General features: G+C 67.9%; 48 protein-coding genes and 1 tRNA gene (1 of these 49 only partly in view). 22 read left to right on the top strand and 27 right to left on the bottom strand.

Translation table 11 applies throughout. The annotated features are described in order from the left end of the window. Positions 1-830 precede the first annotated feature (830 nt). The 4 genes from KY661_RS33525 to KY661_RS33540 form a co-directional block, all read right to left on the bottom strand. Positions 831-3,080, bottom strand: a complete 2,250-nt coding sequence (locus KY661_RS33525) for an NACHT domain-containing protein (protein WP_225414064.1) — start codon at positions 3,078-3,080, stop codon at positions 831-833. Between the two features lie 1,321 nt (positions 3,081-4,401). After that, positions 4,402-5,310, bottom strand: a complete 909-nt coding sequence (locus KY661_RS33530) for a DUF3396 domain-containing protein (RefSeq protein ID WP_225414065.1) — start codon at positions 5,308-5,310, stop codon at positions 4,402-4,404. Further along, a complete protein-coding gene (locus KY661_RS33535) occupies positions 5,307-6,086 on the bottom strand; it encodes a hypothetical protein (protein ID WP_225414066.1) in 780 nt (259 codons plus the stop codon). The genes KY661_RS33530 and KY661_RS33535 overlap by 4 nt, the downstream gene beginning before the upstream one ends. A 38-nt stretch (positions 6,087-6,124) precedes the next feature. Further along, positions 6,125-6,640, bottom strand: a complete 516-nt coding sequence (locus tag KY661_RS33540) for a CAP domain-containing protein (protein ID WP_398577283.1) — start codon at positions 6,638-6,640, stop codon at positions 6,125-6,127. A gap of 247 nt (positions 6,641-6,887) precedes the next feature. Between KY661_RS33540 and hslV the strand changes: the two genes are divergently transcribed. The 5 genes from hslV (at position 6,888) to KY661_RS33565 (ending at position 12,675) form a co-directional block, all read left to right on the top strand. After that, positions 6,888-7,415 (top strand): ATP-dependent protease subunit HslV, encoded by a 528-nt coding sequence (gene hslV, locus KY661_RS33545; protein WP_225414068.1) that lies wholly within the window; start codon positions 6,888-6,890, stop codon positions 7,413-7,415. An 11-nt stretch (positions 7,416-7,426) separates the two neighbouring features. Further along, entirely contained in the window at positions 7,427-8,824 is a 1,398-nt protein-coding gene (hslU, locus tag KY661_RS33550) for an ATP-dependent protease ATPase subunit HslU (protein ID WP_317987322.1), read from the top strand. 71 nt (positions 8,825-8,895) lie between these two features. Further along, positions 8,896-10,113, top strand: a complete 1,218-nt coding sequence (locus KY661_RS33555; RefSeq protein ID WP_398577284.1) for an acetylornithine transaminase — start codon at positions 8,896-8,898, stop codon at positions 10,111-10,113. A gap of 39 nt (positions 10,114-10,152) precedes the next feature. Beyond that, positions 10,153-11,115 (top strand): J domain-containing protein, encoded by a 963-nt coding sequence (locus KY661_RS37450; RefSeq protein ID WP_263437579.1) that lies wholly within the window; start codon positions 10,153-10,155, stop codon positions 11,113-11,115. Positions 11,116-11,130: 15 nt separating this feature from the next. Further along, positions 11,131-12,675: an alpha/beta hydrolase-fold protein gene (locus KY661_RS33565; protein ID WP_225414070.1), complete on the top strand. Its 1,545-nt coding sequence runs from the start codon at positions 11,131-11,133 to the stop codon at positions 12,673-12,675. Positions 12,676-12,735: 60 nt separating this feature from the next. Here KY661_RS33565 and KY661_RS33570 read toward each other — a convergent pair whose 3' ends face one another. Continuing rightward, a complete protein-coding gene (locus KY661_RS33570; RefSeq protein WP_225414071.1) occupies positions 12,736-12,993 on the bottom strand; it encodes a hypothetical protein in 258 nt (85 codons plus the stop codon). Between the two features lie 195 nt (positions 12,994-13,188). Here KY661_RS33570 and KY661_RS33575 point away from each other — a divergent pair, with 195 nt between their 5' ends. Then, the gene (locus tag KY661_RS33575; RefSeq protein WP_225414072.1) at positions 13,189-15,600 is read left to right on the top strand and encodes a CBM96 family carbohydrate-binding protein; all 2,412 of its coding nucleotides are present in this window, start codon (positions 13,189-13,191) and stop codon (positions 15,598-15,600) included. A gap of 47 nt (positions 15,601-15,647) precedes the next feature. After that, positions 15,648-16,493, top strand: a complete 846-nt coding sequence (locus KY661_RS33580) for an alpha/beta hydrolase (protein WP_225414073.1) — start codon at positions 15,648-15,650, stop codon at positions 16,491-16,493. A gap of 1 nt (position 16,494) precedes the next feature. Here the strand turns inward: KY661_RS33580 and KY661_RS33585 are convergent, their stop codons facing one another. The 8 genes from KY661_RS33585 to KY661_RS33620 all read right to left on the bottom strand — a co-directional run bounded on the left by KY661_RS33585 (position 16,495) and on the right by KY661_RS33620 (position 27,347). Beyond that, positions 16,495-17,496, bottom strand: a complete 1,002-nt coding sequence (locus KY661_RS33585; RefSeq protein ID WP_225414074.1) for an aldo/keto reductase — start codon at positions 17,494-17,496, stop codon at positions 16,495-16,497. A gap of 98 nt (positions 17,497-17,594) precedes the next feature. Continuing rightward, positions 17,595-18,071, bottom strand: a complete 477-nt coding sequence (locus KY661_RS33590; protein WP_225414075.1) for an FAS1-like dehydratase domain-containing protein — start codon at positions 18,069-18,071, stop codon at positions 17,595-17,597. A gap of 3 nt (positions 18,072-18,074) precedes the next feature. Continuing rightward, positions 18,075-18,467 (bottom strand): MaoC family dehydratase, encoded by a 393-nt coding sequence (locus KY661_RS33595; protein ID WP_225414076.1) that lies wholly within the window; start codon positions 18,465-18,467, stop codon positions 18,075-18,077. A gap of 95 nt (positions 18,468-18,562) precedes the next feature. Further along, the gene (locus tag KY661_RS33600) at positions 18,563-23,434 is read right to left on the bottom strand and encodes a myxosortase-dependent M36 family metallopeptidase (protein WP_225414077.1); all 4,872 of its coding nucleotides are present in this window, start codon (positions 23,432-23,434) and stop codon (positions 18,563-18,565) included. A 235-nt stretch (positions 23,435-23,669) separates the two neighbouring features. Continuing rightward, on the bottom strand, positions 23,670-25,016 hold the full coding sequence (locus KY661_RS33605; RefSeq protein ID WP_225414078.1) for a PKD domain-containing protein: 1,347 nt from the start codon (positions 25,014-25,016) through the stop codon (positions 23,670-23,672). Between the two features lie 73 nt (positions 25,017-25,089). Continuing rightward, complete coding sequence (locus tag KY661_RS33610; protein ID WP_225414079.1) at positions 25,090-26,250, bottom strand: SDR family oxidoreductase; 1,161 nt, start codon at positions 26,248-26,250, stop codon at positions 25,090-25,092. A 23-nt stretch (positions 26,251-26,273) separates the two neighbouring features. Then, positions 26,274-26,870, bottom strand: coding sequence for a dephospho-CoA kinase (gene coaE / locus KY661_RS33615; RefSeq protein ID WP_225414080.1), 597 nt, complete (start codon positions 26,868-26,870; stop codon positions 26,274-26,276). Positions 26,871-26,879: 9 nt separating this feature from the next. Then, positions 26,880-27,347 carry a hypothetical protein gene (locus KY661_RS33620; protein ID WP_075010758.1) on the bottom strand — a complete coding sequence of 156 codons (468 nt, stop codon included), beginning with the start codon at positions 27,345-27,347 and terminating at the stop codon, positions 26,880-26,882. Between the two features lie 154 nt (positions 27,348-27,501). Between KY661_RS33620 and KY661_RS33625 the strand changes: the two genes are divergently transcribed. From KY661_RS33625 to KY661_RS33645, 5 genes are all read left to right on the top strand, one after another. After that, entirely contained in the window at positions 27,502-27,993 is a 492-nt protein-coding gene (locus KY661_RS33625; RefSeq protein ID WP_225414081.1) for a cytochrome c family protein, read from the top strand. Positions 27,994-27,997: 4 nt separating this feature from the next. Then, positions 27,998-28,618, top strand: coding sequence for a ribosome biogenesis GTP-binding protein YihA/YsxC (gene yihA, locus KY661_RS33630; protein WP_075010756.1), 621 nt, complete (start codon positions 27,998-28,000; stop codon positions 28,616-28,618). A gap of 24 nt (positions 28,619-28,642) precedes the next feature. Beyond that, positions 28,643-30,301 (top strand): DUF6178 family protein, encoded by a 1,659-nt coding sequence (locus KY661_RS33635; protein WP_225414082.1) that lies wholly within the window; start codon positions 28,643-28,645, stop codon positions 30,299-30,301. Positions 30,302-30,451: 150 nt separating this feature from the next. Then, positions 30,452-31,735 (top strand): O-antigen ligase family protein, encoded by a 1,284-nt coding sequence (locus KY661_RS33640; RefSeq protein WP_225414083.1) that lies wholly within the window; start codon positions 30,452-30,454, stop codon positions 31,733-31,735. Further along, positions 31,725-32,882: a glycosyltransferase gene (locus KY661_RS33645; protein ID WP_225414084.1), complete on the top strand. Its 1,158-nt coding sequence runs from the start codon at positions 31,725-31,727 to the stop codon at positions 32,880-32,882. The genes KY661_RS33640 and KY661_RS33645 overlap by 11 nt, the downstream gene beginning before the upstream one ends. Positions 32,883-32,965: 83 nt before the next feature. Here KY661_RS33645 and KY661_RS33650 read toward each other — a convergent pair whose 3' ends face one another. From KY661_RS33650 to KY661_RS33665, 4 genes are read right to left on the bottom strand one after another with little or no spacing between them, the layout of a single operon-like run. Continuing rightward, positions 32,966-34,078: a quinone-dependent dihydroorotate dehydrogenase gene (locus KY661_RS33650; protein WP_225414085.1), complete on the bottom strand. Its 1,113-nt coding sequence runs from the start codon at positions 34,076-34,078 to the stop codon at positions 32,966-32,968. Continuing rightward, positions 34,078-35,073, bottom strand: a complete 996-nt coding sequence (locus tag KY661_RS33655; protein ID WP_225414086.1) for an amidohydrolase family protein — start codon at positions 35,071-35,073, stop codon at positions 34,078-34,080. The genes KY661_RS33650 and KY661_RS33655 overlap by 1 nt, the downstream gene beginning before the upstream one ends. 36 nt (positions 35,074-35,109) lie before the next feature. Continuing rightward, on the bottom strand, positions 35,110-35,802 hold the full coding sequence (locus tag KY661_RS33660; RefSeq protein ID WP_225414087.1) for a Smr/MutS family protein: 693 nt from the start codon (positions 35,800-35,802) through the stop codon (positions 35,110-35,112). 42 nt (positions 35,803-35,844) lie between these two features. Continuing rightward, a complete protein-coding gene (locus KY661_RS33665) occupies positions 35,845-36,615 on the bottom strand; it encodes a TerB family tellurite resistance protein (RefSeq protein ID WP_263437580.1) in 771 nt (256 codons plus the stop codon). 91 nt (positions 36,616-36,706) lie between these two features. Between KY661_RS33665 and folD the strand changes: the two genes are divergently transcribed. Beyond that, on the top strand, positions 36,707-37,552 hold the full coding sequence (gene folD, locus KY661_RS33670) for a bifunctional methylenetetrahydrofolate dehydrogenase/methenyltetrahydrofolate cyclohydrolase FolD (RefSeq protein WP_225414088.1): 846 nt from the start codon (positions 36,707-36,709) through the stop codon (positions 37,550-37,552). 7 nt (positions 37,553-37,559) lie between these two features. Here the strand turns inward: folD and KY661_RS33675 are convergent, their stop codons facing one another. Next, positions 37,560-37,775, bottom strand: coding sequence for a hypothetical protein (locus KY661_RS33675; protein WP_075010747.1), 216 nt, complete (start codon positions 37,773-37,775; stop codon positions 37,560-37,562). A 147-nt stretch (positions 37,776-37,922) separates the two neighbouring features. On the opposite strand from KY661_RS33675, the gene KY661_RS33680 reads away from it, so the two are divergent. Beyond that, positions 37,923-38,888, top strand: a complete 966-nt coding sequence (locus KY661_RS33680) for an ADP-ribosylglycohydrolase family protein (RefSeq protein ID WP_225414089.1) — start codon at positions 37,923-37,925, stop codon at positions 38,886-38,888. Here KY661_RS33680 and KY661_RS33685 read toward each other — a convergent pair. After that, positions 38,866-39,291, bottom strand: coding sequence for a hypothetical protein (locus KY661_RS33685; protein WP_075010745.1), 426 nt, complete (start codon positions 39,289-39,291; stop codon positions 38,866-38,868). The genes KY661_RS33680 and KY661_RS33685 overlap by 23 nt on opposite strands. Continuing rightward, a complete protein-coding gene (metF, locus tag KY661_RS33690; RefSeq protein WP_225414090.1) occupies positions 39,288-40,160 on the bottom strand; it encodes a methylenetetrahydrofolate reductase [NAD(P)H] in 873 nt (290 codons plus the stop codon). Before metF ends, KY661_RS33685 begins: the two co-directional genes overlap by 4 nt. Before the next feature lie 95 nt (positions 40,161-40,255). Here metF and gcvT point away from each other — a divergent pair, with 95 nt between their 5' ends. The 3 genes from gcvT to gcvP all read left to right on the top strand — a co-directional run bounded on the left by gcvT (position 40,256) and on the right by gcvP (position 44,732). After that, positions 40,256-41,347: a glycine cleavage system aminomethyltransferase GcvT gene (gcvT, locus tag KY661_RS33695; RefSeq protein WP_225414091.1), complete on the top strand. Its 1,092-nt coding sequence runs from the start codon at positions 40,256-40,258 to the stop codon at positions 41,345-41,347. A 23-nt stretch (positions 41,348-41,370) separates the two neighbouring features. Next, complete coding sequence (gene gcvH / locus KY661_RS33700; RefSeq protein ID WP_225414092.1) at positions 41,371-41,760, top strand: glycine cleavage system protein GcvH; 390 nt, start codon at positions 41,371-41,373, stop codon at positions 41,758-41,760. 77 nt (positions 41,761-41,837) lie between these two features. Then, positions 41,838-44,732: an aminomethyl-transferring glycine dehydrogenase gene (gcvP, locus tag KY661_RS33705; RefSeq protein WP_225414093.1), complete on the top strand. Its 2,895-nt coding sequence runs from the start codon at positions 41,838-41,840 to the stop codon at positions 44,730-44,732. 34 nt (positions 44,733-44,766) lie between these two features. Here gcvP and KY661_RS33710 read toward each other — a convergent pair whose 3' ends face one another. The 3 genes from KY661_RS33710 to KY661_RS33720 form a co-directional block, all read right to left on the bottom strand. Continuing rightward, a complete protein-coding gene (locus KY661_RS33710) occupies positions 44,767-45,648 on the bottom strand; it encodes a cation diffusion facilitator family transporter (RefSeq protein WP_263437582.1) in 882 nt (293 codons plus the stop codon). Between the two features lie 91 nt (positions 45,649-45,739). Further along, positions 45,740-46,969 (bottom strand): TonB family protein, encoded by a 1,230-nt coding sequence (locus KY661_RS33715; RefSeq protein WP_225414095.1) that lies wholly within the window; start codon positions 46,967-46,969, stop codon positions 45,740-45,742. A gap of 119 nt (positions 46,970-47,088) precedes the next feature. After that, the gene (locus tag KY661_RS33720) at positions 47,089-48,846 is read right to left on the bottom strand and encodes a SpoIID/LytB domain-containing protein (RefSeq protein WP_225414096.1); all 1,758 of its coding nucleotides are present in this window, start codon (positions 48,844-48,846) and stop codon (positions 47,089-47,091) included. Between the two features lie 101 nt (positions 48,847-48,947). On the opposite strand from KY661_RS33720, the gene KY661_RS33725 reads away from it, so the two are divergent. Continuing rightward, positions 48,948-50,612, top strand: a complete 1,665-nt coding sequence (locus KY661_RS33725; protein ID WP_225414097.1) for a right-handed parallel beta-helix repeat-containing protein — start codon at positions 48,948-48,950, stop codon at positions 50,610-50,612. A 73-nt stretch (positions 50,613-50,685) separates the two neighbouring features. Here the strand turns inward: KY661_RS33725 and KY661_RS33730 are convergent. Then, positions 50,686-50,757, bottom strand: a tRNA-Cys gene (locus KY661_RS33730). Positions 50,758-50,825: 68 nt separating this feature from the next. Between KY661_RS33730 and KY661_RS33735 the strand changes: the two genes are divergently transcribed. The 4 genes from KY661_RS33735 (at position 50,826) to fdxA (ending at position 54,020) form a co-directional block, all read left to right on the top strand. Next, positions 50,826-51,977 (top strand): acyl-CoA dehydrogenase family protein, encoded by a 1,152-nt coding sequence (locus KY661_RS33735; protein ID WP_225414098.1) that lies wholly within the window; start codon positions 50,826-50,828, stop codon positions 51,975-51,977. A gap of 103 nt (positions 51,978-52,080) precedes the next feature. Further along, positions 52,081-52,434 carry a rhodanese-like domain-containing protein gene (locus tag KY661_RS33740; RefSeq protein ID WP_225414099.1) on the top strand — a complete coding sequence of 118 codons (354 nt, stop codon included), beginning with the start codon at positions 52,081-52,083 and terminating at the stop codon, positions 52,432-52,434. Positions 52,435-52,504: 70 nt separating this feature from the next. Then, the gene (gene asd, locus KY661_RS33745) at positions 52,505-53,593 is read left to right on the top strand and encodes an aspartate-semialdehyde dehydrogenase (RefSeq protein ID WP_225414100.1); all 1,089 of its coding nucleotides are present in this window, start codon (positions 52,505-52,507) and stop codon (positions 53,591-53,593) included. 88 nt (positions 53,594-53,681) lie between these two features. Then, on the top strand, positions 53,682-54,020 hold the full coding sequence (gene fdxA / locus KY661_RS33750; RefSeq protein WP_225414101.1) for a ferredoxin FdxA: 339 nt from the start codon (positions 53,682-53,684) through the stop codon (positions 54,018-54,020). Positions 54,021-54,090: 70 nt separating this feature from the next. Here fdxA and KY661_RS33755 read toward each other — a convergent pair whose 3' ends face one another. From KY661_RS33755 to KY661_RS33765, 3 genes are all read right to left on the bottom strand, one after another. Continuing rightward, positions 54,091-54,888: a hypothetical protein gene (locus tag KY661_RS33755; protein ID WP_225414102.1), complete on the bottom strand. Its 798-nt coding sequence runs from the start codon at positions 54,886-54,888 to the stop codon at positions 54,091-54,093. Between the two features lie 123 nt (positions 54,889-55,011). Then, the gene (locus tag KY661_RS33760) at positions 55,012-56,058 is read right to left on the bottom strand and encodes a hypothetical protein (protein WP_225414103.1); all 1,047 of its coding nucleotides are present in this window, start codon (positions 56,056-56,058) and stop codon (positions 55,012-55,014) included. Positions 56,059-56,071: 13 nt separating this feature from the next. Beyond that, a protein-coding gene (locus tag KY661_RS33765) for an MFS transporter (RefSeq protein WP_225414104.1) crosses the window boundary here: on the bottom strand, positions 56,072-56,799 show its 3' portion. 460 nt of this gene lie beyond the right edge of the window; the window shows 728 of its 1,188 coding nt (coding positions 461-1,188); the start codon falls outside the window, past its right edge — the gene reads right to left on this strand; it ends in the stop codon at positions 56,072-56,074.

Genomic DNA, 56,799 nt, shown 5'->3' on the forward strand with positions numbered 1-56,799 from the left:
TGTCCTCTCAAGCCACCGCTTCCCCTCTCGCCAACCCCTCCTGCTGCCTTCCTCCTCCATCACCTTGAAAGGGGTGGTCCTCACGGCCCAACCTTGAAGAAGGAGAGATTTCCGAAGTGCGGTCGGTGTTGCCGATGAGCTGTCCGAAGGTGTCCAGCCATCGCATTGGAGGAGCTCTCTGGCATCCATGGCCCTGATTGAATAGAGCCCTGAATAGAAAAATGCATGGGAAATCAGCGCTAATGGAGCCGGGCAGGAACAGATTTTGCTCTGGGAGAGACCACCCAGCCCGGAAAAAATCCCTATCCTGAAAACTTATTCTTGCGCAGTTCCTAAACGGAAATACCTCTCTGAGAATCTGCTCTGACTACTCCGAGGAGGAAGAAGGCAACCTTGAGTGCGAAAGAAACGGCCGAGTAGTTAAGTTCGAGTTTCGCACTTTTTGGACGGCTTCATTTGGACGGCTTCATGGGAGGCAAGCATGGGACGTGGCCTTGAGGGCTTGCTCACCCAGGGGTAGTGCTCGTGCAAGGGAGGTTTCTTCCCTCTGGAGATCCCGCAGATGCGAACGCGTTACGCCATCGCGTGAGCGGCCCCCATGCCAGCGAAGATGCCACATCGGGGTCAGGCGCGGGCCCTGCGGAGGAGTTTCTGCGAACCTTGGTGATCCATAGGTCCTCCGAAATTCTCCTGGTATGCCCTCGGGAGCCACACACCCCCTCGGAGTGCCGTCCATTTGGCTTCTCTAAAAAGTGCGAAACTCGAACTAAGAATCGAAGCATTTGCCAAGAGGTAAAGTCTGCTCAGAAGCGATACTTTGTTGGCGAGTGCTATGCGCTTTTGACAGGAGCAGCGATTCGTAAACAGATTGATTGCCAAGTCACTCTGCTGACGCTTGTGGCTGCGCTCTTGCAGGACACAAGAAGGAGACAAGCTCTCATGTATTCGTCTAATAACCGCCGAGAGCTTTTTTTGAGAAACCTGAGCTTTGGAGGCAATTGCATGGAGTCGAGTGGAAGCTCGTGTGCTCGATGCAATACTCTTTGCAGTGCCTCAACAGAGGAGATTTGGACCGCCGAGTCTTTTATGTGGTTCAATTCAGTGATTGTATTATCCCATGTGCCCCGAAATAAGGGAGAAGCATGAAGAGAGGTTGCCAAGGGAAGCGCCGCGCTTGCAATATAACGCTTAAGGCTGAGGCGAGAGTTCGTATAGTCAGTAAACCTCTGTCCGTGCGCTGAATCAAGTAAGCTGCCTCCAACTTGTGCGTAGCGTCGAATAATTTGATTCACGCCTTCAAAGACTTTGTCGGAATCAAGTTCTCCGGCGAGATTGAGTGCTGAATCGGCTGCATAAGATCGTCCCGACGCAAGTGCCAAAGCTAGTGTGCGTGCCGCAGCATCTTTGATAGGGTCATCAGAGGGGGGTACGGCGTCATTTGCCCATTGAATCAGAAGAGCAAGCTCATGTTCGCGAGGGGGAATGAGGTTGCTGATGGTTGCAATCATTTTGCGTAAAAGATTATCTGCTTTCCCAACAAGCCCTGCTGCTAAGATGATAACCTCTCTCCAGCGAGCATCCATCATGTGTTCTTGGACTAGGCTGTCGAGTTGGTTGTTGGATGTGTGCCATGCTGCTGTTAAGTATTCCTGAAGAGTTAGGTGTGAAAAAGAATACGCGTCTTGTGCCCGCCGCATGAGTAGGCCCTGTTGTACTTCTATGGCCTCAAGGATTGTGCTGGTATCCAGATGCTTGGGGGCATTCAGTTCATTGCGAAGGAAGACCCCGATTAGAGTGCTTAACTCTCTTTTGGAGAAGAAGTATTTGTTTTCTCGAAAGCCATGAACTGCGATTTCGGACAACATTTGTACTTCTAGTTCAGCGGTCAATTCGCGATAGATAGGTTCATTGTGTACTCGTTTTGATGCTGACCATCGTTCAAGCAAAATATCCAAAGCCTTTCCATAAAGAGTGCTCCGGTTCGCAGGAAGCGATAGTCGATCGTCGTATGTAAGGCACAGGAATGTTAGCAAGAGGGGGGTGGATGCGAGTTCTTTGGCTGCAAAATGAGCAGGGCTGTTGAGCAAACCCAAGAAGCCATCGGCAATACCGGCTTGGCGGTCTCGCTCAGAGTGGAACCAATTGCGAACAAAGTTTTCTATTTGGGCGCTATCGAATTCTGCCAAAATTACATCTTTGAATCTAGGAAAGTAATCTCTATAGAAGGCAGCGCGGCACGACATGACAAAGCGGTTGCGGTTATTTCGCGAGATAAAGTCATGTATGTGGGAAATGGCCATATCCAGCTTGTCTCTAGGAACTTCGTCAAGGCCGTCCAGAAGAAGAAGGCAGTGACCGTCGGAGAGCAAGGTTTCGACCAGTTTTTCCGATTCTGGCAATCCACATGAAGCTAGCTCAGAACGGATTAATTTTAAGAGATCAACGTCTTCAGTTTTAAATCGCTGCAGTTCAATGATAATGGGAATGCAGTCGTGGGTGTAGTGGCTGAATTCGCTATCGTCCAAGCCGGCTTTGAGCCCCAGTGAGGTTCGTATGGAGTTATTCCAAGAGCGCCTAGGTAGCAGGGCCTCTAGACCGAGTCTGCGTAAGAATGTTGTTTTTCCTGCGCCTGGAGCGCCAAGGACATTGAGAAATCGTTCCTTGTTTGCTAAGTCCAAGCATGGACGGCGTGGTTCGTCGTGATTAATCCAGGACAGCCCGCGACGATCCTGTTCGAAAAGCGCTTCTTCAAGTTCAAGGTCGCTAAAGCGTCGAGCATGAATTTGGCGCGGAGATATTATTTCTTGAAGTTGAATGGTAGAGCGAAACCTGCTTAGAACGTTCGGAGAGATAACTTGGGCCGCAGTATATATTTCGCGCAAAGGAACGGCTTCTGCCATGCCTAAGATCTTGACTTGGCCAAATCTTTCCAAAAAGTTGTTTGCGTAGGCCTTCATTCCCTTTTGAATTGCCTCTTGCTCGACGATGGAGGCCCCTATGCCTTTGACTGCTGTCCAAACAAGCTGGAAGGCAGTTGCCGCCGTTTGTTCCTGCAATTTCTCTTCGATCTTGGTGGGCATATGAATGAGTAGATGGCGTATGCGTTGTGGGGATCTGCTCAAGGGTTTGAGTGGCCTTGAGGGTTTGAACGCTACAGTACCAGAGCCTTTGAATAAAGTGATGTGTGGAATGAACCGCTGTCAGCGGGTGAGCGCGGAGCTGTCGGGGTTCATCGAAAGGATGCTGGCGGACGTGCCCGAGAAGTGGGGAGAAGCTCCCATGAGGGCCAAGGTATTGGAACAGGCCGCAGTGGGGGCGGGGATGGCCGCGGACCTTCCCTTGAACGGCCCGGTGGAGCACTCGGCGCCCACCATTCCTGTGTTATCTCCATTCAATACAGCGCCCCCCTGGAGGGGGCTGGCCTTGATCGTTCCGGCGGGGGTGGTGCTGCTGGCTTACCTCCTTGTGGCCCTTTCCTCGCGATACATCCCTGATGGAGCATTGATGCCCATGGCGGATGCATGCCAGGAAGACGCAGGAAGGGTCGGGTTGGCAGATGCGGCCGTAGAAACGGTGCTTATTGCGAGACTGGATGATGTCGAGAGGAGAAATTCTTGGCAGAGCGTGGCACTCGACATGCCCAAGGGGCCGCTCAAAGGACAGAAGCGGGCGCCTTGCCGTCCAAAGGGGGAAGTAGAAATCAGTAGAGCTTGCTGGGTGCAGGTCGGAACGCCTCCATCTTGTGGCAATGATTGGTACGAGTGGAAGGGCTTCTGTTATGTGCCAGTGCTCGCGCCCGAGCGGCCCAACACCTCGGATGAACCCTAATGCTAACTCGGTGCATTCAGATTGGAACTGCGCTGCTGGCTTGCCTTTTGATGGCGCCCGTTGCGCGATACATTCCCAATGACTCTTGGACATTCGGATCCGAGGCAGGTTTGGAAGACGCAGGAAGGGTAGGGGTGGCGGATGCGTCCGTGGAGATAGCGCCCACCACCAGACTGGGTTACGCCGAGCTGGGAGATTCTTGGCAGGGCGTGGCACTTGATATGCCAAAGGGACCGCTCAAAGGACAGAAACGAGCGCCTTGCCGTCCGAAGTGGGAAGTGGAGGTTAGCAAGGCCTGCTGGGTGCAGGTTGGAACGGTCACTCCCCCTTGTGGAAATGAGGGGTACGAATGGAAGGGTTTCTGTTATGTGCCAGTGATTGCGCCCGAGCGGCCCAACACTTCGGATGAACCATAGGCTGCGGAAGGGGTTTCCCAATGGCTTCTCAGGTACGGCCAGCATGAAGCTGATTCCTACTGAAGAGTACGTTTGGGATCCGCTTCGGTTGGGTCCGCCCGAGGCTTCTTGCAGGGATTGATTGAATTGGTTTTGGGAAAGATTGATTCAGAGTCCGTCAGTCGAGGAAGCGCCGCTCCCAGCGGCGGGTTTCTGCCTCGGTGAAGTCGCCGAAGCGGATCCGGTGCTGATACAGCCAAGGCTCCAGCACACGTGCCAACTCACGGTATTGTGGCAGGGTGTTGCCTTGTTCGGTATCTCCCGCCTCTGGGAACTGGCCGAGTGTGATCACAACCCGTGCTGAATCCAAGGGTTGGACGTCAGTGTCTGGTGATTTCAAAAGACCCCGAAGGCCCACCGCTCCACCCAGTTCATCCAAAACGGGTCGACCCAGAAACGTGAGCCAATAAGCCCCTTTGACACGGGTGCCAATCTCTCTAGAGAGACTGCCAAGGCGTGTGATGTCCAAGCCCGGATAGCGGAAGCACCACCGGCGGAGTTCTCCAGAGACCCCGATCAGGTCGAGGAATGCGTTGAAGGAAAGGCTCGCATGGCCTGAGTTGAAGGGGAGTGGATTTGCTATGGCCAATGCAAGCTCACGCACTCGCGCAGCGCCATGTTTCTCCAGATACTCTGTCGAAAGCCAGAACGAGGCAACGCATACCGGCTTGTCCCTGCCTATACGGTGAGGGGGCTCTTGTGATTTGCCGTAATACTCAAATTGAAACTCGCCGATTCCGCCGGGGCCATCCCTCAGGCATTGGTAGGCACTTCTTTCGGTGAGCAGTTCGGTTCGGATTCGATCCCAGTTTTTATTGTCTAGCTCCTGCATGTTGCCGTTCATGTCCGCATACCACGTCAAGGCTTGTGGACCTACAAACTGGATGTACGTCTCCAGGGAGCGCATGACGGCTTGTGCTATCTCTCGATGGGGGCGGTTGATGTAAAAGCAGATGTCAAGCCCTTCTCGAATCAGCAGTTCGCCGTTCTGGGCAAGAATACGAATCTTTGGATAATGACTGCTCATTGGATTCCCCAAACTGGCGATGCACGGAAAGGCGGTATTCCAAAGGCTTCCTCGTAAATTTCCCCTTGAAGATTGGATTCATATACGTGCCCTGGGGGGTAAAGGTTCCAGCGGGCCTCGTTGCTTCCTGGACAGGGAAACTTGAAGTCATAGACGGCCAGAATCTGGAGCGCATGGCCCGTGTGGATGATGACATCGGGGATGAGGGTCCCTCTCAATGCCTTCCCTTGGCCTTGGCGAAGCAGCTTCTGAGCTTGGGCCTCGCTGATCAGCCAGACCCGCTCTGTTTCTCTGTCGTAACCGTAGCGTTGCTGGAGGCTGAATCTCCCCGGGCGCAACTTTCCCAGTTTCTCTTGAGCGCACTGAAGGGCAGCCTCGTGCTTTTCGATTCCGAAGACGACGGCTCGTGCTGCTTGTTTCCCTTGTGCGTCTTGAATCAGCTCTTGGCACTGCTGGTGGGTGGGGCGTTGTCCTGCCAATCGCCGCTGGTTGACTTCGTCATCCGCCCATTTCGCGCATTCGTGCAAGAGTTGATGGAGTTCGAGCGTCTCCTCCGGGTTCAAGGTCTTGAGCGCCGCCGCGATGGAGAGCCCGGCTTCGGCTGCTTCCTTGCGAGTCATCCCCATGGCGGTGCAGTAGGCGGGATTGACCCGGCACGCGTTTGAGGGGGAGTCGGTGCTCCATGCGTACGTGCGTGGACCGCGTCGCGCGGAGGCCGCCGTCGTGCATGCGGAGAGGACGATGCCGGTCAGCAATCCCACGAGGCTCAAGCGCATGGGCCGCCATCTTACCGCGCTGAGGCCACTCCAGCCTCTCAGTACGGCTTCTGGCCCACCACGTTCCCCGGCGGCGCGTAGTTGCACACCCACAAGTCCCAGGTGGGGAAGTCCTTGCCGAACGGTGAGTTCTTCGTGCACGTGCGCTTCGCGCAGCCCACGTGCGAGGTGTTCCGCCAGACGACTTGCGTGTAGTGGCCGCACATCTTGCCCTTCGCGCAGGTGTTCCGGCTGAAGTTGTAGTCGGCCACCTCCGCGTTCCAGCTCTTCACCACCTCCGGCGTCTTCCAGGCCCCCGGCGTGGCCGCCGCCAGGTTCTCCCCGAAGGGGCCCCGGTCCGGGTTGTGCTCGAACGTGCACTGCTTCGCCCAGGACTCGGCCTGCTTCGCGGCCTCCGCCGACCACTGCAGCGGGGGCAGGGGAGGCTTGGGCACCGGCCGCGCCGTGGCCCGCGCCTGGTTGTGCGTCTCCAGCATGTCTCGCGCGAACGCGTTGGGCGGCGGGCTGCTCTTCGGCGCGGGCGCGGCGGGCGGAGTCCTGACCGTCCGGGTCACTACGGTGGTCTCCTGACGCTTCTCCTTCGCGCTCGCTCCGCACGCCGCAAGGCATCCGAGGAGGCAGGTCAGGGACAGGGGGCGGGAGAGAATGGGGCGCATGGCCCCATCATTCTCATCGGCCTGCCGGAAATCACGCCCCTGTCTTCACAGGCAGGCTGTCCCTTCCGAGTAGCGAAAGTAAGAGGGCGGACAGCCCGGCGGTCTTCCTTGGAAACCCGGCGCTCGCCTTGTTAAACACGTTCTCATGTTCCATGGCACCACCATCCTTTGCGTGCGCCGCGAGGGGAAAGTCGTCATCGCGGGTGATGGGCAGGTCAGCCTCGACAAGACCATCATGAAGAACTCGGCCAAGAAGGTGCGCCGCATCGGCGAGGGCAACGTCCTCGCCGGCTTCGCGGGCAGCACCGCCGATGCCTTCACCTTGTTCGAGCGCTTCGAGGCCAAGCTCAAGGAGCACCAGAAGAACCTTGCCCGCGCCTGCGTGGAGCTCGGCAAGGACTGGCGCACCGACCGCTTCCTCCGTCGCCTGGAGGCCCTGCTCATCGTCGCCGACCGCGAGAAGACCTTCATCCTCTCCGGCGCGGGCGACGTCATCGAGCCCGACCACGGCATCGCCGCCGTGGGCAGCGGGGGCCACTATGCCCTGGCCGCCGCCCGGGCCCTGCAGAGCCACACCACTCTGTCCGCCCGGGAGGTCGCCACGCACGCCATGGCCATCGCCGCGGACATCTGCGTCTACACCAACTCGCACGTCACCTTCGAAGAGCTCTAGGAGCCCTGCCCGTGCCCGAGAACCGAAAGATGCCCGCCTTCACGCCCCGCGAGGTGGTCAGTGAGCTGGACCGCTACATCGTCGGGCAGACCGCCGCCAAGCGCGCCGTCGCCATCGCCCTGCGCAACCGCTGGCGCCGCCAGCGCGTCGCGGAGGATCTCCGCGAGGAGATCCACCCGAAGAACATCATCATGATCGGCCCCACCGGCGTGGGGAAGACGGAGATCGCCCGGCGGCTGGCCAAGCTCGCCCAGGCCCCCTTCGTCAAGGTGGAGGCCTCCAAGTTCACCGAGGTGGGCTACGTCGGCCGCGACGTGGAGTCCATGGTGCGCGACCTGGTCGAGGCGGCCATCGCGCTGGTGCGCGAAGAGGAGACCGAGAAGGTGAAGCCCCGCGCCCTGGAGCTGGCCGAGGACCGCCTGGTGGAGATGCTCTCCGGCCATGGGCCGAAGCAGACGCCCCCTCCGCCGCCCTTCGGCTTCACGCCCCCACCGGCGGCCTCTCCGTCCCGGCTGGGCGAGCAGGAGCGCGAGAAGCTGCGCGCCCAGCTGCGCGCCGGCACGCTGGATGACCAGGAGGTGGACGTGGAGACCTCGGACTCCGCCCCCACGTTCCTGCGCAACTTCACCGGCCACGGCATGGAGGAGGTGGGCGTCAACCTCCAGGATCTGTTCAAGAACATGCCGGGGATGAACCGCACCCGGCGCCGCAAGGTCCGCGTCCCCGAGGCCCTGCGGCTCCTCCAGCAAGAGGAGGCCGCGAAGCTGGTGGACACCGAGCGGGTGACGCGCGACGCGCTCGTCCGCGCCGAGTCCAGCGGCATCATCTTCATCGACGAGATCGACAAGATCGCCAGCCGGGACGGCGGCGGGAAGGGCTCGGGGCCGGATGTCTCCCGCGAGGGCGTCCAGCGCGACATCCTGCCCATCGTCGAGGGCTCCACCATCAACACCAAGTACGGCCAGGTGAAGACCGACCACATGCTCTTCATCGCCGCGGGGGCCTTCCACGTCTCCAAGCCGAGCGATCTCATCCCCGAGCTCCAGGGCCGCTTCCCCATCCGCGTGGAGCTGGAGCCGCTGAGCGGGCAGGACCTGGTGCGCATTCTCCGCGAGCCGCGCAATTCGCTCATCCGCCAGTACACCGCGCTGCTGTCCACCGAGGGCGTGGAGCTGGAGTTCACGGACGACGCCGTGGAGGAGATCGCCCGCATCGCCCAGCTGGCCAACGAGCGCACGCAGAACATCGGGGCCCGGCGGCTGCACACGGTGCTGGAGCGGATGCTGGATGAGGTGTCCTTCGGCGCCAGCGAGATGGGGCAGCGGGCCCTGAAAATCGATGCCGCCTATGTCCGGGAGCGGCTCGCCTCCATCGTTCAAGACGAAGATCTCTCGCGCTATATCCTGTAGCCTTGGCGGCTTCGCGCCGTCCTCTGAGAGGAACCGACTTGCAGACTCCCGATCCCGAGCTCACCCCCGCCATTCCGGCGCCGACCTCCTCGCAGGCTTCGAGTGGCGTGTGGATCGAGAAGGCCAAGGCCCACCTGCTGCAGAACTACAAGCAGCAGCCCATCGTCTTGGTCCGGGGCCGTGGCTCGCGCGTGTGGGATGCCGATGGGCGCTCGTATCTGGATCTGCTGGGCGGAATCGCCACGTGCGCGCTCGGGCACTGCCACCCCGAAGTCGTGGCCGCCGTGAAGGCGCAGGTGGAGACCTTGTGGCACGTCTCCAACGCCTTCTACTCGGAGCCGCAGATCGAGCTGGCCGCCCAGCTCACCGCGCTCTCGGGGCTGCCGCGCGCCTTCTTCTGCAACTCGGGGGCGGAGGCCAACGAGGCGCTCCTCAAGCTGGCGCGCCGGGTGATGAAGGACCGGGGCCACCCCGAGCGCTTCGAAGTGATCACGTTCGAGAACTCCTTCCACGGCCGCACGCTGGCCACCGTCACCGCCACCGGCCAGGCCAAGTACCAGAAGGGCTTCGAGCCGCTGCCCGCGGGCTTCCAGCACGTCCCGTACGGCAACCTGGAGGCGGTGCGCCAGCGCGTGGGCCCCCAGACGGCCGCCATCCTGGTGGAGCCCGTGCAGGGCGAGGGTGGGGTGCGCGCCGCGCCTCCGGGCTTCCTCAAGGCCCTGCGTGCGTTGTGTGACGAGAAGGGCCTCCTGCTGCTCGTGGACGAGGTGCAGACGGGCATGGGCCGCACCGGCAAGCTCTTCGCCTTCCAGCACGACGGCATCCAGCCGGATGCCATCAGCCTGGCGAAGGCGCTTGGCAACGGGCTGCCCATCGGGGCGATGCTCTGCTCGGAAGAGACGGCCAAGAGCCTGCCTTCCGGGACGCACGGCTCCACCTTTGGCGGCAACCTCGTGTCCGCCACCGCCGCCAACGTCGTGGTCCGCCTCATCCGCGAGCCGCAGATGCTCCGCGAGGTGGCGGAGAAGGGCGAGTACTTCCTGGCCCGGGGCCGGGAGCTCCAGGCCCGCCTGCCCACCCTCATCCAGGACGTGCGCGGCCGGGGGTTGCTCGCCGGCATCGAGCTCCACCAGGAGGCCGCCCCCATCGTCACCCGCTGCCGCGAGCAGGGGCTGCTGTTGAATGCCGCGGGTGAGAAGACCCTTCGTTTTGCTCCCGCGTTCACGGTGACCCGGGAAGAGTTGGATGAAGGCCTGCGAATCCTCGAGCGGGTGCTCACCCCCGCCTGAGCCACACCGGGGCTTCGGCCCCACCGAGGAGCCACAGAGATGCCTGAGTTGGTGGACCTTCCGCCCGAGCTTCAGAAAGAGATCATCGAGTTCGAGCGGAAGCAGGAAGGCCAGGACTACTTCACCCAGTTGGGGCTGCGCCCAGGGGCGCCGGCCGATGAGGTGAAGCAGGCCTTCCTCGAACTCTCGAAGCGCTACCATCCGGACCGCTTCGGCGGAAAGAACCTGGGCACCTTCCGGGCACGCATCGAGCGCATCTTCCGGCGTGTGTCCGAGGCCCACTCCGTTCTCACCCATCCCGAGCGCCGTGCGGCCTACCTCCGGGAGCACCCGCAGTTGTCCGGGGCAGCCCCGGTCTCCCCCGCGCGTCCGCCCTCTCCGGCGCCCACGCCGGCCCCTCCCACGGCGGCCCCGTCACCCCTGGATGAGGCGCGGCGGGCCGAGCGCCAGTCCCGGCTCTCCCGCCACCCGTACCTGGCGCATACCCACCGGGTCACCGATCTGCTGACGCGGGGCAAGGCGGCCCTAGAGCGGGGGGACTTCGAGCAGGCCACCAAGGACCTGAACCAGGCCCTGGCGGTGGACGCGAAGAACCGCGAGGCATCCACGCTCCTGGGCGAGGTCCGCCGGCGGAATGACGCACAGCGGGGCCAGCGGGAGTTCGAGCAGGGGCTGGAGCTGGAGAAGCAGGGAAATCTCTCCTCGGCCCTGGAGTTCTACCGGAAGGCCTGTGGTCTGGATTCCCAGCATGCGGAGGCCGCCTTCCGGGCCGCCCGGGCCTCCCGGACGCTTGGGGTGGACTGGAACGAGCAGCGCGTCCACGCGCAGCGGGCGGTGGACCTGGCGCCGGACCGGATCCCCCAACGGTTGCTGCTGGCCCAGGTCCTGATGGACGGGAAGGCCGGGAACATCGCCAAGCGCCACCTGGAGGAGGTGCTGAAGCTGGACCCGAAGAACGCCGAGGCCAGCGCCCTGCTGCGCAAGGCGCGCTGGCCGTTCTGAGCCATAATGGTCCCCATGGGACCTCTCTTGCGCCATCGGTTGCCGTTGCTCCTGGCCTTCACCCTGGGGGTGCTGGCGGGCTGTGATTCCGAGTCGGACGTTCTGTTCGAGGTGACGGTGCCCCCGGAGACGCCCGCGGATGCCGTCCTGCGGCTCCAGGGAGCGGATCCGGGCCTCGGGGGTTCCTCGGGGCAGGGGCTGGAGCTTGTCTCCCAGGGCGGCCGGGTGTTCTCGCTCAAGACGCGCCTGCCCAAGGATGAGGCGCTCACCTACCGCGTGTGGATGAGTGCCCCCACCGAACAGGTGGCGCTCGATGCCTCGGGCCAGCCGGTGCCCGGGCAGACCGTCACGCTGACGAAGAAATCACAGACCGTGGGCGTGTCCGTGGAGCGCTGGGGACCGCCCTCCGGCATCACCCAGCCCCAGACGGTGTTCGTGGTCGCGGTGCCGGAACACACGCCCCCTGACAGCACCCTCTATCTGGCCGGCAATCAGCCTGAGCTGGGCGAGTGGGATCCCGGGAAGGTGAAGCTCTACAAGGCCGTGGACAACAGCTACGCCCTCATCCTGTCCTTCGAGCCCGACAGGTTCCTGGCCTTCAAGGTGACGCGCGGCTCGTGGGACAAGGTGGAAAAGGGTCCCCAGGGAGAGGAGCTCAACGACCGGACGCTCACAACGGGAGGTGGGTTCGAGCGTGTGGCCATCACGGTGGCGAACTGGGCGGATCTGAGCGTACCGCCTCCGTCGAAGCTCACAGGCTTCATCGAGTACCTGGATGTGACGCCCAGTGATGCCACGCTGAAGCCGCGCAGGGTCATCATCTGGCTACCGCCGGATTACAGGGACAACCCCACACGCCGCTACCCGGTGCTGTACATGCACGATGGGCAGAACCTCATGGATGCCTCCACCGGCTTCCAGGGGGAGTGGGGGGTGGACGAGACGGCAGAGCAGCTTGTGAAGGACGGCCTCGTGGAGCCGCTCATCATCGTCGGCATCTACAACACCGCGGACCGCGTTGCTGAATACACGCAGGTGCCCGCGGCGCCCCAGCATGCCGAGAATTATCCCAATGCCGGACGGGCGGACCTGTATGGCCAGTTCCTCGTGCAGGAGCTGAAGCCGCTGATCGACAGCACCTATCGCACCAAGCCAGAAGGCCAGTACACGGGCCTGGCGGGCTCCTCGCTGGGAGGCCTGGTCTCCATGTATCTGGGGATGAAACACCCCGGTACCTTCACGCGGCTGGGCGTTGTCTCACCCTCCGTGTGGTGGGCAAATCAGAACATCATCACCCAGGTGAACGCGCTGCCCGCGAAGCTCCCGTTGCGCATCTGGGAGGACATCGGCACCCAAGAGGGAGACAGCTCGCAGGACACGACGGAGACAGTCGAGGACGCGCAGGCCCTGCGCGATGCGCTCGTGGCCAAGGGCTGGGTGCTGGACACGGACCTGAAGTACACCGTGGTGGAGGGTGGCCAGCACAACGAAGCGGCGTGGGCTGCCCGCTTCGGCGGCATCCTCCAGTTCCTGTATCCCCAGCCGCCCCTCGTTCCCTGAGGGAAAGCCCCTGGGCTTCAGGGGCCCAGGGGCTTCCGTCTCCGGTTTCTTTCAGGACGTCTATGCTCGCAGGCGGCCGCGGCCCATCGCGCCGCTCACGAGGCTCGCGACGAACAGGGCCGCCGAGATGATGAGCAGCCACTTCAGCCCCTCGACGAAGAGGCCAACTCCACCGAACAACAGCGCCAGGACCAGTAGAATGACGAGAAGGTTCATGCACTGACGTTTGGGTGCCTGGGCCTCCGCGGCAAGGGCCTCACCGGGCGTTGCGCCTGGGCGCTTGCTCTCACGCGGCGCGCCCTGGGTGTCCGGGGCCATGCTGAGCACCGCCCTGGACCGTGTACCCGCGTCCCTTGCTCCTCTAGGGAAATTTCGTTCCCTGGGTGATGCCGTGGCTTCTCAGGGGGCAACGTGCGGGAGGTGGCATTGCCTCTGCACCTCTGGGCACCCACAGCTTCGCTGAATCTGCCCGAATGGCGGCTTATTCACGTAGAAGCCAAGGAGGGCTCCGGCATGCGACGGTGGGGTGGAGGAAGGGTTGGGCTCATCATGGCCCTGCTGGGGACAGCGGTGGCGTGTGGAACGGCGGACGGGGAGGGCGAGGTGCCCCGTCCGGAAGGTGTCGCGTCACCCGACATGCGCGTCTTGCCGGAGGACGCCAGCCCGGTGGCCAGCAACGCGATGCGCTTCTTCGCAGAATCCGATGCGCACGTGCAGGAGGCCAAGCCCTCCACGAACTTTGGAGGTGCGCCGCTGCTCGAGGTGGATGGGTCGCCTCGAAGCGAGACGTACCTGCGCTTCGCCGTGACGGGGCTGACCCGTCCCGTAGTGAGCGCGAAGCTGCGGGTGTTCAACACCAACCCGTCCTCTCACGGGCCCGCCGTCTACGCCACGGGCGCCACCTGGAATGAGCACGGGGTGACCTGGGCCACCCGTCCTGCCCGCCAGGGCTCGGCGGTGGTGACGGCGGGGCCGGTGCCCATCGACACGTGGGTGGAGCTGGATGTGACGCCGCTGGTGAGCGGCAATGGCACCGTCTCGCTCGCGCTCATTCCCACCGGCACCGACGGGGCCGATTTCCGCTCCCGTGAGGCGGGCGCCCGCGCGCCTGAGCTCGTGGTGACGCAGGCCCCCGGCGGAACGCCCCTTCCCGGGGGGACTTTCACCGTGGGCGCGGTGGCGGATGCGTACACGGACAGCGACCACACGTACGTCAACTTCAACACGCACGAGCTGCGCGTGGATGGTGCCCCCAGCCGGATGGACAGCTACCTGCGCTTCGAGCTTCCGGGACAGAGCGGGGAGGTGGTGAGCGCGAAGCTGCGGCTGTTCGCCCTCAAGGGGGCCGTGCAGGGCCCCTCGGTCTGGACCACCTCCGTGGACTGGGCCGAGACGTCCATTGGCGCGGACCTGGAGCCCGTTGCCAGTACCGGCTCCTTCCTGCAGGCGGGGGCGGTGGCGGGGGGCAAATGGCTGGAGCTGGACGTCACCGCGGCGTTCCTGGGCGGCCCCACCGTCTCCTTCGGGCTCATGCCCCAGGGCAGCGACGGGATGTCCTTTGCCTCCCGGGAGCACCCGAATGCCGCCTGGCGGCCCCAGCTCGTGGTGAAGACCGAGCGGGCCACCTGCACGCCCGCCCCGGGCGACAGTCCGGTGAGTGGCGCTTTTCGCGGGGGCCAATCGTGGGGCGGGCCGGGGGAGCAAGGCGCCCAGGGCGTGGCCACGGACGCCCAGGGCCATCGCGTGCTCATTGCCTACTACGATGGAAGTGTGGACTTTGGCGGGGGCCCGCTTCCCAACCAGGGTACGGGGACGTTCTCCGACAATGATGTCGCGCTGGTGAAGCAGGACGCGCAAGGCAATCACCTCTGGTCCAAGGGGCTCGGTGCGCCGGGCAGCTCGGTGCTTGGCGCGGATGTGGCGATGAACGCCGCGGGCCAGAGCGCGCTGGTGGGCAGCTCCAGCGCGGGCGTGAACCTGGGCGCGGGGGTGGTGGCCGCTGGTGGGTTCGTAGCGAAGTTCTCTCCTGAGGGCGCGCTGCTGTGGGCCCACGCCGTGGGCGGTCCCCTCCACGATGCCGCCATCGACGCCGAGGGACAGGTGTTCGCGGTGGGCGAGATGGAGGGCGTTCCGCCGGCCACGCTGCGGGTGCTCAAGTTCTCGGCCACCGGCACGCTCTTGTGGGACCAGCGCTTCTCCGCCACGGAGGCCGTCCGGGGCGTGGCGATTGCCGTGGGTCCCTCCGGAGAGACCGTCGTGGGCGGCTCCTACTCGGGCACGATGACGGTGGGCTCCACCGTGTTCCCCGGGAATCCGGCCGCGCCGTTCCTCCTGAAGCTCCTGCCGTCCGGCCAGGTGGCCTGGGCCCGGGCCATTCCCGCGGATTCCTATCCCTATGCCGAGCGGGGCTTCCTGGATCTCGCGGTGGCTCCGGATGGGGCGATCGCGGGCGTGGGCGCCTTCTCCCAGTGGATCCGCCTCGGCTCGGAGCAGCGTTACTCCGCCGGCATGTACAGTGGCTTCCTCCTGGTCGTGGAGCCGGATGGGAGTGACCGGTGGTGGCGGTGGATGGGCAATGCGGAGGGCACGTTCACCCGGGGGGTGGCCTTCGATTCGGCGGGGGACGTGGTGGTGATGGGGACATTCCGGGGACCGCTCGACTTCGGAGGGGGGACGCTCACCACCGCGGCGAACTCCGGCAATCCCTTCGAGGGGCTCTTCGTCGCCAAGTACCGCCAGGCGTGTGGGGAGCACCGCTGGAGCCAGCAGCAGTCTCATGGGGGCTACATCTGGGCCCACGGGCTTTCGGTGGCGCCTGACCGGAGCATCTCGCTCACGGGGCTCTACTTCGGCGGCTTTGGCGAGGGGTTCCCCGAGGACGCGGACGGCAGCGGCCGGGCGATGATGCTCCACTTCGCCCCGTAGCCCCTTCGGCGCACGGGCCGGGCAGGAGAGTCCGGTACAGTGCGCCGATGCGAGCTTCTCTGTCCCTGGCCACGTGGGTCCTGTTCCTCACGTGCGCCTCCTGCGCCTCCCACCGGCCGGTGCCCATGCCCCCGCCGGTGGTGCCGGGAGAGTCCTTCACCCTCCCATCCGCGATTCTCCAGGAGACCCGGCGCATCAACGTCTATGTGCCGCCGCGCTCCGTACCGGAGGACGCCGGGCGCTATCCGGTGCTGTACATGCCCGATGGCGGGCTGGAGGAGGACTTCCCTCACGTCGCCGAGACCGTCGATGCCGCCATCCGGGCAGGACAGCTCCGGCCGGTATTCGTGGTGGGCATCGAGAACACGGAGCGCCGGCGCGACATGACTGGCCCCACGGAGGTGGCCGAGGACCGGACGATTGCCCCCCGGGTGGGCGGCTCGGCCGCGTTCCGGCGCTTCATCCGTGAGGAGTTGATGCCGGAGGTGCGCCGCCGCTACCCCGTGACGGACGAGACCGCCATCATCGGCGAGTCCCTGGCGGGGCTCTTCATCGTCGAGACGTTCTTCCTGGAGCCGGAGCTGTTCGGCACCTTCATCGCCCTGAGCCCCAGCCTGTGGTGGAACGGCGAGGAGCTGGTGCACAAGGCGGGCGAGCGCCTCCGGGCCCGGCCGGGGCTGCGCGGTGGGCTGTACCTGGCGTCCGCCGACGAGGACAACATCGTCCCTGCCGCCGCGCGCCTGGCGGAGACGCTCCGCGCGAGCGCCCCGGCGGGGCTGAAGTGGCGGTACGAGCCCCGGCCGGATCTGCGCCACGACACCATCTACCGCTCCCTGGCCCCGCGGGTGTTGCGGCAGTGGCTCCCGCCGGGCTCCTCGCCCGTGGCGCCTTAGCTCAGCCCTCGGCGGACATGCCGTGCTGGGCGCGGCCGACGGGCCCCTCGAACCTGCGGGTCGTCTTGTAGAGCTCCAGCCCGCCATCCTGGGCCTTCGGGGCCAGGCGCTGCTCGAGCGCCTTCATCTCCTCGGGCGTCATCGGCTTGAAGCGCTGGACGATGGCCAGGTTCTGGCGCAGCACCTTCTCCGAGTCGATGCCGCTGACGAGCGTGGCGATGGGCTGGCTGAGCGCGTAGCGCAGGGCCTCCTCCACCGTGAGCAGGCCCTGCTTGATGGGCTCGGCCGAGCCGTTCAGCGACTTCATGCCGATGCCCGCGATGCCCTGCTTGGCCAGCTCCGGCAGCACCTCCTTCTGGAAGCTGCGGAACTGTGAGTCGAAGGCGTTGATGGGCATCTGCACGGTGTCGAAGGGGAAGCCGTGCGAGAGCATCTTCAGGTGCAGCTCGGGGGACTTGTGGCCCGTGAAGCCGATGAAGCGCACCTTGCCCTCCTTCTTCGCCTGGGCCAGCGCCTCCACCGCCCCGTCCTTCATGAAGTGCTTCTCCGGGTCATCGTCCCAGGCCACCTCGTGGATCTGCCATAGGTCCAGGTGGTCCGTCTTCAGGCGGCGCAGCGAGGCCTCCAGCTGTTCGATGGCGGTGCGCTTGTCCCGGCCGTGGCTGCAGCACTTGGTCATCAGGAAGACGCGGTCCCGGCGGTCCTTCAGCGCCTCGCCCATCCACAGCTCGCTGCGGCCGTCGTGGTAGTCCCACGCGTTGTCCATGAAGGTGATGCCCGCGTCGATGGCCTGGTGGATGAGGCGCACGGAGGCTTTCACGTCCGGCAGCGTCCCGATGTGGTGCCCCCCCAGCGCGAGGCAGGAGACCTCCACGCCCGTCTTGCCCAGCAGGCGCTTGGGAATGCCTCCGGACGCGGGGCCCTTCGGGGCGGCCTCGGCCAGGCTGCTCGCGACGGCGGCGGCTCCAGCGAACTTCAGCAGGTCACGGCGGCTCTGCTTCATGTCCAGGACTCCTCGTCAAAAGAGGCCTGGGATCGTAGGCCCGCCGCGCCCGCGGGAAGGCCCGTTTCCGGGCCAGTGTCGCACCGAGAACGCTGCGGCTAGTGACGGATGATCGCCGTCCAGGTGCCCCGCACCACGGGCTTTCCGGCCGCGTTGAGGGTCTCGGTGGTGACGACGAGGAAGTCCTTGCCGAGCTTCTCGTAGATGTCCTCGATGCGTCCGGTGGTGGTCAACACGTCACCGGGCCGCATCACCTCCAGGAACTCCAGCTCCTGCTCTCCGTGCACCAGCCGCAGCATGTTCACCTGGAGCTCCGGGTCCGCGATGGCGGCGCTGAAGGGCCGGATGGCGAAGACGACCGCGAAGGAGGGGAAGGCGATGATGCTGCCGTGGGGGCCCGCCTTCGCCGCCTGCTCATCCAGCAGCAGCGGGCTGATGTGGGGGGGCACCGGGGCGAAGCCGATGCCGGGCTGGCCGCCGCCCACCGCGAGCGCGAACTCGCGCATCTTCTCCACGCCGAGCGTGTAGGTGAACGGGCCGTAGGTCTTTCCGATGTGACGCTTGTCGAGGGCCATGGCTCAGAGCACCGCCTCGATGACGGCGCCCTTGAGCACCGCCTCGCCCCGCTGGTTGGTCGCGGAGACTTCCGCGGTGAACCGCCCGTCCGTGACGGCGGTGACTTTTCCCTGGAAGGTGAGGGTGTCCTCGGGCGCCACGGGCCGGGAGAAGCGCACGCGGACGCGGCGGATCTTCCCTGGGTCTCCGGCGAAGACGGCCACCGCCTCCACCGCCCAGCCCAGCGTGCACAGGCCCTGGAGGATGACGCCGCCCAGGCCCGCGGCCTTGCCTGCCTCGGGATCGGTGTGGATGGGGTTGTAGTCCCCGGAAGCACCCGCGTAGTAGATCGGCCGGTACCGGTCGCACTCGCGGACGTGGGTGAAGGTGTCTCCAGCTCGGATTTCGCGTGCCATGCGGACCCCTGCCTAGGACTCAAAGGGCCGGATTTACCACAAAAAAAGGGGCGGCCCGAAGACCGCCCCTCTCAGACTGCTTCAGCCCATGCCGGTCAGGCGCTGGGCAGCTGGCGGCGGCGCGACAGCAGCACGCCGGCCAGCAGCGACAGCACCATCAGGCTGCCCGCGCTGTCTCCCGTGCTGGAGCAGCCGGACGAGTCGTCCTCGGCCTTCTTGTCGCCGAGCACCAGGACCTCCACCACGTCCGAGCCCGAGGCCCCAGACGGGTCCGTGACCGTGAGCTTGAACTGGAGCTGGGTGGCGTTCTCCGTCTCCGGCACGTCGAAGCTCACGGTGGGCGCCGTCGTGGACGACAGCGTCACCTGGGGGCCCGCCACCTGCTCCCACCGGTAGGTGAGCGCATCCCCATCGGGGTCGATGGAGCTGGAGGCCTCCAGGGTGAGGCTCGAGGCGTTGAGATCCGACGGCTGCTTGCGCGCGTGGGCCACGGGGGCCTTGTTCACGTTCAGGACGGTGACGGTGACCGGAACGGGGGCGGACGCGGCACCGGCCGCGTCCTTGACCACCAGCACGAAGAGCAGCTTCGTGTCGGCGAGCACCTCGGGGGCCGTGAACGCGAGCTTGCTCGTGTCCGCGCCCGTGAGGCTCAGGCTGGGACCGCCCTCCTGCGTCCACTGGAAGCTCAGCGCGTCGCCATCCGGATCCTCGCTGCCGCTGGCATCCAGGAGGATGGCGGTGCCCTCGTTCTCCGAGAAGTTCTCCGGCACGTGGCCCACCGGGTGGCGGTTCACCGGGGTGGGGCTGACCGTCACGCTGAAGGCCTTCGGATCGCTGTTGATGGCGCCATCGCGCACCACCAGCTCGAAGGTGAGCACCGTGTCCGCGGAGACCGCGGGGGCCACCAAGGAGACCGCCGCCGTGGTGGTGCTGCTGAGCGCCACCGCGGGGCCCCCCGTCTGCCGCCACGTGTACGTCAGCACATCGCCGTCCGCATCCGTCGAGCTGCTGCCGTCGAGCGTGACGGGGGTGGTGGAGCCACTGGCCACGGAGGCAGGGCCGGTGATGGCGGCCACGGGCTTGGTGTTGACGTTGGTGATGGCGACCTCCGTCACCTTGGGGGCGCTCGCGTCCGTGCCGTCGTTCACGATGAGCTGGAAGGCCAGCACTGTGGTCTTGCTCACCTCCACCGTCTGGAAGGTGGGGGTGGCGGACGTGGCGTTCGAGAGGGTGACGGCCGGGCCGCTGAGCTGCGTCCACTGGTAGGTGAGCGGGTTGCCGTCCGGATCGACGCTGCCGGTGCCGTTGAGGGTCACCGTGTTGCGCACCCGCTCGCCGCCCACCACGGAGGCCTCGGGCACCGAGAGGGTGGCCTGGCCCACGTCCGCCACGGGACGGCGGTTGCAGACCGAGCCGGTGCTGGTCTCGGCCACCTGGGCGCTGAAGGGCGTGGAGGCGGCGTTGGTGACCGTCACGTCATCCAGGTCGAAGCCGTAGGCGCCCGTGGAGCTGTCCGAGCCAATGCGGAAGCGGAAGCGGACGTCCTTGCCGGCCAGCTGCGTGTTGAAGTTGGCCGTGGCCTGGGACCAGCCCGGGAAGGCGGCGTTCAGGCCCGCGTAGGCGCGCTGCCCCTGCAGGGGGTTGTCGCTCGCGGCCAGGGCCGCGGTCGCGAAGCCCGGGTTGACGCCGTACTTGGTGAGGACGTGCTCCCAGGTGATGCCGTCGGTGGTGGCCTCCAGGACGACGCCGTCGTACCAGGGGGCGGCCGGGCCGGCGCCGCCCACGGTGCCCTCCAGCGAGTGGCGGTACTTGTAGGCGAGGACGAAGTTGCCCGTGGGGTTCACCTTGATCCAGGGCGAGGTGAGCGTCAGATCGGAGAGGACGGAGGCGTTGGCCACGTGGAAGTAGCGGCGGGGCGTGCCGTCCTGCTCCTTGTCGGTCTGGGGCACCCAGCGGTTGACGAGGGCGGACACCCAGTGGGTGGACTCCGTCTCGAAGGTCTCCGTGGTGGACTGCGCGAGCAACTCGTCCGCGTGGACGCGGCCGTTGAACTTCGCCGTCTTGGCCGCCTCCGGGATCGAGGGCTCGTTGAAGGTGACGGTGAGCCCCGCGCGCGGCTCGGTGCCGGGCGTCACGCTGTCGAGCTTGACCTGGACCGTGCGCGTCACCGTGGCGGAGGGCTGCAGGGACGGGAAGCTGAGCGTGTTGCCCGAGGGGAAGGCCAGGGCCGCGGTGGCGCCACTGGCCGCCACGGTGCCGGTGAAGGAGGACAGGGCCGTGGTGCTCGTGTTCCTCACCGTGACGTGGAGCAGGCCCGTCTCGCCCACGTCCAGCACCCCGTCGCGGTCGCACCCGGTGACGCTGTCGTCCAGGCGGATGCTGACCACCTCCAGGTTGCTACCGGCCGCGAAGCTTTCCACCACGCCCACGTGGTCCACGGCCCCGCGGTCGGCGGCCTTGGCGCCCACGCCCGCGCCGCGCTTGGCGAAGGCCGCGCGGAACCGGGCGTGGTCGGCCGGGTCCGCCGCGGCGGCTGCGGCGAGCACCGCGTCCCGGGCCTCCAGCAGGGTGGGGGCGTTGGGGGTCATCTTGTAGGCGGCCAGCAGGTAGGACTTCATCCGGTCCTGGGCCTCCTGGAAGGGGTACGCGTTGAGCAGCGAGGCGTAGCACTCCCACAACATCGAGGACCACACCTCGCCGCCGGCGTGCACCTGGGAGTTGCCCAGGCCCGCCATGGAGCTGGCGCTGATGGGGTGGGTGGTGGGCAGCGGCGAGCCCGTGGCGAAGTGCCGGTAGGTGAGGGCGTTCTTGTTGAAGTCCGTCGAGTACGGCAGGCGGCGGATGCCGAAGTAGTAGCCGTTGTTCGCGCCGCCGCTCTGCGTGTAGCCCGCCATGGCGTAGACGCCCTGGAAGGAGCTGTTGCCCGGCCGGATGCGGTCCTCTTCACGCACGGTCATCAGCATGGCGTGGAAGTCCGCCCAGCCCTCGCCCATGGCGCGGCCCTGGTTGTTCGTCAGGCCGTTGGCGTTTCCGACGAGACGGTTGCTGATGTAGTGGCCCCACTCGTGCGCCACGATGGCGTTGTCGATGGTGCCGTCGCGGTCGAACTCCGCCAGCTTCTGGAGCTTCACCGTGAGGGTGCTGCCGTTGTTCTTCACCTCGTTCTTCAGCGCGTTGCCCGCCGCCTGGGTGATGCCCACCGCGGCGAGGGTGACGGCGGGATCCGCGCCGCCGAGCGCCAGCGCCGCCAGGGCCTCCACGTTGTTGGCCACGAGGATGCCGATGGCGCCCGCGTTCTGGGCGTTGATCGCCTTGATCGTGTAGTTGCAGGTGCCGCGGTCCAGCAGGACGAGCTTCCCCGTGAAGGCGTTGGCCGGGAACGGCTCGCAGCCCTCGGTGATGCCCGTGGGGTTGGGGACCACCAGATCGCCGGTGAGATCATAGGACAGCTTGCCCCAGGCGGCGCTGCCCGCGTCGAGGGTGCCCGCGACGCTGGCGGGTGCCGTCACCCGGACGTTGGGCACGCCGTCGAAGACGTACATCTGCATGCGGGGCCGGGCGCCGTCGGCCGGCGTGGACATGTTGGCGTTGTTGCGGCCGCCGTAGTCCTGGGCCTCGGCCTTGAGGCTGTCGCCCTCCAGGCCGCCGCGGCCGTAGTTGACCAGCTGCGCGTTGCCGGAGGCCTCGTCGAAGCCGGAGTCGTAGTACCAGTCGTGCAGGAAGTTGTTCAGGTAGAACAGGTGCGCCACGGCCGCCTTGCGCTGGAGGGCGCTGGAGCCCGGGGCCTGCGTGACGTCATAGGTGTAGTCGAAGACGCCCGGCGCCGTGGTGTCCGCGCGCAGGTCCGCGCCCGGCTGGAAGCCGTCCGGGGCCGCCAGGTCCGCGTAGGCCTCGACGTTGTTGCCCGTCGTCTGCGTGGCGCCCGGCGGCAGCCACGGATCATTGCGGCTGAAGGGCACGTTCTCCAGGGTGATGAGGTTGGGGGCGACGAACGGCTCCTGGTGGGAGTTCGGCGTGCCCGTGGGGTGCGGGGTGGCGCCGTTGCCCTGGGGGCCGTCGTAGGGGATGAACGAGGAGGGTTCCGCCCACACCCGGTAGGAGAAGGAATCGTCCACCGTCAGGTTGTTGCGGAACAGCTGCCGGCCGTCCACCGCGGAGACCACGAAGGAGTGGTAGTCCGAGTCGCTGCTGCCCTTGGCGCCGACGTTCAGCTCCAGGTACCAGGCGGGCTCCAGGCCATCCTGCATCAGGAAGTAGACCTTCTTGGCCCGGGCGGGCACCGCCATCGCGTGGGGCAGCACGGAGGCCACCCCCGGCTCGAAGGTGAAGTGGGCGAACTCACCCTGGCTGCCGGCGCTCACCAGCGAGCGGCCGCTGAGGGCCGTGTCCGTCAGATCCTTGAAGGCGCGCGCGACGGCCTCCGGGGCCCCGAGCGCGAAGTCCGTGCCCACCATGCGGCGGCGGGCGGCGGTGGCCTCATGGGGCGCCATGTAGCCGGTGATGGCGACCAGGGCATTGTCGCGGGTCATCGCGACGTTGAAGCCGCTGCGGAAGACCTCGATGCCCTCCACCTTCTGGGTGAAGCGGACCACCACGGGGCCCCGGGCGGGCTGATGGATGGAGTGGAGCACGGCCGAGGAGATGTCCCCCCGCTCCAGGCGGTAGATGTCGGCGGCGCGGGCCAGGTGCGCGCGGGCGGCCGCCTCGGGGCTCTGGTTCGCGAAGGCGCGGGTGCCCCGGTCCGAGTCGAGCCGGGAGTTCCACAGGACGGTGGGTACGCCCAGCCGGTCCTCCGTGTGCGCGATGTGGAGGCCCCGGGCCTCGATTGCCGCCTGCGTGACGGACAGGGTCCTTTCCGGCCGTTGCGCGAGAAAGGCGTCAGCGGGAGCGCCCTCCTTCGCCCACGTGGCGGGGCTGGCGAGGGGCACGAGCAACAGACCGGTCAATACCTGTTTCCGCAATCGCATACGGAGTCCTTCGGGGAACGGCGGGGGATCGGAAGGCACGGCGTGCGTCAGGTGCGCGAAGACCGCGGGGGTTCTTCCGTCAACGCGGATCCGCGGGCGCTGCACTCCGGACGCACGCGAATGCTACCCAGGAGACGAAACCGATAAAAGGGCCCCCCCGGCGTTTTCGGTAGCCTGTCAAGGCTAAAGCAGCGCCAGGCAGGCTTTGTGTGCAATTCCCGTAACTGGCTACGGCTCAGGAGGCGAGCAGGCGCCGGCGGCGCGGCCACAGGGCGAAGGCCAGCCCCGCGAGCAGCACCCCGGCCCCGGTGCCCCCGCGCGTGCTGGCGCAGCCTGCGGGCTCGTTCTCCGCGTCGGCGAGCACCAGCACGTCCACCACGTCCGAGTTCGAGGCCCCGGAGGGGTCGGTGACGGTGAGCTTGAATTGAATCTGTACGGCGAAGGCCGTCTTGGGCACCTCGAAGGTGACCGTGGGCGACGTGTCGGAGGGGAGGGTGACCTGGGAGCCCAGCACCTGCTGCCACTTGTACGTCAGCGTGTCCCCGTCCGGGTCCGTGGAGGTGGAGCCATCCAGGGTGATGCTGATGGGGTTGAGCTCCGAGGGCAGCTTGCGCGGGTGGGCCACGGGCGGCTTGTTGACGTGGAGCACGGTGACGGTGACGGGAACAGGGGCTGATTCGGCGTCCGCCGTGTCCTTGACCACCAGCGTGAAGTTCAGCAGTGTCTTGGTGAAAACCTTCGGGGTGGTGAACGACAGCTTGGCCGTCTTCGCGTCCTTCAGCGCCACGAGGGGCCCGCCCGTCTGGGTCCACTGGTAGGTCAGCGTGTCCCCATCCGGGTCCGAGCTCTCGCTGGCATCGAGCACCACGGGGGTGTCCTCCTTCTCCTCGAGGTTCGCGGGCGCCTTGCCCACGGGGTGCCGGTTGGGCCGGGTGACGGTGACCTTCACGGTGTCCGGCGCGCTGAGGCGCCCGCCGGCGCTGACCACGAGCACGAAGGTCAGCGTGCGCCGGGGCCCGTCCTTCACCTCCGGCGCCTTGAAGGTGGGCGTGGCCGTGCCCGCGCCGGTCAGCTCGATGGGGGCCTTGGGATCCGGCTCCAGCTCCGACCAGGAGTAGGTGACGGTGTCCGTCCCGGCGTTGCTCGCCGAGCCCTGGAGCGTCACCGTGTCGCCCACGGCCACCGTCTGGTCCTCGCCCGCGTGGGCGATGAGCGACAGGTCCACGTTCGTCACCGTCACCGTGAAGAGATCCGGATCGCTGTTCACCGTGCCGTCGTTGACCACCAGCTCGAACGTGAGCTCGACGTTCGAGCTGACCGCGGGCGCCGGGAAGGTGGGCTTCGCGGCGGTGGGGCTGCTGAGGGCCACCGTGGGGCCCACCGTCTGGCGCCACGCGTAGGTGAGCGTGTCGCCGTCCGCATCCGTCGAGCCGCTGCCATCGAGCGTCACCGGGTGGGTTGCCTCGGGCACGCTGGTGGGGCCGGTGATGCTGGCCACGGGCTTGGTGTTGGCGGCCCAGGCGCTGGGGCCGGCCAGGCAGACGAGCCACAGGCCCAGCCACGACAGTGTCCGCAGGCGCATGGGGAGACCTCCTCGAAGACAGGGGAGAGGGAACACTTCCCCCGGGAGGATGCGCCTGTTCGGCCCCGCCGCGCTAGCGGGACGGCAGGGTGTCCGGGCTGTCGCTTCCAGGAGAGGAGGAATGATCCAGTGGATCCTCCACCTCGGCGCTCTCCTGGCGCTTGCGGTACTGCTCGCGGACATAGGCCACGAGCTGGTCCAGGTAGGTGGCCAGGGGCGGGCAGCGGATGCCCGTGCCGTCGAGCAGCTCCAGCGTGTTGTGGGTGTTGTAGATGACCAAGTGGTTCACGTAGCTCAGGGCGGCGCGCTGGGGCCGGGCCAGCTTCTCGAGCACGGGCAGGCGCAGCATCACGTCCGCGGCCCGGGCGGGCAGCTGGAAGCGGGGCAGCTTCCGGTTCGACTTCTCCGCGATGCGCTCGTACACGCGGCGGGCGCTCATGGGGTTGGGGTCCACCAAGTGGAAGGTGCGGCCCACGCCCCGCGGGTCTCGCGAGATGTGCCACACGGCGGCGACCACGTAGTCCACCGGCACCACGTTGAGCGGCGCCACGCCGTTTCCCGGCAGGGGCAGGGGGGCCACCAGGGGCGAGGTGACGAGCAGGACGCCCAGGTAGTAGGGCCCCTCGAAGCGGTCAATCTCCCCGGTGCGCGAGTCCCCCACCACCGAGCAGGGGCGGAAGATGGTGGTGGGCAGGGTGGCGCTGGCGCGCTGGACGAGCTTCTCCGCGTGGAACTTGGACTCCTCGTAGGGGTTGCGGAAGCCCTGGCCCACGTCCAGCTCGTCCTCGGCGATGACGCCCAGCCGGTCTCCGGACACGTAGCAGCTGGAGAAGGTGTTGAAGCGGCGCAGGTGCTCGCAGTCGCGCGCCAGCTCCAGCATGTTGCGCGTGCCGTCCACGTTCACCCGCCAGCTCGTCTCCTTGGGGGCGTTGAGCTGGGAGACGGCCGCCAGGTGGAAGATGTCCGTCACCCGCTCGCACAGCCGCTGGTACTCCTCGCCCGACAGCCCCAGGTGCATGTCGACGATGTCCCCGGTGATCAGCTCCAGGGGGGCGCCTTTCACCTTGGCGGCGAGCTTCTGGGCTTCCTTGAGGAACTTGGGCTGCACCAGGGCGTAGATGTGGCCCTGGGGATCCTCGCGCGCGATGTGCTCCACCAGGCGCTTGCCGATGAATCCCGGGTAGCCGGTGACGAAGTACGTGCCGGGGCCCTGCTTCTTCCGCTGGTTGCTCATGGGAGGCGGAGCATACCCGGCGCTCAGCCTCGCGCGAGCAGTGCGCGCCAGACTTCCTGCACCTGGGCCCGCGTGGCCTCCCGGTCCCCGGTGTTGTCGATGAGCCAGGTGGCGTGCTCCCGCTTGGCGTCCAGGGGCAGTTGGGCGGCCAGCCGGGCCTCGGCGCCCGCGTCCTCCAGCCCGTCCCGGGCCTTCAGCCGCGCCTTCTGCAGCTCCCGGGGCACCCACACCAGCACCACCCCGTCCAGGCCCACGTGCAGCCCGTTCTCGATGAGCAGGGGAGCGTCATAGAGGACGCGCGCCACGCCCTGCGCGGCCAGGGCCTGGGTCTTCTCCAGGAAGGCCTCGCGGATGCGCGGGTGGAGCAGGGCGTTGAGCGCGGCGCGCTCGGCGGGGTCCGCGAAGACGCGGGCGCCCAGCTTCGCCCGGTCCAGCCGCCCCTCCGGGCCGATGACGCCGGGGAAGCGGGCGCCCACCTCGGCGAGGCCCAGGGTGCCCGGCTCCACCACCTCGCGGGCGATGGCGTCCGCGTCGAGCACGTGCGCCCCCAGCTCCCGCAGCATCTGGCTCACGGTGCTCTTGCCGGAGGCGATGCCTCCCGTCAGGCCGTAGATGCGCACGGGGGCGGCCTACTTCGCCGCCTTCAGCGTGGTGAAGATGAACGACTGCACCGTCTTGCCGTCCTCGTTGAAGAAGATGGCCAGGCCCAGCTTCGGGTAGAGGTAGTAGGTGCGGAAGTCGTCCGTGAGCTTCTTGAGGTAGCAGGGGCTGGCCGGCGCGGGGCCGGAAGGGCAGGCCGGGCCGTAGCTGTTCTCGATGGTGTCCTTGTCGATGACGGGCCCGGGGAACACGTCGATGCGCTCGACGAGCTTGGAGGTGGGGTCCACGCGGAACTGGGCCTGGTGGGTGCCCTTGACCGCCTCCTTGCCGAAGTAGGCGATGATTTCCTTGCCCTCGGAGGTGACGATGCGCGAGGGCTCCCCGAACTTTTGGACGATTTCGTCCCGTTTGGACACCCCAGGCTCGATGCCCTGCCACGGCTTGGCCGCCGCGGTGAGGGATGTCATGAGAACAGCGGCGATGACGGCGGTGCGCATCACGGTCTCCTACCTGTCGATCCTGTTGTCCTGGCCACTTAAGCGGATTCCCGGGGGAGGGCTCAAGCTTATGACCCTGGACGATGGTATTTGGGAGGCATTCAACCACCAGATGCCTTGCTCCGTCTGGGGGGCTCTGCTAGTTCCGCTGCCGATGCGGCCCTCTGGCTTCTGGATTCTCCTCTTTCTCCTGGCCACGCCGGGCTTTGCCTGGGCGGCGGATTTCATTGGCCCCGAGAGCTGCAAGGGCTGCCATCCCGAGGCCTACAACGCCTGGCAGCAGTCCAAACACGCCCGGGCCGCCGACTCGCTCTCCGAGTCCCAGAAGAAGGACGCGCGCTGTCTGTCCTGCCACTCGCCGGAGCAGGCCACGCAGGCCACCGCCCACATCACCTGCGAGACGTGCCACGGTGGCGGCCAGTACTACGCCCCCGAGTATGTGATGAAGGACGCGGAGCTTGCCCGCCTGGTCGGGCTCGTGGACCCGTCGGAGAAGATGTGCCGCACCTGCCACGACGCCTCCTCGCCCTCCCTGAGGCCGTTCAACTTCGTGGAGTCGCTCAAGGCCATCGACCACTGGACCCCCGAGCGGGCCCGCCGGGCGACGCGTGCCGAGGCGCCCCCGCCCAAGCCCGTGAAGAAATAGCCGCGTGATCAAGCTCATCGACGCTCAGTTCGTCATTACCGCCACCGAGCCCAAGGGCTATCCGTCCGGGCACGCCGCGGAGGTGGCCTTCGTGGGCCGCTCCAACGTGGGCAAGTCGTCCATGATCAACACCCTGACCGGCCGGAAGAAGCTGGTCCGGGTCTCCAACACCCCGGGCCGCACCCGCACGCTCAACTTCTTCGACGTGGAGCTGGACCGGGATGGCCACCGGCACCAGGTGCGCCTGGCGGACCTGCCCGGCTACGGCTTCGCCAAGGCGAGCAAGGCCGACCGGGTCCAGTGGGACGAGATGATCACCACCTACCTCGACAAGCGGCACCGTCTGGAGGTCGTGGTGAGCATCATCGACGCGGAGGTGGGCCCCACGCCGGATGATCTCCAGACGCTCGACTACCTGCAGGAGAAGGACCGGCGGGTGCTCGTCGTCGCCACGAAGATCGACCGGCTCACCAAGGCCCGCCGCAAGCCGCGCATCCAGGCGCTTGCCCAGCAGCTCGATCTGCCGCTGGAGGCCGTCATTCCCTTCTCCTCCGTCGACAGGACGGGGGTGGACGAGGTGTGGAACGCCCTCTTGGGCGCTTTCGGGAAGGCCACCCGGCTCTAGTCCGTGTGTGGTAGGCACGCGGACGTGCCCGAGAACAAGCAGGGAAAAGGCAAGGATGCGCAGCTCGCCCTCCAGGGGTTGCGCCGGCAGCTCACCCAGCTCCCGCCCCGCAAGCGGCTGGATGCCATCATCGAGTCTCCTGAGGCGCGGGCCCTGGTGCGCTCGCTCCCGGTGGAGCTGCTCTTCTCCACCATCCAGGACGTCGGGCTGGCGGATGCCACCGAGCTGGTCCAGCTCGCCTCGCCCGAGCAGTTCCGCGGCTTCGTGGACTTAGGGGCCTGGAAGCGCGACCGCGTCAATCCGCATGCGGTGCTCACCTGGCTGCGCGCCGCGCGCGGGGATGAGCCCGAGGAGTTCCTGCGCAAGCTGCACGGCGTGGACCTGGAGGTGCTGGAGTACCTGCTGCGCGAGTTCACCGAGGTCCACGATCTGGAGGAGAACCCGGACGTCAACCCGCCCGGGGTGACGATGGAGACGCCCGAGGGGCGCTACCTCGTCGAGCTCAAGGTCGAGGGCGTGGAGCAGGCGGCCCTTCGGATGATCCTCAATGACTTGATCGCCGAGAACCCCTTCGAGTCGGTGCGCCTGCTGGAGGCCACGCGCTGGGACATCCCCAGCGAGCTGGAGGAGGCCGCCTACCGCTTCCGCACCGCGCGGCTCCAGGACCTGGGCTTCCCCACGCTCGACGAGGCGCTGAGCCTCTTCAGCCGCGTGGACCCGGGCCCGGCGCCCGCGCGCGGCGAGCCGGCGGCGCTCGCGCCCACCCAGGGGTGGGTGGACTACCTGGAGGCCGCCTTCCGGGACCTGACCGTGGTGGAGCAGGAGAACCTCGAGGACGAGCTGCGCGGGGTGGCCAACGCCGCCCTGGTGGTGGAGCTGGCGGATCCCGGAGACCCGGAGGCCATGCGCTCCGCGGGCGAGATGGTGCGGGGCTACCTGTCGCTCGGGCTGGAGCACATGACGGGGGCGCGGCCCTCCCGCGCCGTGGAGGTGGTGCGCGAGACGCCGCTGCGGCGCATCTTCCAGATGGGCTTCTCGCTGACGCTGGCCCTGAAGTTCCGGGCGGACCGGCTGGCCAAGAAGCCCGGGGCCCAGGTGGACGGCACGTGGCTGGTGTTCCCGGAGGAGGCCGCGGCCCTTCAGGCGCTGCGCCTCAAGCGCCCCCGCCGCGCGCTGCGCGTGCCGGGCGCGGAGCCGGTGCCGTTCCGCTCCTTCCGGGAGCTGGGCGCCAGCGAGGCGCTGCTCGTCCGGGCAGAGGCCCAGGTGGCCCTGTTCCAGGGGTTGCTGGGCGATGCCAGCGCGGCCCACCAGGTGGTGGCGCGCTTCGGCGTGCCGATGGAGGTGCTGGGCGCGGACCGGCTCTTCGCCGCCACGGTGGCCATGGCGGTGCTCGAAGGCCAGGTGAATCCCCGGCCCGTGCCGCAGGGGCGCACGGTGGAGCTGTGTGAGCGGCTCTTCGAGGGCCCCGCCCAGGCCCCGCGCCTGCGCTCCAGCGCCACCGAGCGCGCGCTGGCCGTGCTGGAGCCCGCAGTGACTGCCGAGGCCCGTCCAGAACTGTACCGGCTGGTGGGGGTGACGCTGGAGCGGCTGCGCGAGGAGATCGCCACGCCCTACCTTCAGGAAGGCCGGTTGGACCCGGCCCTGTCGGTCGTCTTGCCGATGGAGGGAAACCCGGCAGCGTAATTCTTACAGCTTCCTCCGCGTCACCCCGGAGGGCTCTCGCCGCAAGGCGTTGGATCCACGGGGGTTTTGCCCAGAAGGGCAGCTGGCATGTTGCCTGCTTAGGCCAGACGCACGCGTTTCCGGAAAAGCGGAAGTAGCGGGGAGGAAGGTATGGGTGTGGGCGAGCAGGGGCAGCAAAGGGATGTGCTGGCGTTCTACGCGCTGGTGGGCTTCGCGGCGGTCATGTACGCCGTGCCTGGCGAGTGGATCCCCGCCCTGGCACCGCTGCGGCTCGCGCTGCTGACCTCGGGGCTGGCCGCGGGGCTCATGGCCCTGCGCCGCTTGGGGCGCGCGGAGCCGCTCTATTTCGATGGCGCGCGGGGCCTGGCACTGCTGGGGTTCTCGGCGCTGGCGTTCGCCTCGGTGGCCTGGTCGGTCCACCCGGAGCTGACGCGGTTCACGGGCATCGAGCTGCTCAAGCTCACCGCCATCTACCTGACCATCATCAACGTCATCACCTCGGGCCGGCGCCTGGCGATGATGTGTGGAGCGATGGTGCTGGGCTCCATCGTGACGTCCATCGGCGTCATCGACTGGTACCGCACGGGCGTGGACATGGTGGAGGGCTTCCGCTCGCGCTGGGTCGGCGTGTACGCGGACCCCAACCACATGGCCATGAACATGGCGCTGGTGGTGCCGCTGGCGGTGGCGTTCCTGGCGCGCAAGGAGTCCGGCTGGCTGATGCGCGTGCTGTGCGCCCTGGCGGCGGTGCTGTCGGTGGTAGCCATCGTGCTCAGCCACTCGCGCGGCGGCTTCATCGGCCTGTCGGTGGCCATGGGCGTGTGGGCCATCCGCGAGAAGCGGCGCATCCAGGCGGTGGTGGTGGGCGGGCTGCTCGCGCTGGGCCTGGTGCTGTTCGCGCCGAAGAGCTTCTGGCAGCGCAACGAGACGGTGACGTCCTTCCACCAGGACGCCTCCGCCATGGGCCGTGTGTACGCCTGGCAGGTGGCCTCGCGCATCAGCCTGGACAAGCCGCTCTTGGGCGTGGGCGCGGGCGGCTTCCGCTACGCGTGGCCGCTGTACGCACCGCCCGAGTCGCGGCAGGCGTACGTGGCGCACAACATCTTCCTGGACGTCATCGGTGAGCTGGGGTTCGTGGGGCTGGCGCTGTTCCTCGTGTTCGCGGGAGGTGCCACGGGCGGCGCCTTCGCGGCCTCGAAGGACGCGCAGATGGGCTGGCTGGCCCGGGCGCTCGCCGCAGCGATGGCAGGCTATCTCGTGTGCGATCTCTTCTCGGGTTACATCCTGTCCGCGCACCTCTACGTGCTGTTTGGACTGGCGGCGAGCGCGCAGCGCATCGCCCAGGCTCGAGAAGAGACCGCGTTGGTCGTGCAACGGATGCCGGCCGCGGACAAGAACGCGGCGGCGTGGGAGGGGTCAGGGCATGCGGCCTGAGAAGGCAGCGGAGCAGGGCGAGGAGCCCATCCGCCTGATGCAGTTCACGCGGTCATTTCATATCGGTGGTACGGAAGTGCAGGTGCTGGAGCTGCTGCGCGGGTTGCCCCAGAGCTACCGCCTCCAGGTCTCCGTCCTTCAGGACGCGGGGCCCCTGGTGGGGACGCTCCGGGAGCTGGGCTTCAAGCCCGAGGAGTTCCCGCTCAACGGCTCGCTGATGCGGCCGAACACGGCCTGGCAGATTCTGCGCCTGGCCAAGTGGTTCAAGCAGAACCGCATCTCGCTGGTGCACGTGCACGACTTCTACTCGACGATGCTGGTGGTGCCCGCGGCGAAGCTGGCGGGGACCAAGGTCATCGTGGGGCGCTTGGACTTGGCCCACTGGCACGGGCCCGCCAAGCGCGCCGTGCACGCGGGCTTCAGCCGCATGGCCGACCACGTGGTGGCCAACGCGGAGGCCATCCGCCGGATGCTGGTGGAGGAGGAGGGCGTGCCCGCCTCGCGCGTGAGCGTCATCCACAACGGCCTGGACTTGCCGCGCTTCGATGCGCGCATGAAGGAAGGGCTTCAGCAGCCGGTGCCGGACACGGGCGGCGCGCCGGTGGTGCTGCACGTGGCGAACATGAACCACCCGGTGAAGCGCCAGGAGGACCTGCTGAAGGCGCTCCAGATGCTGCGCCAGGAGGGGCTCACCCTGCACGCCTACCTGGTGGGAGATGGGCCGCGCCGGGCCGGGCTGGAGCAGCAGGCCGCGGAGCTGGGCGTCTCGGACATCGCCCACTTCCTGGGCCACCGCATCGACGTGCCGGCGCTCTACGCCCGGGCGACGATGGGGGTGCTCTGCTCCTCCGCCGAGGGCATGTCCAACGCGGTCATGGAGGGCATGGCCGCGGGGCTGCCCATGGTGGTGTCGTCGGTGGGGGCCAACACGGACCTTATCGTCGACGGGGAGCGGGGGCTCGTGGTGCCTCCGGAGGACCCGGCGAAGCTCTGCCAGGCCTTCCGCCGGATTCTCGACAACCCCGGGCACGCCCAGCAGATGGGCGCCGCCGCGCGGGCCTTCGTCCAGCGGGAGCTGTCCCTGGAGCGCATGGTCCAGCGGCACCACGATCTGTACCAGAGCGTGGCCAAGTCTTCCCTCAACTGAGAAGAAAACTCGATAAAGGGACTTGACGGGAAATCCCGGAGTATCCAAATTAGAGGGGTACGGGAATCACGGGCGCTCGCCGGTCAAACTCCAAGGGGCCGGCGGGCGTCCTCATTTTCAGGGGTGGCATGCGCCGCCCCCACCACCTCGCGCACCGAGCGGACGCCGTGGCGGGCCAGCAGGGCCTCCAGCTCGTGGAGCACGTGGCGCACCATGCCCGGCCCCTCGTAGATGAAGCCGGTGTAGACCTGCACCACCGAGGCCCCCGCGCGCAGCTTCTCGTACACGTCCTCGGCGGTGAACACGCCGCCCACGCCGATGATGGGCAGGGTGCCGCGGCTGCGCTGCCAGGCCCGGCGGATGACGGCGTTGGCGGGCTCCCGCACGGGGGCGCCGGACAGGCCCCCCGCCTCGGAGGCCAGGGGGTGGACGAAGGGGCGCGCCACGGTGGTGTTGGTGGCGATGAGCCCGGAGAGCCCACACGCCAGGGCCACGTCCACCACCTCGTCCACGGCCTCCGGGGTGAGGTCCGGCGCAATCTTCAGGAACAGGGGCTTGCCGGGGGCCACGTGCTCCAGCCGCGCCTTCACCGCGCGCAGCAGGGCGGTGAGCTGCTCGGGCTCCTGGAGCTTGCGCAGGCCCGGCGTGTTGGGCGAGCTGGCGTTGACGACGACATAGTCCCCGAGCGGCGCCAGCGCCTCCACGCAGGCCACATAGTCCTCCACGGCCTGCTCCAGGGGCGTGTCCTTGTTCTTGCCAAGGTTCACGCCCAGGGGGGCGGGGTGCCATGCGCGGGCCTGGAGGTGCGTGGCGGCCACGGCGGCGCCGTGGTTGTTGAAGCCCATGCGGTTGATGAGGGCCTGGTGCTCGGGCAGCCGGAACAGGCGCGGGCGGGGGTTGCCGGGCTGGGGCCGGGGGGTGACGGTGCCAATCTCCACCGCGGAGAAGCCGCAGGCGAACAGGCCATCCACCGCCTCGGCGTCCTTGTCCAGGCCGGCGGCCAGGGCGAGCGGGTGCGCGAAGCGCAGGCCCGCCACCTCCACGGAGAGGTCCACGGCGCCCGCGGGCAGGGCGCGCGTGCGCAGGCGCCGGCACAGGGCGGGCCAGGCGCCGAGCAGCCGCAGGCCGAGCATGCCGAGCCGGTGCGCGCGCTCGGGGGAGAACTGGAAGAGGAGGGCGCGGACGAGGCGGTACATCAGGCGGGGATGAAGGAGGACTGGCGCGCCCAGGCCAGCGTCTGGTCCACCTGCTCGGGGGTGAGGATGCCGTTCTTCTCCACCAGTTCGATCTCCCGGCGCATGTCCGTCTCCAGGAGGTACGGCCCGTCGGTGTTGATGGTGAACTTCACGCGCCGGTCCCAGAAGGTCTTGATGATGTGGCGCAGCTCGTCCAGGCCCTCCACCGCCTTGGTGTGCAGGTTGGAGGTGGGGCACAGCTCCAGCACCACGTCGTTCTCCCGGAGCATCTTCATCGCCTCCTCGTCATAGGCGGCGCGGATGCCGTGGCCGATGCGGTGCGGCTTGAGGCGCTCGATGACCGCCATGACGCCCTCGGCGCCCGTGCCCTTCGTCTCGCCGGTGTGCACGGTGCACTTGAGGCCCGCGCGCCGGGCCTTGGCGAAGAGGTCCTCGTACTGGGACACCACCTCGGGGCGCAGCTCCATCGCGTTCGTCTCGGTGCCGGCCAGATCGATGCCGTACACCCCGCGGGTGCGGTACTTGATGGCCTTGTCCACGATGATGGAGTTGAGCGAGTGGTTGAACTCGCGCGCCAGGCAGAAGATGAGCCCCACCTTCACGTCGTACTCCAGGATGGCCCGGTCCATGCCACGCAGCGCCGCGTGGATGATGTGGTCCAGGTCCAGCTCGGAGTTGAGGTTGCGCTTCATCGGGTTGAAGCGCAGCTCGATCTGCGTCACCCGGCTGCCGCGGTACTCCTTGCCAATCACCTCGTAGACGGAGCGCTCGATGGCGCTGGGAGAGGACTGAATCTTCTCCGTCCAGGTGTGGAGGATCTTCAGATAGTCCTCCAGGCTGCCCACCTTGCCGGGCCGGGAGGTGATGAGTTCAACGAAGTCGAAGTAGTTTTTGACGGGGAGCTTGAAGCCCTGCTGGTGCGCAATGGACCAGAGGACATGAGGCGCCACGGATCCGCCCACGTGGATGTGCAGGTCAATAAGGTCGCGAGCCATGGCGGTATGTATGCACAGTGCCGCCCAGGCGTCCAGCTACCGGCGAAGCAGCACGTAGACGGCCCCCGCGCCCCCGTCCTGGGGACGTGCGGTGGCGAACGCCAGCACCATCCTTCCGATGCGTTTCTGACTCAGCCACCCCTTGAGCCCTTCCTTGAGCACGGGGATCTGGTCCTTCGAGTTCAACCCTCGCCCGTGGACGATGAGCACGCACCGCTTCTTGGCGCGCTGGCTGGTGATGAGGAACTGCTCCACGGCCTGCTTGGCGGCCACCTGCGTCATGCCGTGGAGATCCAGCTGGGCCTGGCAGGAGAAGTCCCCGCGGCGCAGCGCGCGCAACAGGTTCCGGTCCGTGCCCGGGGAGGCCCCCTCGATGAACTCCTCCGAGCCGTTGAAGTCGAACTCCCCCTCCTGCCCGGCGACGAGCTCCGAGAGCTGGGCGAGCGCCTCGGCGTTCTCGTCAATGATCTCCGGCAGGCGCGGGTTGGGCTTGGGGGCCTCGCCGCGGTGGGTGATCTGCGCCACCCCGTCCATGGCGGCGTAGAAGAGGGAGGCATCGTCCTCCTCCAGGGGGACCTTCTTCTTGGGCGGCGGGGGAGGCGCGGCCTTGGCCTTGGCGGGCTCGGGGGCCTTCTCCTTCTTCTGGAGCGACTTGATCGCGTCCTTGAAGGGGTTGTTGTTGAAGCCCTCTTCCTTCTTCTTGGGAGGGCCGTTGCGGTGGCTGCTCATGAGGACGGGGCTCCAGGGCTTTTCCAGGTTTCTAACCGCACGCTATAGCCCGCGCAGGCGTCTGATTTCCTCATATGCCTGCTGAATCTCGTGGAAGCGCCGGGTGGCTTGCTCGATCGCTCCCTGTCCCAGGTGGGTGACGCGGTCGGGGTGGTGGGCGGCGGCGAGCTGGCGGTAGGCGCGCTTCACCTCCGCGTCCGTGGCCTCGGGCGTCAGCCCGAGCCGGGCGTACTGGCTGTCGTCCACCGCGAGGTACCGGGTGGCCACGGCCTGCCGGTCCTCCTCGGTCAGCCCCAGTCCCTGGGCGATCTGCCGCAGGGTCTCCTGCTCGGAGCGCTGGAGGGGGCCATCGGTGAGGGCGAGCTGGTAGAGCGCGTCCACCAGGAGGAGCCGGTCCGCGGTGGGCAGCTCCTCGCGGCAGGCGGCGATGGACTCCGCCAGGTGGGGTGGGCGGGCCATGAATGCCTTGAGGTGCCCGCGCACGAGGTTCAGCGCCTCGGGGCCGTACTTCAGCTCGTTCTGGAAGTACTCGCGCGCCACGCGCACCTCGTCCCGGACGACCTCGCCGTCGGCCCGGGCCACCTCGATGAAGAGGGCACACAGGTGCCGGGCGAAGTGCTCCTGGGCCTCGTCGTCGAGCGCCGCGCGGGACAGGGGCTCCGGGAGGCCGGGCGGGCCGAAGCGCTCGCGCAGCCCCTCGGTGGGGTCCTCCGGGGGCAGGGCGTTGGCCTGGTCGTAGAAGTGGCCGGCCACGGCGCCCACGAACGTGCACAAGATGATGGACAGCGGGCCGCCCATCCAGAGCCCGATCATCAGCCCAACCATCGCGCCGAGAACTTTTCCAGGGGCCACGCCCGCTTCACTCCCTCGAAGACCCCCAGTTTTGCATAGAGTCCGGGCCCTTATGGCCCAGTTGATCGATGGCAAGGCAGTCGCGGCGCGGGTCCGGGCGGAAGTCCAGGCGGACGTCGAGCGGTTCAAGGCCGCGCGGGGACTCGTCCCGGGGCTCGCCGTGGTCCGGGTGGGGGAGGATCCCGCCTCGAAAATCTACGTCACGGGCAAGAAGAAGGCCGCCGAGGAGGTGGGCTTCCGCTCCTGGGAGCACCACCTGCGGGAGGACATCTCCCAGGAGGCCCTGCTCGTCCGGCTGCGGCAGCTCAACGAGGACACTTCCGTCCACGGCATCCTCGTGCAGCTCCCGCTGCCCAAGCACATCGACGCGGAGCGCATCATCTCCGCCGTGAGCCCGGAGAAGGACGTGGATGGCTTCCACCCGGTGAACGCGGGCCTGCTGTCGCTGGGGCAGCCCGGGCCGAGGCCCTGCACGCCCCTGGGCGTGATGCGGCTGCTGGAGGAGGCGGGCTGCGCGCCCGCGGGCAAGCGGGCCGTGGTGGTGGGGCGCAGCAACATCGTGGGCAAGCCCATGGCGCTGATGCTGCTTCAGGCGGACGCCACGGTGACGGTCTGCCACCGCAAGAGCGACCTGCCCCGCGAGGTGGCGCAGGCGGACATCCTGGTCGTCGCGGTGGGGGTGCCCGAGCTCATCCAGGGCGAGTGGCTCAAACCCGGCGCGGTGGTCATCGACGTGGGGATGAACCGCAAGCCGGATGGGAAGCTGGTGGGGGACGTGGCGTTTCAGGCCGCGTCCCAGCGGGCCTCGGCCATCACCCCGGTTCCCGGGGGCGTGGGCCCGATGACCATCGCGATGCTGATGCGCAACACGCTCATCGCCGCCTCGGGCGGCGTGTAGCGGCGCCTTACATGTGGGCGCGCAGGTAGTTCACGAAGCCCAGGGCGTTCGAGAACACCAGCGCCAGGCCCAGCGTGAGGGTGACGATGCCCTTGAGGGTCTGGGCCTTCTTCTTCTCGGGGGGCGCGGACTCGGCGCTGCCGTAGAACATGATTCCCCGGACGGCCAGGACGATGCCAACGGTGAGGAAAAGGAAAAAGAGATCGCCTGACAGCGGGGTCATTCGGGTGTCCTCCTCGACTTCCGGGTGAATCAATCCGGGCGGGGGATACTACAACCGCTGGCGGAAAGCTCGCGTGGAAGAACGGATCCAGGAGGCGGTTTTCCCTCCCCTCGGGTCAAGAAGAGGAACTCATCGGAGGTGGCAGGCATGGTGGGGTTGCTTCGGAAGCCAACGGACGTGCAGCGGCTGGAGGGTGGGGTGTATGGGCTCCTGATTGGGGATGCGCTGGGCGTCCCGTACGAGTTCCACCCGCCCTCCCGGCTGCCCCCTCCGGAACAGCTCGAGTTCGAGCCGCCCGAGGGCTTCTCCCGCGCTCATGCCGGGGTGCCGCCGGGCACGTGGTCCGATGATGGCGCCCAGGCCAACTGCCTGCTGGCCTCGTTGCTGTACCGGGAGCAGCTGGACCTGGAGGACCTCGGGCGGCGGCTCGTGAACTGGTACGAGCTGGGCTACATGGCCGTGGACAACCATGTCTTCGACGTGGGCATCCAGACCCGGAGCGCCCTCTCGGAGTTCCGGGCGGGTACCCCGGGGCACCTGTCCGGCCCCCGGGGCGAGCGGGACAACGGCAATGGCTCCCTGATGCGGGTGCTGCCGCTGGCGCTCTGGCACGGGGGGCCCGATGAGGCGCTCGTGGCGGATGCCATGCGGCAGTCCCTGGTGACGCACGGCCACCTGCGCTCGCAGGTGTGTTGCGCGCTGTATTGTCTCTGGGCCCGGAGGACGTGGGAGGGCGTGACGCACCCGTGGGAGGAGGCTGTGGCCGCGTTCCACCGGCTGTTTCCCGGGGGAACCGCACCCCGGGAGGAGCTGGACATCCACGTGCGCCCCCTCGCCCCGGAGGCCGGCAAGGGCTCCGGGTACGTGGTGGACTGTCTGCTCTCGGCGCGGGACTGCCTGAAGGCCGGGGCCACCTATGAGCAGGTGGTGAAGGCCGCCGTGGCGCTGGGCCACGACACCGACACCACCGCCGCCGTGGCCGGGGGCATCGCGGGGATTCGCGAGGGTGTCGAGGCCATCCCCGGGCGCTGGCTCGCGGCGCTCCGGGGCAGGGAGCTTGTGGACCCGATGGTCACGGCGCTGCGGGAGCTCAGGGCGCGAAAGCCTTCCTGACCTCGGGGCGGCTGAGGGTGAAGAGCAGCCAGCAGGTGACGGGGATGCCGATGCAGACGGTGGGGGACAGGCAGAAGGACGCCGCGATGGCGCCCACCGTGGCCAGCCCGTAGCCCTTCAGCCGCATGGCGCTCAGCGCGCCCCAGATGCACAGCACGCCGCAGAGGCTCCCCGCCACGAGGGTGAGGATCATCCCCATCGACAGCTCCAGCACCATGGGGGGCTGGCCGGGCGGGGGCGTGATGGGCGGGGGAATCCGGAAGGCCGCCAGCACGAAGCCCACGATGTTGAAGAGGATGGCGATGACCCCCACGCACAGCAGGAAGAAGGCGGGAGGGCGGATCCACCGCAGGACCTTCATGCGGGGATCATCGGGGGCCACCTGCGGTCCAGGGCCACTCATGAACGGCTCCTCAGGGCGCCCAGAATCATGCGGGTCGCGGGGGATTTGTTGAGCGTGTAGAAGTGAATGCCCGGAACGCCGCGCGAGAGCAGCTCCATGCACTGCACGGTGGCGTGCGCCACCCCGAGCTGCACCACGGCGTCGGGTTGGTCCTTCACGCGATCGAGCTGCAGCCCCAGCCGCATGGGCACCGTGGCGCCACACATGCGGGTGAAGCGCTGCACCTGCTCGACGTTGGTGATGGGCATGATGCCTGGGACGATGGGGACGTTGATGCCCGCGCGCCGGGCGCGCTCCACGAAGTCGAAGTAGAAGGCGTTGTCGAAGAACAGCTGGGTGACGATGAAGTCCAGCCCCGCGTCTACCTTGGCCTTCAGGTGCTGGAGGTCATCGTCGCGGGACTCCGTCTCCACGTGGCCCTCCGGGTAACACGCCCCGCCGACGCAGAAGTTGAAGTCCTCCTCCCGGATGAACTCCACCAGCTCCGAGGCGTAGCGGAAGCCGCCCGGCGTGGGCTCGAACGCCGTCTGGCCCCGGGGCGGGTCGCCCCGCAGCACCAGCACGTTGTCCAGCTTGGCGGTCTCCAGCTGCTGGAGCACGTCCCTCAGCTCCTCGCGGGTGTGGCCCACGCAGGTCAGGTGCGCCATCGCCTCGATGCCCGTGGTCTGTTTGATGCGTGTCACCAGCCCCAGGGTCTTGTCGCGCGTGCTGCCGCCCGCCCCATACGTGACCGAGACGAAGCCGGGCTCCAGCGGCGCCAGCTCCTCCACCGTCTTCAGGAGGTTCTCGGTCCCCTCATCGGTCTTCGGCGGAAAGAATTCGAACGAGAAGCAGGGGTTGGATGGATTCAAACGATTGCGGATCTTCATAACGGGCCCAGTGTAAACCGTCCCCGGCGGCCTTGATTGGAAGAGGTGCGCGGCTATAGTCCGCCCGCTTTTTACCCCCTCCAGAGGAGAAGACGATGGCCTTGCGCACGCCCCTCAACGAGGCCCACCGTAAGCTGGGCGCTCGGCTGGTCGATTTCGTGGGCTGGGACATGCCCGTTCAGTACTCCTCCGTCATCGCCGAGCACGAGGCGGTCCGCCAGGCGGTGGGGCTCTTCGACGTCTCCCACATGGGCGAGATTGAGTTCACCGGCCCGGGAGCCCTGGAGACCGCCAACCGGCTCATCTCCAATGACCTGGCCCGCTGCCAGGACGGACAGGCCCTCTACGCGGGCCTGCTGACCCCGGAAGGCACGTTCGTGGACGACGTGGTCGCCTACCGGTTCTCCCCCGAGCGCATCTTCATCTGCGTCAACTCGAGCAACCGCGCCAAGGACTTCGCCTGGATGAGCGAGCACGCCCAGGGCGTGAAGCCCGTGGACCGCAGCGACGAGTTCGCGCAGATCGCCGTGCAGGGCCCCAAGGCCGAGGGCCTGGTGCAGCGCCTGACGAAGACGGAGGTCTCCAAGGCCCGGGTGGACACCTACCGCTTCACCGAGGGCGAGGTGGCTGGAGTCAAATGCATCATCTCCCGGACCGGGTACACGGGCGAGGACGGCTTCGAGCTGTACTGCGCGCCGGACCGCGCGGAGGCGCTGTGGAACGCGCTCCTGGAGGCCGGCCAGGCCGATGGGGTGAAGCCGTGTGGCCTGGGGGCCCGCGACAGCCTGCGCACGGAGATGAAGTACGCCCTCTACGGCAACGACATCGATGATGCGCACACGGCCCTGGAGGCGGGCCTGGGGTGGATCGTCAAGCTCGACAAGGCCGGGGGCTTCACGGGCAAGCAGGCCCTGGAGAAGCAGAAGGCCGAGGGCGTGAAGCGCAAGCTGGTGGGCTTCGAGCTGACCGGCAGCGGCATTCCCCGCCACGGCTACCCCATCCTCCACGAGGGCCAGCGGGTGGGCGAGGTGACCAGCGGCACCATGGGCCCCTCGGTCAAGAAGCCCATCGGTTTGGGCTATGTGCCCACGGCGCTGGCCGCCGAGGGCTCTACCTTCGATGTGGAAATCCGGGGCCGTCCCGTGGCGGCCCGCGTGGTCAAGACGCCTTTCTGGAAGAAGCCTTAAGCCCCTTCTCGAGGAGCACACACATGTCTGGAAACGTTCCCGCCGGCCTGAAGTACACCCAGGACCACGAGTGGGCCCGCCCTCAGGGCAACGTCATCGTCGTGGGCGTTACCCACCACGCCCAGGAGGCGCTGGGGGACGTGGTCTACGTGGAGCTGCCCAAGGTGGGCGCCACCCTCACGGCCGGCAAGCAGTTTGGCGTCATCGAGTCCACCAAGGCCGTCTCCGAGCTGTTCTCTCCGCTCAGCGGCAAGGTGGCCAAGGTCAATGACGCCCTCACCGACAACCCCTCCACCGTGAACACGGACCCTTACGGGGCCGGGTGGATCCTCGAAATCGAGCCGTCGGACGCCAAGCAGCTGGACGGGCTCTTGAGCCCCGAGGCGTACTCGGACCTGCTCAAGAAGGCCTAGGCCCCTCGCGCGGCTGAAGACTCGCCGCGTGGGTTGTTGATCAGCCTCTTTTTCTCGTACGCGAGCGCTCGACCATCATGTCCCTTAACTGGAAGTATCAGGAGTCCTTCGCCGGACGCCACATCGGCCCGGATGAGCACGAGTTGAAGTCGATGCTGGAGGCGCTTGGCGCCAGCTCCCTCGACGCGTTCATCGGCCAGGTGGTGCCTTCAGCCATCCGCTCCCCGGAGCCCCTGCGGCTGGGCGCCGCCCAGGATGAGCACGAGCTGCTGGCGGTGCTGGAGGGCATCGCGGCGAAGAACCAGCTCTTCAAGTCCTTCATCGGGCTGGGCTACTTCGACACGCACACCCCGAACGTCATCCTGCGCAACATCTTCCAGAACCCGGGCTGGTACACCCAGTACACCCCGTACCAGGCGGAGATCGCCCAGGGCCGGCTGGAGGCGCTGCTCAACTACCAGACGATGGTGATGGACCTGACAGGGCTGGAGGTGGCCAACGCCTCCATGCTCGATGAGGGCACCGCGGCCGCCGAGGCCATGGCCCTGGCCCTCAACGTCAAGGGCGAGAAGGGCGGCGCCTTCTTCGTCTCCGACACGTGCCACCCGCAGACGCTCGATGTGGTGCGCACCCGCGCCGAGCCTCTGGGCGTGGAGGTGGTGGTGGGCGACCACCGGACCGTGGACCTGGCCTCGAAGAAGTTCTTCGGCGCGCTCGTGCAGTACCCGGCCACCGATGGCGTGGTGCACGACTACCGGGCCTTCGCCTCCGAGGTTCACACCTTTGGTGGCCTGCTCATCATGGCCACGGACCTGCTGGCCCTCACGCTGCTCACCCCACCGGGAGAGCTGGGCGCGGACGTGGCGGTGGGCAGCGCCCAGCGCTTCGGCGTGCCCATGGGCTATGGCGGTCCGCACGCGGCCTTCTTCGCCACGAAGAGCGCCTACACGCGCCTGATGCCCGGCCGCCTCATCGGCGTGTCCGAGGATGCCCAGGGCCGGCGCGCGCTGCGCATGGCGCTCCAGACGCGCGAGCAGCACATCCGCCGCGAGAAGGCCACGAGCAACATCTGCACCGCGCAGGTGCTGCTGGCCGTCATCGCCGGCATGTACGCCGTCTACCACGGGCCCAAGGGGCTCAAGGCCATCGCGGAGCGCGTGCACGGGCTGACCACGCTCCTGGCGAAGGGGCTGGAGAAGCTTGGCCACAAGCCGAAGTACGCCGAGTTCTTCGACACCCTGCGCGTGGAGCTGACGCCGCAGCAGGTGCGCTCGGTGCTCGCCGGCGCCGAGGCCAAGGGGCTGAACTTCCGCCGCATCGACGAGCGCTCCATCGGCCTGTCCCTGGACGAGACGACGCGCCCCTCCGATGTGGAGACCCTCCTCTCGGTGTTCGGCGCGTGGCAGTCGCAGGGCTCGAACCTGGAGGCGCTGGGCGAGGGGCTCGTGAGCCCGGTGCAGGCGGGGCTCCAGCGCAAGAGCGCGTACCTCACGCACCAGGTCTTCAACAGCTACCACTCCGAGACGGAGATGCTGCGGTACATCCGCCGGCTCGAGTCGAGAGACCTGTCGCTCACGCACTCGATGATTCCGCTGGGCTCCTGCACCATGAAGCTCAACGCCACGGCGGAGATGATCCCCGTCACGTGGCCGCGCTTCGGCGGGCTGCACCCCTTCGCGCCCACCTCGCAGGCGGCCGGCTACAAGGTCATCTTCGAGCAGCTGGAGCGCATGCTGTCGGAGGTGACGGGCTTCGCGGGCTGCTCGCTGCAGCCCAACGCCGGCAGCCAGGGCGAGTACGCGGGCTTGCTGGTCATCCGCGCGTACCACCAGAACCGGGGGCAGGGGCACCGGGACGTGTGCCTCATCCCGTCCTCCGCGCACGGCACCAACCCGGCCTCGGCGGTCATGGCCGGCTACCAGGTGGTCGTCACCAAGTGCGATGACCAGGGCAACATCGACATCGCGGACCTGCGCGCCCGGGCGGACGAGTACAAGGACCGGCTCGCGGCGCTGATGGTGACGTACCCGTCCACCCACGGCGTGTTCGAGGAGGGCATCAAGGAGATCTGCGCCCTCATCCACGAGCGCGGCGGCCAGGTGTACATGGACGGGGCGAACCTGAACGCCCAGGTGGGGCTGATGAAGCCGGGGCAGCTCGGCGCGGACGTCTGCCACATCAACCTGCACAAGACGTTCTGCATCCCGCACGGCGGTGGCGGCCCGGGCATGGGCCCCATCTGCGTGGCGCAGCACCTGACGAAGTTCCTGCCCGGCCACCCGGTCATCACCACGGGCGGCGGGGAGGCCATCGGCGCCATCTCGGCGGCGCCGTGGGGCAGCGCCAGCATCCTGCTCATCTCGTGGATGTACATGTCGATGATGGGCGGGGAGGGGCTCACGCGCGCCACGAAGGTGGCCATCCTCAACGCCAACTACGTGGCGAAGCGGCTGGATGCGCACTACCCGGTGCTCTACCGCGGCAAGACGGGCGGCGTGGCGCACGAGTGCATCGTGGACCTGCGGCCGCTGAAGAAGACCGCGGGCGTCGAGGTGGAGGACGTGGCCAAGCGGCTCATGGACTACGGCTTCCACGCGCCCACGGTGTCCTTCCCCGTGGCGGGCACGCTGATGATCGAGCCCACGGAGAGCGAGTCCCAGGCGGAGCTGGACCGCTTCTGCGAGGCGATGATCTCCATCCGCGAGGAGATCCGCGAAATCGAAGAGGGCACGGCGCCCCGGGACAACAACGTCCTGAAGAATGCCCCCCACACCGCGCGCGTGCTGACGGCGCCCGAGTGGAACCGCCCCTACTCGCGGGAGAAGGCCGCGTTCCCCGCCAGGTGGGTCCACGAGAGCAAGTTCTGGCCCGCGGTGGGCCGGCTCAACAACGTGCTCGGGGACCGCAAGCTGGTCTGCTCCTGCCCGCCGATGGAGGACTACCTCACGCCGGTGCCCCCCAAGGCCGCTTAGGCTTCCGGCCCCCGCGCTCTCGCGGGCCTCGCGCTCAGCTCGAGGCCTTCGAGAGCCGGGCGGGGGCGGGCTCCACGTGGATGACCACATCCACCACCTGGGAGTAGGCGGCGTGCAGCTTCTCCTCCACCCGGTCGGCCACCTCGTGGGCCTGGGCCGTGGAGAGGTGAGGGTCCACCTCGATCTTCAGGTCCACGTAGACGCTGTCCTCCATGCCGCGGCTGCGCACGTCGCGGCAGGAGCGCACCCCGGGCACGCTCAGGGTCAGCTCGCAGACCTGCGTCGCGTCCAGCCGCGCCGTGTCCGACAGAATACCCACCGCCTGCCGGATGATGTCGTAGGCCACCCGCGCCACGAACACCATGACGACCAGGGCAATCACCCCGTCCGCGCTGGGGTAGCCCAGCCACACGAGCGCCAGTGACACCAGCACGGCCAGCGTGACGTACACGTCCGAGAGCGTGTGGTTGGCATCCGCCAGCAGCAGCGTGCTCTTGAGCTGGTGCCCGTAGTGGCGCTCCACGCGGGTGACGACGAGGTTGACCCCCAGGGTGAGCACCATGACCACCGCCATCGTGGGCGTCACCTCGGGGTGCCGGCCGTGGATGAGCGTGTCCAGCGCCATCCGGCCCAGCTCCACCATGGCGATGGAGATCATCGCCCCGATGCCCAGCGAGGCGATGGCCTCGAACTTGCCGTGGCCGTAGGGGTGGTCCGCGTCCGCGGGCCGGGCCGCCGCCGTCATGGCCACCAGCCCCAGGATGTTGGAGCTGCCGTCGATGAACGAGTGGATGCCGTCCGCCGTCACCGAGGCGGAGCGGTTGAGCAGGCCGAAGGCCAGCTTGGCCACGGCCACGGCCCAGTTCGCCGCGAGCATGGCCGCCAGCACCCGGCGGACCTTCCGGTTCCGCTCCATGTAGGCAACGTCACGATTCGGGAGGGAGGCGTCCACGCCCGGGAACCTAGTTCCCCCGGGCGTTCCCCGCGAGTGCCACGAAGGTGCCAGTTCAGTGAGAACGGCGGAAGAGGCGCATTCCCGGGCCGCCCCCCATCTCCATGAAGAAGCCGAAGGAGAAGTTCACCTGGGCGTCCGAGTCGAGCAGCCCCGCGGGCGGGTTGGGGAAGGGCTGGGCGCGCTGGAAGGACGAGATGGCCTCCAGGTCCAGGAAGTCCAGCCCGCTGGACTTTTCGATCTGGATGTCGCGCACCATGCCCTTCTGGTCCAGGGTGATGTTGAGCAGCGTGTAGCGGTCCTTGCCGCTGTAGATGGCGCCCGTCGGGTCTCTGCGCTGCAGCTGGCTGCCCGGGTTCCAGTGCATGCCCACGTTCTGTTTCACGCGGTTGAAGAAGCTCGCGTACTTCCACTCGCGGGTGTTGAGGTACGTGCCGTCGCCTTCCTCCACGTCCCGGAGGTGATCGTTCGGCGCGGCGCCGATGAGCTTGTCCATCACCGCCTGGGACGGCATCAGGCTGGCCACTCCCGGCAGCCCCGCCCGTCCGGAGGAGCCTTCCAGGTCGCTGGCCCCCGTGCCCGGCTGCACGCGCAGGCGCTTGGAGTTGCCCACCACATCGTCGCTCTCGGAGCGGTTGGGCACCGCCATCCCCGGGCCCTGCTCGGGGTCCGTCTTCAGGGCGATCTCCTGCTTGCGCCGCGAGTTGGGCAGCTCGAAGGAGGGCTTGCTCTGGCCCTGGCTCATGGGCGCGTCGTCCGAGCCCAGCCCGTTGTTGCCCGCCACCTGAGGCTGCTCCTCGGTCTGCCCGGTGCCCTCGCGCGACTGGGGCGCGGTGCGCTGGGGGGTGGCGTTCCGGTAGTGGGGCGTCTGCTCCCGGGCCCGGGTCTCCTTGTCCACCTTGTTGTCGCGCTCGGCCAGGTACTTCGCGTCCGGGGCCTTCTGCTCGTTGCCCCGGGCCACGTCCACCACCTGGCCATTGGGCTTCTGCTCTTCCTTCTTTTCCTCCTTCTTCTCCTGGGCGCGGGGGCGCTCGGCCTGGGCCTTCGACGGCTTGGACTCGCCCCGGTTCTTCGCCCACTGCTCGGAGTTCAACGGCCGCATCGAGACGGCGCTGGGTGGCTTCTGGAGGCGCTTCTCGGCGTCCGGCAGCGACACCTGGAGGTGGGACAGCAGGAGCGCGACACCCACGAAGGCCACGTGCGCCAGCAGGGCGAGCGCGAACGCCAGCAGGAGCCGTCCCGGCCCTTCCTGCCTGCGCCGCCGCCTCTGGGAGCCTTCGGTCATGGGTGCCACGTGGTGGATGATAACCCTCGAGCCGTCCGGGTAGTCCCGGCCCGTTACTTGGAGAACAAGAGAGCGGGGCCGCCGTCTCGCCTGGGCCCTCTCCGGGGGAGCAAGGGGGACTAGTAGATGGGGGTGACCTCCGCCCCGTTGTAATAATGGCGCAGGATGTCGCGGTAACTGTGTCCGGCCTCGGCCCGCCCAATGGCGCCTGTCTGACACATGCCAACGCCGTGTCCCCAGCCGCCGCCCCGGAAGGTCCAGCTCCGGGGCCGGCCGTCATCGTCCCGGGCCGCCTCCACCAGGGCCATGCTGCTGTTGAGCATGCCGAAGAGCCTTCGGATGTTCAGCTCTCCGCGGACCTGGGTGGCCCCGCGCTCTCCGGAGATCGTCAGCACGCGGGCGCGGCCGGACACGCCCCGCTCCGAGAGGTTCATGGCCTGCACCGGGCCGATGCCGAGCTTCTCCGTGAGGGCGTTCACCTGGGCGGCCGTGAAGCGCTTCTCCCACCGGAACTTGCTGGGCTGCGCGAAGCTGGAGCGCTGGCACGCGGCCGGCATGTCCGCGTCCACCAGGAAGTCATCCAGCGCCGCCGGGGTGGGCACCGCCTCCGAGGGCTCCAGCAGGTCCGGCCTGCCGCGCAGGTTCGGATCCTGCGGGCCGCCCCACACCACGTCGTTGTCCTCCGTGTGGCCGCCGCACACCGCGCTGTAGACGGAGTCCACCAGTCGCCCATCCTGGGCGAAGAGGGCCTCGCCCCGCGTGGCGTCCACCGCGGCGTTCGTGCTGGCCGCCTCGCCCGAGCGCCCCCGGTAGACGGCGCAGTGCTGCTCGGAGCACAGCAGGTAGGGGTCTCCCAGGTGTTTGGTGCCCACCTTGGCGAGCACCTCGCCGCGCGCCGTGACGGCCTGGGCCTTGAGCGCCTCCATGTGCGCGCGGGCGAAGATCTCCGCGGGCACCAGCCCCTTGAGCAGCTCCTCCAGCCGCACCTCGTTCACCACCGCCAGCATGCCGAAGCGGTCCACGGTGAAGTGCAGCGCGCCCCGGAAGCTCCGGTCCTCGAAGCCGTGGTTGTCGTAGCCCACGGAGTGTTCGACGCGCCGCACGTCGAAGCCCGCGCCCTCCCGCGTCTCCGCCCGCAGGGAGTCCTGCGCCAGCCCCACCACGGTGCCAGAGCCGTCGCGCACCTCGAGGATGCCGCGCGAGGGGGTGTGAACCTCCTCGAAGAGCGCCGTCTGCACGCCGAACTGGCGCAGCAGCTCCGCCTGCCGCTCCAGCCCCTTCGGGGGCGTGCGCGCCTCCTCCTCTAAGAGGAGGTAGCGCCGGTTGTCGATGACCTTGCCCGCGATGCCGTAGAGCGCGCCCAGCACGTGGACGCGCACGAACAGGCCCCGCGCCTGCCACGCCTCCTGGGCCTCCGCCAGCCCGGCCTTGTCCGCGAAGCGGAACTCACCCAGCTGAACCCGCGCCGTGAGCACCGCGGGCTGGCCCTGCGTCACCCGCACCTTCCACGGCGTGCCCGCGGGGGCCTCCAGCACCTTGTTCGCGGGGCCGCCGAAGTGCAGCCGCATCCGGCCCCGGGGCAGGAAGGTCACCTCGGAGCGGCCCTCCATGAGCCGGATGGGCACCTGCGGCTCGCCGCCCCGGAAGTCGAGGCGCTGCAAGGACGAGGGGGCCTCGAGGCCCTGCTCCAGCGGATCCTCCAGGGGGAGCGGCGGGAGCGCCGGGGCGGGGGCCGGGCGTGCCTCGGCGGCGGCCGTCGCGGGGCCCGGGGCGGAGGGCGGGGGCGTGGCGCACGCAACGAGGAGCAGCAGGAAGTGGACGGGAACGGCCTTGAACACGGCGGGGGGACCGTACCCGCCTGGCGCCCGGGCCGCCACTTCGGGCGCTCGGCTCCCTGTCCTCCCAACATCGCCCGGGATGAATAGTGCACCCGGGGTGGGGGGTTCCCCTTACTCACCGAATTTGAAGGAGGCAATTGATGAGGAAGTCTCCAGCGGCCCTCTTGGCCGCTTGTCTGCTCTCCGCCAGCTTGTGGGCTTGCCAGGGTGGCGACTCCGGCTCCTCCGATGAAGGGGCCTCGCAGCAGGCCGCGGGCCAGCCCCGCACCGCCGCACCGGGGACAGGTTCGTCCCCCGAGAGCAAGACCCCCTCCACCGGCGCTTCCTCTGAAAGCCAGACCGTGCCCGTGGGCGCTCAGCCCGTGCCGGACACCCCGGTGGCAGACCTGCCGGCCCACGAGGGCCATGCTCCCATTGTTCAGCCCTCGCCTCAGCCGGACGCGCCGTCGGCCGAGCCCACGCCGCCCCCGGCGAAGTTCACCCGGGAGTGGGCGGTCAGCCCCTCGGGCAGCGACACGGCGGCGGGCACGGCCGCCCAGCCGTTCAAGACCATCGGCAAGGCCACCAGCGTGGCGGGCCCGGGGGAGCTTATCCGGGTGCTCGCGGGCACCTATGCCGAGCGCGTCGTCCTGGATGCCTCCGTGAAGGCGGGCACCGCCGAGGCGAAAATCACCCTCCAGGGCGAGGGCAAGCCGCGCATCACCCCGGGCCCGGGCACGGGGGGCCTGGTGCAGGTGCGCCGGCCCAACTGGGTCATCGACGGGTTCGACATCGACGTGCAGGGGGCGGCGGCCTTCGCCGTCACCTTCGAGGGCGACGTGCGCGGCTCGGTGCTGGCCAACTCGGAGCTGCACCACGGCAAGGGCGGCGGCGCGGTGACGACCTACGGCAAGGCCACCGGCGCCATCATCGAGAACAACCACATCCACGACTTCGTGAAGAACCAGGGGGACTTCGACTCCCACGGCGTCGTCGTGCAGCCCACCTCGGTGGACATCACCGTGCGCAACAACGACATCCACGACAACTCGGGGGACTCGGTGCAGTGCCTCGGGCCCGAGGGCTTCAGCTCGCTGCCGCCCGCCAAGGGGCTGACGGTGGAGAACAACCACTTCTACTCCAACCGGGAGAACGCCGTGGACATCAAGACGTGCCACGACGTGGTGGTGCGCAACAACCGCATGCACGGCTTCAAGCCCTCGGCCACGGCCAAGGGGGACGCGCTGGTGGTGCACTACTCGGCGAAGAACGTGCTCATCGAGGGCAACGAGGTGTACGACTCCGGCAAGGGCATCTCCGTGGGCGGCAACCGCGAGGGCCCCGTGCCCAGCGGCGTCGTCATCCGCCGCAACCGCGTCCATGACATCACCAAGGAAGGCGGCGGGGAGGGCGCGGGCATCCGCCTGGAGAACTCCGAGGGCACGCACGTGGTGAACAACACCATCACCCGCGTGGACGCCGCGGCGCTCACCCTGGGCCACGGCACTGGCGGCCCCACGAGCAACGTCACCGTGGAGAACAACATCATCGACGCCGCGGTGGCGGTGGACCTGGGCGGCCAGCACCCGGGCATGACGCTGGGCTTCAACCTCTACCCGGCGGATGCCCAGTTCAAGCTGTCCACCGGCGCGGTGGGGCTGACCGCGTTCCAGCAGGCCTCCGGCGACCAGTCCTCCACCCAGGCGGACCAGGCGGTGACGCAGGACTTCTCCCCCGCGCAGCCCGCGGTGGACAAGGGCACGGACGTGGGCCTGCCGTTCTGCGGCGTGGCCCCGGACATTGGGGCCGTGGAAGCGGACTGCTAGCGCGCGGGCCCCAGCCCGGAAAAGACAAAGGCCCGATGCGCCAGGACGGTCGCATCGGGCCTTGTGTCTTTTGAGGCGCCACCCGGATTCGAACCGGGGAATGAGGGTTTTGCAGACCCTTGCCTTACCACTTGGCTATGGCGCCGCGAACAGGGGACGGTCTTATACGCAAGCCGGGACGAGCCGGTCAAGCCAGAGCGCAAGGGGACGCGGATGTTGCACGGCCATGGGGTGTACCAGGAGGAGCACGAGGCGTTCCGCCGCACGGTGCGCGCGGTGGTGCAGAAGGAGATTCTCCCCTTTGCCCGCCAGTGGGAGGCCGCCGAGGAGTTCCCCCGGGCGCTGTTCACGCGCTTCGGGGAGCTGGGCTTCTTCGGGCTGAAATATCCAGAAATGTACGGAGGCACGGCGGCCGGGGAGCTGTACGAGGCGGTGCTCCTGGAGGAGCTGGGCCGCTGCGGCTCCGGCGGGGTGTCCGCGGGCCTAGGGGCCCAGTGCACCATCGCCACGGCGCCCCTGCACCTGTTCGGTACGGATGAACAGAAGCGGCGCTTCCTTGCCCCGGCCATCCGGGGGGAGAAGATCGGCGCGCTGGGCATCACCGAGCCGGAGGCCGGCTCGGACGTGGCGGGCATCCGCACCACGGCCGTGCGGGACGGGGGCCACTACGCCGTCAACGGCTCGAAGACGTACATCACCAACGGGGTGCGCGCGGACTTCGTCGTCCTGGCGGTGAAGACGGCGCCGGAGCGGGGCCACAAGGGGCTGTCCCTGCTCGTGGTGGAGCCGGGCACCCCGGGCTTCAGCGTGGGGCGCAAGCTGCAGAAGCTCGGGTGGCGGGCCTCGGACACCGCGGAGCTGTTCTTCGAGGACTGCCGCGTGCCCGCAGAGAACCTCCTGGGCGAGGAGGGGCAGGGCTTCTATCAGATCATGGGCAACTTCCAGTGGGAGCGCCTGACGCTGGCCCTGGGGGCGTTGGGGGCCATGGAGGACATGCTGGAGACGGTGCTCGTCCACGTGAAGCAGCGCCAGGCCTTTGGCCAGTCCTTGAGCGGCTTCCAGGTGGTGCGCCACAAGCTGGCCGAGCTCTTCACGGAGCTCGAGTGCGCGCGCCAGCTCACCTACCACGCGCTGCGGCTGCACGTGGACGGGCAGCACGCCGTGGCGCAGACCTCCATGGCCAAGAAGGTCGCCACCGAGACGTGCTGCCGCATCGCCGACGCCTGCCTCCAGCTCCACGGGGGCGCGGGCTACATGATGGAGTACGACATCCAGCGCCACTGGCGCGATGCGCGGCTGGGCCCTATCGGCGGCGGCACCAGTGAGGTGATGAACGAAATCATCGCCAAGCACCTCGGGCTGTGAAGGCCGGGCCCCGGCTGCCTGGAGGGCAGGCAGCCCACGGGCGTGGAAGAGGGGAAAAGCCGTTGGAGTTCCATAGAGACCAAGTCCCGCGCGGAGGCCACCGATGGAACCTCACATCCCTTGCGCCGAACTGTTTCTGCGCCTGGGGGACGAAGATGTCCTCATCTTGGATTGCCGGTCTCCGGTCCACTGGGGACGCTTGGAGGTCCACATACCGGGGGCCTTGCGGATGACGCCCTCGGAGGTGGCCCAGCACCTCACCATGCTGCCGGACGACGAGCTGATCGTCGTGTGCGGGTGTGACTTGGACGAGGAGGCCGCCGCGCGGGTGTGCCGCCTGCTCTTGCTCCGGGGCCGCAACGCCGTGTGTCTCCAGGGGGGCATCGAGACGTGGATGGCCGAGGGGTTCCCCGTCGAATCACATCTGGCCGACACTGCCTCTGCCCTTCAGCGCTAGCCGCTCCCGTGTGAAGCCGGGCGCGAACGGTGCTATGGACGATGCGGTCATTCGAGGGAGGGAACGCACAATGGCGAAGCTTCGCGCTGTCCTCATCGGCGCTACGGGTCTGGCAGGGCAACAGTTCATCGCGGGTCTTCAGAACCATCCCTTCATCGAGCTCACGGGGCTCGCGGCGTCGCCGCGCTCCGCGGGCAAGCCCTACGTGGAGGCCCTGCGCACCGCCAACGGCATGACGGCGTGGTTCGTGCCCGAGGCGCTCCCGGCCTCGGTGGCCCGCATGCCCGTGGTGAGCGGCGATGCGGTCCAGGCCAAGGACTACGACATCGCCTTCTCCGCGGTGGAGGCGGATGTGGCCCGGGAGCTCGAACCCCGGCTCGCCAAGGACATCCCCGTGTTCTCCGCCGCGAGCGCCTTCCGCTACGAGGCGGACGTGCCGCTCATCATCCCCCCGGTCAACTCCGCCCATGCCCCGCTCGTGCGCGAGCAGCAGCGGCGCCGCGGCTGGAAGGGCTTCATCGTCCCGATTCCCAACTGCACCACCACGGGCCTGGCCGTCACCCTGGCCCCGCTGGCCGAGCGCTTCGGCGTCAAGGCGGTGCTGATGACGAGCCTCCAGGCCATGTCGGGCGCGGGGCGCTCGCCGGGCGTCATCGGCCTGGACATCCTCGACAACGTGGTGCCCTACATCCCCAAGGAAGAGGGCAAGGTGGAGGTGGAGACGAAGAAGATCCTCGGCGCGCTGCAGGCGGGCGGGACGGCCATCGACTCCCACGGCGTGAAGGTCTCCTGCACCTGCACCCGCGTGGCGGTGATGGAGGGCCACACGGAGGCTGTTTTCGTCTCCCTGGGCAAGAAGGCCACGGTGGACGAGGTGTCGGCCGCCCTGCGCGAGTGGCGGGGGGACGAGGTGGCCCGGGGCCTGCCGTCCTCGCCGCCCAACTGGATCGAGCTGCTGGAGGATCCGTTCCGCCCCCAGCCCCGCCTGGATCGCGACACCCACGGTGGCATGGCCACCACGGTGGGCCGGGTGCGCGAGGACGGGGTGCTGGAGAACGGCTTCAAGTACGTGCTCGTCTCCCACAACACGAAGATGGGCGCCGCCAAGGGCGCCATCCTGGTTGCTGAGCTGATGAGGGCTCAGGGTCTGCTGGGCTGAGCGCCCGGACGGCCAAATTCCAGGTGCGGTGCTTGCCACAAACCGTCTAGTGTGCAGGTCCGCCGATTGTGCTGAGGAGAGTCACCCGATGGCCTACGTTGTTGCTGAACCCTGCATCAAGTGTAAGTACACGGACTGCGTCGAGGTTTGCCCGGTCAACTGCTTCTACGAGGGGGCCAACTTCCTCGTCATCCACCCGGATGAGTGCATCGACTGTGGCGCTTGTGAGCCCGTGTGTCCTACCAAGGCCATCTACCCGGAGACCGAGCTTCCCGATAAGTGGAAGGAGTACAAGACGCTGAACGCGGAGCTCTCCTCGAAGTGGCCGAACCTGGCCGAGAAGCTCGCCGAGCTGCCCGACGCGGAAGAGTTCAAGGACAAGAAGGACAAGCGCGGCATGCTGGAAATGTCGCCCGGCAAGCGCTGAGCGCCTTCTTCCCTCTGTGCCGCTCCAAGGCCCTCCGCCCTCTAGCGCGAGGGCCTTGCTCGTCTCCAGCTCAGTGCGTGTGCAGCGCGCGCAGCCGCAGCCCCCGGGCCTCCAGCGCCTCGCGGATGCGCGACAGGTGCGCCTCGCCCAGCGGGCCCTGATGCCCCTGGATGCGCAGGGCCACCTCGCGCGGGCCGGTGCGCTCCACCTCGACGGTGGCGGCCAGGGCCCCGCCCAGGCTCATCCGCAGCGCGGGCCGCTGCGACTTCACGAAGACCTCGATGCGCTCGATGAGCTCCAGGGTGGCCTGCACCTGGGAGGGCGCCTCCGCGGCCTCCACGGCCGCTTCACCCGGGGGCCGGGCGAGGCCCTCCGCGCGGGAGGGGTGCTCCCCGGAGGGCGCTTCCCCGGTAGGCTCGGGAGGCGGCGCGGGGGCGCGGGGCGTGGGGCTGACGCCGGAGACCGGGGGCACGTCTCGCGCCAGCTCCCGGGAGAGCAGCTCGTGGACCCGGTGCTCCACCTGGGCCTGGGAGGAGACCTGGGCTTCGGTGCGCACCGTCCGCAGCCGCTGCGCCTCGCCGTGCATGCCCTGGCGCGCGTGGCCCAGGTTCTCCGGGCTGGCCAGGGCACTCCGGACCAGGGCCCGCGCGGGACTGGCGGCCAGGGCCGTCCCCGGGCGCGGCAGGGTTTGCAGGCCAGGGGGCTGGGAGACGCCCGGGGCCCGGGTGGCTGGAAGGGGCGGCCGTGCGGGGCCAGAGGGGAGAGCGCCGGGCGCCTGGGGAGGCTTCGCCGGGGGGAGCAAGCGCTGGAACGGTCCGGAGGCCGGGGCCTTCACCGGTCCGGCAGGGGCAGGGTCCTGGATTTTCATCGAGCCCTCGGTGCGATGGGTGGGCTCAGGCGAAAGCACGCGCCATGCCACGCCCCTTCGCAGGGGGCGCGCGCCGGGGGACCGTCCCAGCCGTGGATGGGGCGTCCGGAACCGGGACGGTGCTCAGCGGTTCTGGCCGAAGGCGCCCGGCTGGACCGGGGCGGTGCCGGTCAGCTCGTTGATGGCCAGGGGGCAGGCGGCGGTGGCGTTCGGATCCACCAGCACGGGCAACTGGGACCAGTCCCGGTCGAGGAAGATCTGCGCATTGCGGATCTCCACCTCGGTGATGCCCTTCTTGTACTCCCAGAGGCGGCCCCGCACGAGCATCCGGGTCCCCTTGGGAATCTGATCGAGGTTCACGTACTGCTTCTCCTCCAGCCGGGCGGAGATGGGCACCCCCTTGGGCTTCTCGACGGGGGCCCCGAACATCGACAGCGAGTTGGCGTTCGGGTTCACCGGGTACCAGACGAGCCGGGCAATCAGCGCGGGGGGCTCCTCCTCGACGGCCGGCTCGCCGCGCTTCTTCTTCTTCGGCTTCTTCTTCTTCTCGCGCACGGCATCGAGGAACTCCAGTCCCCCGAAGACGACCTCCCGGTCCACGTAGGTGTCGCGGAAGAGGGCCTCGGCGGTGCTGGCGGCGGTGGCGTTGGCGCGCACCACCTCGATTTCATAGCGCTCGCGCAGGGTGGGCAGGGTGAGCAGGAAGCTGTCGATGGGATTCACCCCATCGGCGAGGAACCGCAGCTTGCCCAGGTCCACCGCGGGGGCGTACGCGGCCAGGGCCGCCGCGGTGTCGAGCCAGTCCTGGGACAGCTTTTGATCGATGAGCACCCGGCGCAGCATGGCGATGAAGTAGGCCGTGCCGGGGAAGCGGCCGCTGGACAGCTGGGTGTTCAGCGCCTGGACGAGGACCGGGTCCAGGTAGAAGTTCTCGTCGCGCTTGTGGATGTAGGGGGCCGTCTCCCCTATCAGGGTCATCAGGCCACCGACGAGCTGGGCGCAGTTGGCATCCTGGGTGCCGTTCACCAGCGCCTGGTTCAGCTTCGATTTGGCGAAGCGCTTGTCCAGCTCCGCCTCCTTGAAGGACGGAGGCGCGCCCGGATTGAAGATCTGGGCGGAGGCAAGGAGCGGGACCAGCGCGAGGGCAAGTGCGAGCAGGGCGGGACGCATCGGCCCCAGGCTATCACGGCGCGGGGGCCTGCACGGGGGCCACGTCCGGAGAGGGGTTCGGCGGAGAGGACACCTGGAGGACGAGCAGCGCGGCCACGACTTCCAGCCCGGCGGCCACGGCGAAGAGGCCATGGCCCCCGAGCAGCGAGTAGCCCACGCCCGAGGACGCGGAGCCCACCAGCCCCCCGATGCCCATCGTGATGGCGGAGAACAGCCCCTGCCCGGTGGCCCGAAGGTGGACGGGGATGCGCCGCGCCATGAAGGCCACGCTGGCCACATAGAAGATGCCAAACGTCATCGAGTGCACGAGCGCCAGCGCGATGAGCGGCAGGGCGGAGGTGACGAAGGCCATGCCCAGCCAGCGCAGGGCGCTCATGCCAAAGGCCACGCACAGCAGGTGCCGCGGGGCGATGCGGTCGGCGAAGCGCGGGTACAGGAGCATGGCGGCCACCTCCGCCGTCACCGCCATTCCCGCCGAGAGCCCCACCACGGACGGGGGCAGGCCGAGCGACAGGACGTGAATGGCCAGCATGCCGTTGTAGGGCGTGCACGCCATCCAGTGGAGGCAGGTGGCCGCCAGCATCCAGCGCAGATCCTTGTGGTCTTTCAGCAATTGAAAGCCCGCCAGGGGATGACGCGAGGCGCCAGCCGCGGAGCGCCCGTGCAGGGTGAAGCTCCACAGCGCCAGCAGGCCCAGCAGCCCCAGCGGCACGGCCACGATGCTCGCGTCTACGCGCTGCG

Source organism: Allostigmatella hybrida (genome assembly GCF_020103775.1).
GTDB classification, from domain to species: domain Bacteria; phylum Myxococcota; class Myxococcia; order Myxococcales; family Myxococcaceae; genus Hyalangium; species Hyalangium aurantiaca.

Bases quoted from the DNA above. Each gene is read 5' to 3' on its own strand.
- KY661_RS33525 (WP_225414064.1), bottom strand. From the start codon at position 3,080: ATGCCCACCAAGATCGAAGAGAAATTGCAGGAACAAACGGCGGCAACT.
- KY661_RS33530 (WP_225414065.1), bottom strand. From the start codon at position 5,310: ATGAGCAGTCATTATCCAAAGATTCGTATTCTTGCCCAGAACGGCGAA.
- KY661_RS33535 (WP_225414066.1), bottom strand. From the start codon at position 6,086: ATGCGCTTGAGCCTCGTGGGATTGCTGACCGGCATCGTCCTCTCCGCA.
- hslV (WP_225414068.1), top strand. From the start codon at position 6,888: ATGTTCCATGGCACCACCATCCTTTGCGTGCGCCGCGAGGGGAAAGTC.
- KY661_RS37450 (WP_263437579.1), top strand. From the start codon at position 10,153: ATGCCTGAGTTGGTGGACCTTCCGCCCGAGCTTCAGAAAGAGATCATC.
- KY661_RS33565 (WP_225414070.1), top strand. From the start codon at position 11,131: ATGGGACCTCTCTTGCGCCATCGGTTGCCGTTGCTCCTGGCCTTCACC.
- KY661_RS33570 (WP_225414071.1), bottom strand. From the start codon at position 12,993: ATGGCCCCGGACACCCAGGGCGCGCCGCGTGAGAGCAAGCGCCCAGGC.
- KY661_RS33575 (WP_225414072.1), top strand. From the start codon at position 13,189: ATGCGACGGTGGGGTGGAGGAAGGGTTGGGCTCATCATGGCCCTGCTG.
- KY661_RS33580 (WP_225414073.1), top strand. From the start codon at position 15,648: ATGCGAGCTTCTCTGTCCCTGGCCACGTGGGTCCTGTTCCTCACGTGC.
- KY661_RS33585 (WP_225414074.1), bottom strand. From the start codon at position 17,496: ATGAAGCAGAGCCGCCGTGACCTGCTGAAGTTCGCTGGAGCCGCCGCC.
- KY661_RS33590 (WP_225414075.1), bottom strand. From the start codon at position 18,071: ATGGCCCTCGACAAGCGTCACATCGGAAAGACCTACGGCCCGTTCACC.
- KY661_RS33595 (WP_225414076.1), bottom strand. From the start codon at position 18,467: ATGGCACGCGAAATCCGAGCTGGAGACACCTTCACCCACGTCCGCGAG.
- KY661_RS33600 (WP_225414077.1), bottom strand. From the start codon at position 23,434: ATGCGATTGCGGAAACAGGTATTGACCGGTCTGTTGCTCGTGCCCCTC.
- KY661_RS33605 (WP_225414078.1), bottom strand. From the start codon at position 25,016: ATGCGCCTGCGGACACTGTCGTGGCTGGGCCTGTGGCTCGTCTGCCTG.
- KY661_RS33610 (WP_225414079.1), bottom strand. From the start codon at position 26,250: ATGAGCAACCAGCGGAAGAAGCAGGGCCCCGGCACGTACTTCGTCACC.
- KY661_RS33620 (WP_075010758.1), bottom strand. From the start codon at position 27,347: ATGCGCACCGCCGTCATCGCCGCTGTTCTCATGACATCCCTCACCGCG.
- KY661_RS33625 (WP_225414081.1), top strand. From the start codon at position 27,502: ATGCGGCCCTCTGGCTTCTGGATTCTCCTCTTTCTCCTGGCCACGCCG.
- KY661_RS33640 (WP_225414083.1), top strand. From the start codon at position 30,452: ATGGGTGTGGGCGAGCAGGGGCAGCAAAGGGATGTGCTGGCGTTCTAC.
- KY661_RS33645 (WP_225414084.1), top strand. From the start codon at position 31,725: ATGCGGCCTGAGAAGGCAGCGGAGCAGGGCGAGGAGCCCATCCGCCTG.
- KY661_RS33650 (WP_225414085.1), bottom strand. From the start codon at position 34,078: ATGTACCGCCTCGTCCGCGCCCTCCTCTTCCAGTTCTCCCCCGAGCGC.
- KY661_RS33655 (WP_225414086.1), bottom strand. From the start codon at position 35,073: ATGGCTCGCGACCTTATTGACCTGCACATCCACGTGGGCGGATCCGTG.
- KY661_RS33660 (WP_225414087.1), bottom strand. From the start codon at position 35,802: ATGAGCAGCCACCGCAACGGCCCTCCCAAGAAGAAGGAAGAGGGCTTC.
- KY661_RS33665 (WP_263437580.1), bottom strand. From the start codon at position 36,615: ATGATCGGGCTCTGGATGGGCGGCCCGCTGTCCATCATCTTGTGCACG.
- folD (WP_225414088.1), top strand. From the start codon at position 36,707: ATGGCCCAGTTGATCGATGGCAAGGCAGTCGCGGCGCGGGTCCGGGCG.
- KY661_RS33675 (WP_075010747.1), bottom strand. From the start codon at position 37,775: ATGACCCCGCTGTCAGGCGATCTCTTTTTCCTTTTCCTCACCGTTGGC.
- KY661_RS33680 (WP_225414089.1), top strand. From the start codon at position 37,923: ATGGTGGGGTTGCTTCGGAAGCCAACGGACGTGCAGCGGCTGGAGGGT.
- KY661_RS33685 (WP_075010745.1), bottom strand. From the start codon at position 39,291: ATGAGTGGCCCTGGACCGCAGGTGGCCCCCGATGATCCCCGCATGAAG.
- metF (WP_225414090.1), bottom strand. From the start codon at position 40,160: ATGAAGATCCGCAATCGTTTGAATCCATCCAACCCCTGCTTCTCGTTC.
- gcvT (WP_225414091.1), top strand. From the start codon at position 40,256: ATGGCCTTGCGCACGCCCCTCAACGAGGCCCACCGTAAGCTGGGCGCT.
- gcvH (WP_225414092.1), top strand. From the start codon at position 41,371: ATGTCTGGAAACGTTCCCGCCGGCCTGAAGTACACCCAGGACCACGAG.
- gcvP (WP_225414093.1), top strand. From the start codon at position 41,838: ATGTCCCTTAACTGGAAGTATCAGGAGTCCTTCGCCGGACGCCACATC.
- KY661_RS33710 (WP_263437582.1), bottom strand. From the start codon at position 45,648: ATGGAGCGGAACCGGAAGGTCCGCCGGGTGCTGGCGGCCATGCTCGCG.
- KY661_RS33715 (WP_225414095.1), bottom strand. From the start codon at position 46,969: ATGACCGAAGGCTCCCAGAGGCGGCGGCGCAGGCAGGAAGGGCCGGGA.
- KY661_RS33725 (WP_225414097.1), top strand. From the start codon at position 48,948: ATGAGGAAGTCTCCAGCGGCCCTCTTGGCCGCTTGTCTGCTCTCCGCC.
- KY661_RS33735 (WP_225414098.1), top strand. From the start codon at position 50,826: ATGTTGCACGGCCATGGGGTGTACCAGGAGGAGCACGAGGCGTTCCGC.
- KY661_RS33740 (WP_225414099.1), top strand. From the start codon at position 52,081: ATGGAACCTCACATCCCTTGCGCCGAACTGTTTCTGCGCCTGGGGGAC.
- asd (WP_225414100.1), top strand. From the start codon at position 52,505: ATGGCGAAGCTTCGCGCTGTCCTCATCGGCGCTACGGGTCTGGCAGGG.
- fdxA (WP_225414101.1), top strand. From the start codon at position 53,682: ATGGCCTACGTTGTTGCTGAACCCTGCATCAAGTGTAAGTACACGGAC.
- KY661_RS33755 (WP_225414102.1), bottom strand. From the start codon at position 54,888: ATGAAAATCCAGGACCCTGCCCCTGCCGGACCGGTGAAGGCCCCGGCC.
- KY661_RS33760 (WP_225414103.1), bottom strand. From the start codon at position 56,058: ATGCGTCCCGCCCTGCTCGCACTTGCCCTCGCGCTGGTCCCGCTCCTT.